This window comes from Streptomyces cyaneofuscatus (assembly GCF_000718135.1).
GTDB classification, from domain to species: Bacteria; Actinomycetota; Actinomycetes; order Streptomycetales; family Streptomycetaceae; genus Streptomyces; species Streptomyces cyaneofuscatus.
The window spans coordinates 109215-164537 of sequence record NZ_JOEM01000009.1 but is presented as its reverse complement, the minus strand read 5'-3'; the positions used below and the strand labels follow the sequence as shown (position 1 = coordinate 164537).

At 71.5% G+C, this 55323-nt stretch carries 55 protein-coding genes, 1 tRNA gene, 1 pseudogene and 1 riboswitch (1 of these 58 cut by a window edge); of the genes and pseudogenes, 25 read left to right on the top strand and 32 right to left on the bottom strand.

Annotated elements, in window-relative coordinates; translation table 11 throughout:
• Nucleotides 1–22: 22 nt before the first annotated feature.
• The 6 genes from IF17_RS1000000138560 to thrC form a co-directional block, all read right to left on the bottom strand.
• Nucleotides 23–145 carry a keywimysin-related RiPP gene (locus IF17_RS1000000138560; RefSeq protein ID WP_018511015.1) on the bottom strand — a complete coding sequence of 41 codons (123 nt, stop codon included), beginning with the start codon at nucleotides 143–145 and terminating at the stop codon, nucleotides 23–25.
• 570 nt (nucleotides 146–715) lie between these two features.
• Nucleotides 716–1180, bottom strand: coding sequence for a hypothetical protein (locus IF17_RS0117205; protein ID WP_244890507.1), 465 nt, complete (start codon nucleotides 1178–1180; stop codon nucleotides 716–718).
• A gap of 222 nt (nucleotides 1181–1402) precedes the next feature.
• On the bottom strand, nucleotides 1403–3025 hold the full coding sequence (gene groL, locus IF17_RS0117200; protein WP_030566847.1) for a chaperonin GroEL: 1623 nt from the start codon (nucleotides 3023–3025) through the stop codon (nucleotides 1403–1405).
• 375 nt (nucleotides 3026–3400) lie between these two features.
• Nucleotides 3401–3607, bottom strand: coding sequence for a cold-shock protein (locus tag IF17_RS0117195; protein ID WP_003967346.1), 207 nt, complete (start codon nucleotides 3605–3607; stop codon nucleotides 3401–3403).
• Nucleotides 3608–4048: 441 nt separating this feature from the next.
• The gene (locus IF17_RS0117190) at nucleotides 4049–4327 is read right to left on the bottom strand and encodes a MoaD/ThiS family protein (RefSeq protein WP_018511018.1); all 279 of its coding nucleotides are present in this window, start codon (nucleotides 4325–4327) and stop codon (nucleotides 4049–4051) included.
• Nucleotides 4328–4380: 53 nt separating this feature from the next.
• Nucleotides 4381–5676, bottom strand: coding sequence for a threonine synthase (gene thrC, locus IF17_RS0117185; protein ID WP_030566845.1), 1296 nt, complete (start codon nucleotides 5674–5676; stop codon nucleotides 4381–4383).
• A gap of 18 nt (nucleotides 5677–5694) precedes the next feature.
• Nucleotides 5695–5822: riboswitch (SAM riboswitch) on the bottom strand.
• Between the two features lie 176 nt (nucleotides 5823–5998).
• Here thrC and IF17_RS0117180 point away from each other — a divergent pair.
• Together IF17_RS0117180 and IF17_RS0117175 are read left to right on the top strand one after the other, a co-directional pair.
• Nucleotides 5999–6949 (top strand): glucosyl-3-phosphoglycerate synthase, encoded by a 951-nt coding sequence (locus IF17_RS0117180; protein ID WP_030566843.1) that lies wholly within the window; start codon nucleotides 5999–6001, stop codon nucleotides 6947–6949.
• A gap of 92 nt (nucleotides 6950–7041) precedes the next feature.
• Complete coding sequence (locus IF17_RS0117175; protein ID WP_030566841.1) at nucleotides 7042–8442, top strand: alpha,alpha-trehalose-phosphate synthase (UDP-forming); 1401 nt, start codon at nucleotides 7042–7044, stop codon at nucleotides 8440–8442.
• A 7-nt stretch (nucleotides 8443–8449) separates the two neighbouring features.
• Here IF17_RS0117175 and otsB read toward each other — a convergent pair whose 3' ends face one another.
• The 3 genes from otsB to IF17_RS0117160 form a co-directional block, all read right to left on the bottom strand.
• Nucleotides 8450–9307, bottom strand: a complete 858-nt coding sequence (gene otsB, locus IF17_RS0117170) for a trehalose-phosphatase (RefSeq protein ID WP_030566840.1) — start codon at nucleotides 9305–9307, stop codon at nucleotides 8450–8452.
• Between the two features lie 199 nt (nucleotides 9308–9506).
• Nucleotides 9507–9767, bottom strand: a complete 261-nt coding sequence (locus tag IF17_RS0117165) for a DUF3263 domain-containing protein (RefSeq protein ID WP_030566838.1) — start codon at nucleotides 9765–9767, stop codon at nucleotides 9507–9509.
• A 53-nt stretch (nucleotides 9768–9820) separates the two neighbouring features.
• Nucleotides 9821–11098, bottom strand: a complete 1278-nt coding sequence (locus IF17_RS0117160; protein ID WP_030566835.1) for an ABC transporter substrate-binding protein — start codon at nucleotides 11096–11098, stop codon at nucleotides 9821–9823.
• Nucleotides 11099–11532: 434 nt separating this feature from the next.
• Between IF17_RS0117160 and IF17_RS0117155 the strand changes: the two genes are divergently transcribed.
• The 3 genes from IF17_RS0117155 (at nucleotide 11533) to IF17_RS0117145 (ending at nucleotide 14667) form a co-directional block, all read left to right on the top strand.
• Nucleotides 11533–12426, top strand: a complete 894-nt coding sequence (locus tag IF17_RS0117155; protein ID WP_244890512.1) for an ROK family protein — start codon at nucleotides 11533–11535, stop codon at nucleotides 12424–12426.
• Nucleotides 12426–13583 (top strand): N-acetylglucosamine-6-phosphate deacetylase, encoded by a 1158-nt coding sequence (gene nagA, locus IF17_RS0117150; RefSeq protein ID WP_030566833.1) that lies wholly within the window; start codon nucleotides 12426–12428, stop codon nucleotides 13581–13583. The genes IF17_RS0117155 and nagA overlap by 1 nt, the downstream gene beginning before the upstream one ends.
• A gap of 157 nt (nucleotides 13584–13740) precedes the next feature.
• Nucleotides 13741–14667 carry a 1-phosphofructokinase family hexose kinase gene (locus tag IF17_RS0117145; protein WP_030566832.1) on the top strand — a complete coding sequence of 309 codons (927 nt, stop codon included), beginning with the start codon at nucleotides 13741–13743 and terminating at the stop codon, nucleotides 14665–14667.
• 76 nt (nucleotides 14668–14743) lie between these two features.
• Here IF17_RS0117145 and IF17_RS0117140 read toward each other — a convergent pair whose 3' ends face one another.
• Together IF17_RS0117140 and cdgB are read right to left on the bottom strand one after the other, a co-directional pair.
• Nucleotides 14744–15736: a CBM35 domain-containing protein gene (locus tag IF17_RS0117140; RefSeq protein WP_030566831.1), complete on the bottom strand. Its 993-nt coding sequence runs from the start codon at nucleotides 15734–15736 to the stop codon at nucleotides 14744–14746.
• A 143-nt stretch (nucleotides 15737–15879) separates the two neighbouring features.
• A complete protein-coding gene (gene cdgB, locus IF17_RS0117135) occupies nucleotides 15880–17535 on the bottom strand; it encodes a diguanylate cyclase CdgB (RefSeq protein WP_030566829.1) in 1656 nt (551 codons plus the stop codon).
• A gap of 419 nt (nucleotides 17536–17954) precedes the next feature.
• Between cdgB and IF17_RS0117130 the strand changes: the two genes are divergently transcribed.
• Nucleotides 17955–18461, top strand: a complete 507-nt coding sequence (locus IF17_RS0117130; RefSeq protein WP_030566827.1) for a flavin reductase family protein — start codon at nucleotides 17955–17957, stop codon at nucleotides 18459–18461.
• An 87-nt stretch (nucleotides 18462–18548) separates the two neighbouring features.
• Here IF17_RS0117130 and arfB read toward each other — a convergent pair whose 3' ends face one another.
• Entirely contained in the window at nucleotides 18549–18983 is a 435-nt protein-coding gene (arfB, locus tag IF17_RS0117125; RefSeq protein ID WP_006125578.1) for an alternative ribosome rescue aminoacyl-tRNA hydrolase ArfB, read from the bottom strand.
• A 216-nt stretch (nucleotides 18984–19199) separates the two neighbouring features.
• Here arfB and IF17_RS0117120 point away from each other — a divergent pair, with 216 nt between their 5' ends.
• Nucleotides 19200–19775, top strand: coding sequence for a TerD family protein (locus tag IF17_RS0117120; protein ID WP_030566825.1), 576 nt, complete (start codon nucleotides 19200–19202; stop codon nucleotides 19773–19775).
• A 284-nt stretch (nucleotides 19776–20059) separates the two neighbouring features.
• A complete protein-coding gene (locus IF17_RS0117115; protein ID WP_030566823.1) occupies nucleotides 20060–21670 on the top strand; it encodes a M4 family metallopeptidase in 1611 nt (536 codons plus the stop codon).
• Nucleotides 21671–21699: 29 nt separating this feature from the next.
• Here IF17_RS0117115 and IF17_RS0117110 read toward each other — a convergent pair whose 3' ends face one another.
• The 4 genes from IF17_RS0117110 to IF17_RS0117095 form a co-directional block, all read right to left on the bottom strand.
• The gene (locus IF17_RS0117110; RefSeq protein WP_030566821.1) at nucleotides 21700–23100 is read right to left on the bottom strand and encodes a M1 family metallopeptidase; all 1401 of its coding nucleotides are present in this window, start codon (nucleotides 23098–23100) and stop codon (nucleotides 21700–21702) included.
• Between the two features lie 84 nt (nucleotides 23101–23184).
• A complete protein-coding gene (locus IF17_RS0117105) occupies nucleotides 23185–24303 on the bottom strand; it encodes a YncE family protein (RefSeq protein ID WP_051884049.1) in 1119 nt (372 codons plus the stop codon).
• Nucleotides 24304–24449: 146 nt separating this feature from the next.
• Nucleotides 24450–25046, bottom strand: coding sequence for an ankyrin repeat domain-containing protein (locus tag IF17_RS0117100; protein ID WP_030566817.1), 597 nt, complete (start codon nucleotides 25044–25046; stop codon nucleotides 24450–24452).
• Nucleotides 25047–25099: 53 nt separating this feature from the next.
• Complete coding sequence (locus tag IF17_RS0117095; protein WP_030566814.1) at nucleotides 25100–25657, bottom strand: GlcG/HbpS family heme-binding protein; 558 nt, start codon at nucleotides 25655–25657, stop codon at nucleotides 25100–25102.
• A gap of 227 nt (nucleotides 25658–25884) precedes the next feature.
• Here IF17_RS0117095 and IF17_RS0117090 point away from each other — a divergent pair, with 227 nt between their 5' ends.
• The 3 genes from IF17_RS0117090 to IF17_RS0117080 all read left to right on the top strand — a co-directional run bounded on the left by IF17_RS0117090 (nucleotide 25885) and on the right by IF17_RS0117080 (nucleotide 28687).
• The gene (locus IF17_RS0117090) at nucleotides 25885–27174 is read left to right on the top strand and encodes a sensor histidine kinase (RefSeq protein WP_030566812.1); all 1290 of its coding nucleotides are present in this window, start codon (nucleotides 25885–25887) and stop codon (nucleotides 27172–27174) included.
• Nucleotides 27171–27827, top strand: a complete 657-nt coding sequence (locus IF17_RS0117085; protein ID WP_030566810.1) for a response regulator — start codon at nucleotides 27171–27173, stop codon at nucleotides 27825–27827. Before IF17_RS0117090 ends, IF17_RS0117085 begins: the two co-directional genes overlap by 4 nt.
• Nucleotides 27828–28189: 362 nt before the next feature.
• Nucleotides 28190–28687 (top strand): hypothetical protein, encoded by a 498-nt coding sequence (locus tag IF17_RS0117080; RefSeq protein ID WP_030566808.1) that lies wholly within the window; start codon nucleotides 28190–28192, stop codon nucleotides 28685–28687.
• Nucleotides 28688–28703: 16 nt separating this feature from the next.
• Here the strand turns inward: IF17_RS0117080 and IF17_RS0117075 are convergent, their stop codons facing one another.
• Nucleotides 28704–29441 carry a pentapeptide repeat-containing protein gene (locus tag IF17_RS0117075; protein ID WP_203611674.1) on the bottom strand — a complete coding sequence of 246 codons (738 nt, stop codon included), beginning with the start codon at nucleotides 29439–29441 and terminating at the stop codon, nucleotides 28704–28706.
• Between the two features lie 9 nt (nucleotides 29442–29450).
• Here IF17_RS0117075 and IF17_RS0117070 point away from each other — a divergent pair, with 9 nt between their 5' ends.
• Complete coding sequence (locus IF17_RS0117070) at nucleotides 29451–30842, top strand: FAD-dependent oxidoreductase (protein ID WP_425315171.1); 1392 nt, start codon at nucleotides 29451–29453, stop codon at nucleotides 30840–30842.
• 71 nt (nucleotides 30843–30913) lie between these two features.
• Nucleotides 30914–31915: a zinc-binding dehydrogenase gene (locus IF17_RS0117065; RefSeq protein ID WP_030566805.1), complete on the top strand. Its 1002-nt coding sequence runs from the start codon at nucleotides 30914–30916 to the stop codon at nucleotides 31913–31915.
• 55 nt (nucleotides 31916–31970) lie between these two features.
• Here IF17_RS0117065 and IF17_RS0117060 read toward each other — a convergent pair whose 3' ends face one another.
• Nucleotides 31971–32468: a GNAT family N-acetyltransferase gene (locus IF17_RS0117060; protein ID WP_030566804.1), complete on the bottom strand. Its 498-nt coding sequence runs from the start codon at nucleotides 32466–32468 to the stop codon at nucleotides 31971–31973.
• A 48-nt stretch (nucleotides 32469–32516) separates the two neighbouring features.
• On the bottom strand, nucleotides 32517–33482 hold the full coding sequence (locus IF17_RS0117055; protein WP_030566803.1) for an aminoglycoside phosphotransferase family protein: 966 nt from the start codon (nucleotides 33480–33482) through the stop codon (nucleotides 32517–32519).
• A 34-nt stretch (nucleotides 33483–33516) separates the two neighbouring features.
• Here IF17_RS0117055 and IF17_RS0117050 point away from each other — a divergent pair, with 34 nt between their 5' ends.
• Nucleotides 33517–34206, top strand: a complete 690-nt coding sequence (locus tag IF17_RS0117050) for a rhomboid-like protein (protein ID WP_030566801.1) — start codon at nucleotides 33517–33519, stop codon at nucleotides 34204–34206.
• Nucleotides 34207–34281: 75 nt separating this feature from the next.
• Complete coding sequence (locus IF17_RS0117045) at nucleotides 34282–35691, top strand: NAD(P)/FAD-dependent oxidoreductase (protein WP_030566799.1); 1410 nt, start codon at nucleotides 34282–34284, stop codon at nucleotides 35689–35691.
• A 3-nt stretch (nucleotides 35692–35694) separates the two neighbouring features.
• On the opposite strand, the gene IF17_RS0117040 is transcribed toward IF17_RS0117045, so the two are convergent.
• Together IF17_RS0117040 and IF17_RS0117035 are read right to left on the bottom strand one after the other, a co-directional pair.
• Nucleotides 35695–36351 carry a class E sortase gene (locus IF17_RS0117040; protein ID WP_032772106.1) on the bottom strand — a complete coding sequence of 219 codons (657 nt, stop codon included), beginning with the start codon at nucleotides 36349–36351 and terminating at the stop codon, nucleotides 35695–35697.
• 60 nt (nucleotides 36352–36411) lie between these two features.
• Nucleotides 36412–36858 (bottom strand): MarR family winged helix-turn-helix transcriptional regulator, encoded by a 447-nt coding sequence (locus IF17_RS0117035; protein WP_030566795.1) that lies wholly within the window; start codon nucleotides 36856–36858, stop codon nucleotides 36412–36414.
• Between the two features lie 123 nt (nucleotides 36859–36981).
• Between IF17_RS0117035 and IF17_RS0117030 the strand changes: the two genes are divergently transcribed.
• Nucleotides 36982–38472, top strand: a complete 1491-nt coding sequence (locus IF17_RS0117030; RefSeq protein WP_030566793.1) for an MFS transporter — start codon at nucleotides 36982–36984, stop codon at nucleotides 38470–38472.
• A gap of 16 nt (nucleotides 38473–38488) precedes the next feature.
• On the opposite strand, the gene IF17_RS0117025 is transcribed toward IF17_RS0117030, so the two are convergent.
• On the bottom strand, nucleotides 38489–39346 hold the full coding sequence (locus tag IF17_RS0117025) for an NAD(P)H-binding protein (RefSeq protein ID WP_030566791.1): 858 nt from the start codon (nucleotides 39344–39346) through the stop codon (nucleotides 38489–38491).
• On the bottom strand, nucleotides 39343–39756 hold the full coding sequence (locus IF17_RS0117020) for a nuclear transport factor 2 family protein (protein WP_030566789.1): 414 nt from the start codon (nucleotides 39754–39756) through the stop codon (nucleotides 39343–39345). Before IF17_RS0117020 ends, IF17_RS0117025 begins: the two co-directional genes overlap by 4 nt.
• 94 nt (nucleotides 39757–39850) lie before the next feature.
• Here IF17_RS0117020 and IF17_RS0117015 point away from each other — a divergent pair, with 94 nt between their 5' ends.
• The 4 genes and pseudogenes from IF17_RS0117015 (at nucleotide 39851) to IF17_RS0117005 (ending at nucleotide 41577) form a co-directional block, all read left to right on the top strand.
• Nucleotides 39851–40498 (top strand): TetR/AcrR family transcriptional regulator, encoded by a 648-nt coding sequence (locus tag IF17_RS0117015; RefSeq protein WP_032772081.1) that lies wholly within the window; start codon nucleotides 39851–39853, stop codon nucleotides 40496–40498.
• Between the two features lie 105 nt (nucleotides 40499–40603).
• A pseudogene (locus IF17_RS1000000140405) lies at nucleotides 40604–40771 on the top strand (helix-turn-helix domain-containing protein); the annotation flags it as partial.
• Nucleotides 40772–40795: 24 nt separating this feature from the next.
• Nucleotides 40796–41185 (top strand): helix-turn-helix domain-containing protein, encoded by a 390-nt coding sequence (locus tag IF17_RS1000000140245; protein ID WP_030566785.1) that lies wholly within the window; start codon nucleotides 40796–40798, stop codon nucleotides 41183–41185.
• Between the two features lie 68 nt (nucleotides 41186–41253).
• Entirely contained in the window at nucleotides 41254–41577 is a 324-nt protein-coding gene (locus IF17_RS0117005) for a hypothetical protein (RefSeq protein WP_030566783.1), read from the top strand.
• A 74-nt stretch (nucleotides 41578–41651) separates the two neighbouring features.
• Here the strand turns inward: IF17_RS0117005 and IF17_RS0117000 are convergent.
• Nucleotides 41652–41725: transfer RNA gene (locus tag IF17_RS0117000), tRNA-Thr, on the bottom strand.
• 121 nt (nucleotides 41726–41846) lie between these two features.
• Here IF17_RS0117000 and IF17_RS01000000136500 point away from each other — a divergent pair.
• The 4 genes from IF17_RS01000000136500 to IF17_RS0116980 all read left to right on the top strand — a co-directional run bounded on the left by IF17_RS01000000136500 (nucleotide 41847) and on the right by IF17_RS0116980 (nucleotide 45953).
• Nucleotides 41847–43283: an RNA-guided endonuclease InsQ/TnpB family protein gene (locus tag IF17_RS01000000136500; protein ID WP_244890505.1), complete on the top strand. Its 1437-nt coding sequence runs from the start codon at nucleotides 41847–41849 to the stop codon at nucleotides 43281–43283.
• Between the two features lie 87 nt (nucleotides 43284–43370).
• Nucleotides 43371–44507, top strand: a complete 1137-nt coding sequence (locus IF17_RS0116990; RefSeq protein ID WP_030566780.1) for an ABC transporter ATP-binding protein — start codon at nucleotides 43371–43373, stop codon at nucleotides 44505–44507.
• 226 nt (nucleotides 44508–44733) lie between these two features.
• Nucleotides 44734–45147 (top strand): hypothetical protein, encoded by a 414-nt coding sequence (locus tag IF17_RS0116985; protein ID WP_018511057.1) that lies wholly within the window; start codon nucleotides 44734–44736, stop codon nucleotides 45145–45147.
• 86 nt (nucleotides 45148–45233) lie between these two features.
• Entirely contained in the window at nucleotides 45234–45953 is a 720-nt protein-coding gene (locus tag IF17_RS0116980; RefSeq protein ID WP_030566778.1) for a nucleotidyltransferase family protein, read from the top strand.
• A gap of 83 nt (nucleotides 45954–46036) precedes the next feature.
• Here the strand turns inward: IF17_RS0116980 and IF17_RS0116975 are convergent, their stop codons facing one another.
• The 7 genes from IF17_RS0116975 to IF17_RS0116945 all read right to left on the bottom strand — a co-directional run bounded on the left by IF17_RS0116975 (nucleotide 46037) and on the right by IF17_RS0116945 (nucleotide 53246).
• Nucleotides 46037–47686 carry a DoxX family membrane protein gene (locus tag IF17_RS0116975; protein WP_244890504.1) on the bottom strand — a complete coding sequence of 550 codons (1650 nt, stop codon included), beginning with the start codon at nucleotides 47684–47686 and terminating at the stop codon, nucleotides 46037–46039.
• 210 nt (nucleotides 47687–47896) lie between these two features.
• Nucleotides 47897–48853 carry a 23S rRNA (guanosine(2251)-2'-O)-methyltransferase RlmB gene (gene rlmB, locus IF17_RS0116970; protein ID WP_030566774.1) on the bottom strand — a complete coding sequence of 319 codons (957 nt, stop codon included), beginning with the start codon at nucleotides 48851–48853 and terminating at the stop codon, nucleotides 47897–47899.
• 111 nt (nucleotides 48854–48964) lie between these two features.
• On the bottom strand, nucleotides 48965–50365 hold the full coding sequence (gene cysS / locus IF17_RS0116965; RefSeq protein ID WP_030566772.1) for a cysteine--tRNA ligase: 1401 nt from the start codon (nucleotides 50363–50365) through the stop codon (nucleotides 48965–48967).
• Between the two features lie 203 nt (nucleotides 50366–50568).
• Complete coding sequence (locus IF17_RS0116960; protein ID WP_030566770.1) at nucleotides 50569–50973, bottom strand: PPOX class F420-dependent oxidoreductase; 405 nt, start codon at nucleotides 50971–50973, stop codon at nucleotides 50569–50571.
• A gap of 179 nt (nucleotides 50974–51152) precedes the next feature.
• Entirely contained in the window at nucleotides 51153–51665 is a 513-nt protein-coding gene (gene ispF / locus IF17_RS0116955; protein WP_030566768.1) for a 2-C-methyl-D-erythritol 2,4-cyclodiphosphate synthase, read from the bottom strand.
• Nucleotides 51655–52422, bottom strand: coding sequence for a 2-C-methyl-D-erythritol 4-phosphate cytidylyltransferase (ispD, locus tag IF17_RS0116950; protein WP_032772078.1), 768 nt, complete (start codon nucleotides 52420–52422; stop codon nucleotides 51655–51657). The genes ispF and ispD overlap by 11 nt, the downstream gene beginning before the upstream one ends.
• Nucleotides 52423–52763: 341 nt before the next feature.
• Entirely contained in the window at nucleotides 52764–53246 is a 483-nt protein-coding gene (locus tag IF17_RS0116945) for a CarD family transcriptional regulator (protein ID WP_006380568.1), read from the bottom strand.
• Nucleotides 53247–53955: 709 nt separating this feature from the next.
• Here IF17_RS0116945 and IF17_RS0116940 point away from each other — a divergent pair.
• A complete protein-coding gene (locus IF17_RS0116940; RefSeq protein ID WP_030566762.1) occupies nucleotides 53956–54648 on the top strand; it encodes a hypothetical protein in 693 nt (230 codons plus the stop codon).
• Nucleotides 54649–54742: 94 nt separating this feature from the next.
• Here IF17_RS0116940 and phoP read toward each other — a convergent pair whose 3' ends face one another.
• A protein-coding gene (gene phoP, locus IF17_RS0116935) for a two-component system response regulator PhoP (protein WP_483316155.1) crosses the window boundary here: on the bottom strand, nucleotides 54743–55323 show its 3' portion. Its footprint extends 91 nt past the window's final position; only the last 581 of its 672 coding nucleotides appear in the window; its start codon lies off the right edge, out of view; it ends in the stop codon at nucleotides 54743–54745.

The following is a 55323-nucleotide window of genomic DNA, read 5'->3' as shown; positions in this document are numbered from 1 at the left end:
GCACAGGGAGCCGGTCGGCGGATCAGATGATGCGCCGGACCCAGTACTCCTTGTACGAGCCGTAGAAGTAACCGGCGGTCTTCTTCGAAAAGTCGCCCTGCTTGAACAGCGACGGCTTCACGTAAGCCTTCTTCTGCTGCTTCATGACACCTTCCTTCTGTGCGGTTGACGACCGTTATGCCCAACTGACGTCCGCATAACTGGAGTTATTCATGCGACAGGTGTTCACCAGGTGAACACCAGGGCCATCATGTCCCGCCGCCGGGCCGGTACGCGTGATTCCGGGCCACCGGGTGAAGTTGGCCGGATAGCGCAAGCGAAGAAGGCGGGCGCCGCAGCCCTCGGCCGTACCACAGGGCACCGACCGGTCGGCATGTGCAGTCGCACACCGATGCGGCACACAGGAGCAGTGGACTGGACCAATGGCTGTACGCGGCGACCGGCCCGGGCGGTGAGCTGCCAAGAGATCGAACCGCGCGCGGCGCGAGGGGCGAACCAGCGGTGCGCGGCCTCCGGCAGCACCCACGGCGGCGCTACCCCACCGGCGACCGGCGCGCCACCGACATCACCGAAACCGGTCGAACACGTGTTGCCGTACCGGCTCGGACACGGCAAGTAGCCATTCGGCCATGCCCGACCGCTCGTTCGGGTCCATCAGGGCCTCTCGGCGCCGATCAGCGGCCCCTCGGCGCCCCTCGGCGCCCCTCGGCGCCCCTCAGCGGCTCCGTCGCCCCGCTTCGCGCATCCGGTAGCCGCCCCAGGCCGCCGTTCCGGCGCCCAGCAGCAGCGGGATCATGCCGTAGCCGACGACCGTCGACGAGTGGGCGAACCACCGTCCGCGTTCGGTCACCTGCGTCGCGGTGACCGGTCCGGGGTCGTTCCTGCCGTCGTGGTCCGCGAAGAGGATCCGGGTGCGTCCGATCCGGGCCGGCTCCGGCATGCCGTCCACATGGACGCGCAGAGCCCCATCGGCGACCCGCTTGCGCTCCGCCTCGTTGGCGCGCTGCTGCGCGGGGGTCTCGCCGAAGCAGTGCCAGACCGTCTGCCCCTTCTCCGTACGCGTGTCCTGGCAGTCGATCCGGCCGAATGTCTCCACCCGCATGCCGAGGAGGCCGGAGAGGCCCGTTCCGGTCGCCACGATGAACAGCCCCGCCGCGAACAGCACGGCCCCACCCACCACGAGCGAGGTCCCCTTGAGCCGTCCTCCGCCCCTTCTCCCCGCAGCACTCACGCTCATGCCCGCCCCGTCCCCGTACCCGTAAGAGACACACCGACCGCTCCCGCAGTGTCCCAGCACCCCCCGGACACGCCACAGGGGCGGCACCTCCCGTGAAGGAGATGCCGCCCCTGTGGGACGTCCTGCGAGACGTGCGTGGAGCTTCGACCGGTCGGAAGGACCCGATCAGAAGTCCATGTCACCGCCCGGCATGCCACCCGGGGCGGCCGCGCCGGCCTTCTCGGGCTTGTCGGCGATGACGGCCTCGGTGGTGAGGAACAGCGCGGCGATGGAGGCGGCGTTCTGCAGAGCGGAGCGCGTGACCTTCGCCGGGTCGATGATGCCCTCGGCGATCATGTCCACGTACTCGCCGGTCGCGGCGTTGAGGCCGTGACCGATCGGCAGGTTGCGGACCTTCTCGACGACGACGCCACCCTCGAGACCACCGTTGACGGCGATCTGCTTGAGCGGGGCCTCCAGCGCGAGCTTCACGGCGTTGGCGCCGGTCGCCTCGTCGCCCGTGAGGTCGAGCTTGTCGAAGACGGCCGAGGCCTGGAGCAGAGCCACGCCACCACCGGCGACGATGCCCTCCTCGACGGCGGCCTTGGCGTTGCGCACCGCGTCCTCGATGCGGTGCTTGCGCTCCTTGAGCTCCACCTCGGTGGCGGCGCCGGCCTTGATGACGGCCACGCCGCCGGCCAGCTTCGCGAGGCGCTCCTGGAGCTTCTCGCGGTCGTAGTCCGAGTCGGAGTTCTCGATCTCGGCGCGGATCTGCTTGACGCGACCCTGCACCTGCTCGCTGTCACCGGCACCGTCGACGATCGTGGTCTCGTCCTTGGTGATGACGACCTTGCGGGCGCGGCCGAGCAGGTCCAGGCCGGCGTTCTCCAGCTTGAGACCGACCTCCTCGGAGATCACGGTGCCACCGGTGAGGATGGCGATGTCCGCGAGCATGGCCTTGCGGCGGTCGCCGAAGCCCGGGGCCTTGACGGCGACGGACTTGAACGTGCCCTTGATCTTGTTGACGACCAGGGTGGAGAGCGCCTCGCCCTCGACGTCCTCGGCGATGATCAGCAGGGGCTTGCCCGACTGCATGACCTTCTCCAGCAGCGGGATCAGGTCCTTGACGCTGGCGATCTTCGAGTTGACGATCAGGATGTACGGGTCGTCGAGCGACGCCTCCATACGCTCCATGTCGGTCGCGAAGTAGGCCGAGATGTAGCCCTTGTCGAAGCGCATACCCTCGGTGAGCTCGAGCTCCAGACCGAAGGTCTGGGACTCCTCGACGGTGATGACGCCTTCCTTGCCGACCTTGTCCATCGCCTCGGCGATCTTGGCGCCGATCTCGGTGTCGGCGGCGGAGATGGAGGCGGTCGAAGCGATCTGCTCCTTGGTCTCCACGTCCTTGGCCTGCTCCAGCAGAGCGGCGGAGACGGCCTCGACGGCCTTCTCGATGCCCCGCTTGAGGGCCATCGGGTTGGCGCCTGCGGCGACGTTGCGCAGACCCTCGCGGACGAGAGCCTGGGCGAGAACGGTGGCGGTGGTCGTACCGTCGCCGGCGACGTCGTCCGTCTTCTTGGCGACCTCCTTGACCAGCTCCGCACCGATCTTCTCGTACGGGTCCTCGAGCTCGATCTCCTTGGCGATGGAAACACCATCGTTGGTGATCGTGGGCGCGCCCCACTTCTTCTCGAGGACGACGTTACGGCCCTTGGGGCCGAGGGTGACCTTGACGGCGTCGGCGAGCTGGTTCATCCCGCGCTCGAGACCGCGCCGTGCCTCCTCGTCGAACGCGATGATCTTGGCCATGTGAAGTGGTCCTCCCGGACAGGGGTGGATTCTCCGGACCGAGAGGCGCCCGCGACGGACGGCCTGCGTGCGTGGTGGTTCCTTGCCCCACCGCGCCTGCGGGCCTCACCGGCCCGGTCCAAGTTTCTGTCACTCTCACCTGGAGAGTGCTAACGCCAATGATTAGCACTCGACCCCCGAGAGTGCAAGCGACTCAGGCCAAGGTCCGCCACGACTCGCGCCGGGGCGCTCCATGACTCGGGCCAGGGCCCGCCGTGACTCGAGCCGGGGCCCGCCGTACGGTCCGGCGCGCACGAAGGGCCCGATCCCCTGGATCACTCCGGGGTCGGGCCCTGCGTGCGTGAGTAGTGGTGATGCCGGACGGCCGCGCCGAGCTCAGCCGACGGCGAGCTTGACCATGTCGGCCTGGGGCCCCTTCTGGCCCTGCGAGATCTCGAATTCAACTCGCTGACCCTCTTCGAGGGTGCGGTACCCGTCCATCTGGATCGCGCTGTAGTGGACGAAAACATCCGCACCACCGTCGACCGCGATGAAGCCGTACCCCTTCTCCGCGTTGAACCACTTGACGGTGCCCTGAGCCATGCCTAACTCCCCTATAACTGGCCCTTGCACGGGACCGCACTTCGCGGCCCCGGGTCGGAACTCACCCTCCGACAGGAGAGGGTGCGCGGCGCCGCAGCGCGTCGACCGCGGCCGAATGTATCCGCCCAACTGCCCTCTGCAACAGGTCAATCGGACGAGAATTCTGGGCACAGGCGAACGCCCGAATATGCGGGATTGCTGAAATTTACGGGCAAGTCGGGCCAGGCAAAGGCCACTTATGCCTCAAGGGGTTCACGTACTTTGGCTGCTTCTTATCGGGGCCGGGCGCATTCTCATATGCGGGCGGCACACGCAGCGAAGGGGGCTTCCCCAACTCTACCGTGCTCAACCATGCAGAATTGCCCCCTCCGCTCTGTGTGGCGGAGGGGGCAACTGTTGTTCAGCTGAGGGCGGTCGGCGGTTCAGCCGGGGGCCGTCGGATCAGCAGCCGCCGGCCACGGCCGGGATGATCGAGATGCCGGCTCCGTCGGGCGTGGCGGCGTCGAGCCCGCCCTCGAAGCGCACGTCGTCGTCGTTGACGTACACGTTGACGAAGCGGCGCAGCTTGCCCTGGTCGTCCAGGACACGGGCGGCGATGCCCGGGTGGTCCTTCTCCAGGGAGTCGATGACCTCGGAGAGCTTCGCGCCCTCCGCCGTGACCTCGGCCTGGCCGCCCGTGTACGTGCGGAGGATGGTGGGGATGCGGACCTTGACGCTCATGGCGGACGCCTTTCTGGCTTCTGCGGTCGGGGCGATCGGGGCGATCGGAGTGGTCAGGCGGAGGCGAGGCCCGCGGCGCGGAACGCGTCCAGGCTCGGCTTGATGGTCGCCGTCGCCTGCGAGGTCGCGGAGACCGCGTCGAGCGTCTTGAGCCCGTCACCGGTGTTCAGGACGACGGTGGTGAGCGCCGGGTCGATGACGCCGGCCTCGATCAGCTTCCGCGTCACGCCGAGCGTCACGCCGCCCGCCGTCTCGCCGAAGATGCCCTCGGTGCGCGCCAGCAGCTTGATCGCGTCGACGACCTGCTCGTCGTTCACGTCCTCCACCGCGCCGCCCGTGCGGCGGGCGATGTCGAGGACGTACGGGCCGTCCGCCGGGTTGCCGATGGCCAGGGACTTGGCGATGGTGTTCGGCTTCTGGGGACGGACCACGTCGTGGCCGGCCTTGAAGGCGGCGGAGACCGGGGAGCAGCCCTCGGCCTGGGCGCCGAAGATCTTGTACGGCTTGTCCTCGACCAGGCCGAGCTTGATCAGCTCCTGGAACCCCTTGTCGATCTTCGTCAGCTGGGAGCCGGACGCGATCGGGATGACGATCTGGTCGGGCAGCCGCCAGCCGAGCTGCTCGCAGATCTCGTACGCCAGGGTCTTGGAGCCCTCGCCGTAGTACGGGCGCAGGTTGACGTTGACGAAGCCCCAGCCCTCGCCGAGCGGGTCGCCGATGAGCTCGGAGCAGAAGCGGTTGACGTCGTCGTAGTTGCCCTCGATGCCGACCAGCTCACCGCCGTACACCGCGGCCATGACGACCTTGCCCTGCTCCAGGTCGTGCGGGATGAAGACGCACGAGCGCAGTCCGGCGCGGGCGGCGGCGGCGCCGACGGCACCGGCCAGGTTGCCCGTGGAGGAGCAGGAGAGGGTGGTGAAACCGAAGGCGCGGGCGGCCTCGACGGCGATCGCGACGACGCGGTCCTTGAAGGAGTGCGTCGGGTTGCCGGAGTCGTCCTTGACGTACAGACCGCCGGTGACGCCCAGCTCACGGGCGAGGTTGTCGGCCTTGACCAGCTTGGTGAAACCGGGGTTGATATTGGGCTTCTCCGCGACATCGGCCGGAACCGGCAGCAGCGGGGCGTAGCGCCAGATGTTGTTCGGGCCGGCCTCGATGCGCTTGCGCAGTTCCTCGGGGGCGCCGGTGGGCAGGTCGTACGCGACTTCCAGGGGTCCGAAACAGGACGCACAGGCGAAAAGGGGGCCGAGCTCGAAACGCTCGCCGCACTCGCGGCAGGAAAGCGCCACGGCGGGACCGAGGTCCACGGAGGCGGTGGTGGCATTACCTGCGATGGTCTGAACAGCCATGATGGCGGAGGCCCTTTCTCCTCATCTTCCTTGCAGCGCATTTCGCCACAAGACGGAATTGGCACCTTCCCCACCGTGACCTCGCGGTCGGTAGGAGGGTTGCCGGGACTTCAACGGGCCGTTCCCTCAGTCCCTCTGGATGAGCTCTGTGGCACTGGATCTTCGATCCAGGCGTTTGTGTGACGACGGACCCCGACATGCGACGGTCATCCGCGTTGTTCAAGACTGTAACCGAAGGACCGGACTGTTGAGATAGTCGTCCGAACGGCGAGATGGATCACATACCGCTCACACGCAAGCTCACACACAAGGAGTCCCGACCGTGCTCGAAGAGGTGGAACGCTGGCTGACCAGGCGTTCCTGGTCGTCCGCCGACCGCCCGCTGAACCGGCTCACCGACGCCCGGGCCGCCGACCCTCACCGTACGTCGGTGAGTGTGGTGCTGCCCGCGCTCAACGAGGAGGCCACGGTCGGGGCGATCGTGGCGACGATCCGGCGGGAGCTGATGGAGAAGGTCCGGCTGGTCGACGAGCTGGTCGTGATCGACTCCGGCTCCACCGACGCCACCGCCGCCGTCGCCCGCGCGGCGGGCGCCCGGGTGGTCCACCGGGACGCGATCCTGCCCCGGATCCCGGCCCTGCCCGGCAAGGGCGAGGTGCTCTGGCGGTCGCTCCTGGTCACCAGCGGTGAGATCGTCTGCTTCGTCGACGCCGACCTGAAGGACTTCTCCGCGGACTTCGTCTCGGGGACGGTCGGGCCGCTGCTCACCGATCCCGCCGTGCAGTTCGTCAAGGCGATGTACGACCGCCCGCTAGGCGACAGCGCAGGTCAGGGCGGCCGCGTCACCGAACTGGTGGCACGCCCCCTGCTCAATCTGCACTGGCCGCAGCTGGCCGGCTTCGTGCAACCGCTGGGCGGCGAGTACGCGGTGCGGCGCTCGCTGCTGGAGCGGCTGCCGTTCCCGGTCGGTTACGGAGTGGAGCTGGGGCTGCTCGTCGACGCGCTGCACACCGTGGGTCTGGACGCGCTGGGCCAGGTGGATGTGGGGGTGCGGCGCCACCGCCACCAGGACGGGCAGGCGCTGGGCCGGATGGCGGCGGCGATCTACCGCACGGCGCAGCTGCGGCTCTCCCGGGGCCATCTGGTGCGGCCGGCGCTGACGCAGTTCGAGCGGGGCGAGGAGGGGTTCGTGCCGCGCACCCATGTGGTGGACACGGAGGAGCGGCCGCCGATGCGGGAGATCGAGGAGTACGTGGAGCGGTGGGCGGCGTGAGGCGTACGCGGGCGTGGTCGGCGGTGTGATGTCGGTGGCCGGTCCTCCGGACGCGCGTTTGGCGGCTTCCCTTACGGGCTAGGTTCCGCTACATGGTCACTGAGCATGCCGAACCCGCCGCCCCGTCCACCGCCCAGGTCCTCGTCGCGTCCAACCGCGGCCCGATCACGTACACGCTCGGCGAGGACGGGACGCTCGACGCCAAGCGCGGCGGGGGCGGGCTCGTCTCCGGGCTGAGCGCCGTCGACGACAAGCTGTGGGTCTGCGCGGCCCTCGGCGACGGCGACCGGGAGGCGGTGCGGCGCGGGGTCGGTGAGCCGGGCGTACGGATGCTGGACATCGACGCCGAGGTCCACGCCGACGCGTACAACGGCATCGCGAACTCGGTGCTGTGGTTCGTCCACCACCTGCTCTACCAAACTCCCGTGGAGCCGGTCTTCGACGCGGAGTTCCGGCGCCAGTGGGCCTCGTACGAGACGTACAACCGGGCCTTCGCCCAGGCGCTCGCGGAGGAGGCGGGGGAAGGGGCGGCGGTCCTGGTCCAGGACTACCACCTGGCCCTGGTCCCCGGCATGCTCCGCGAGCTGCGCCCGGACCTGCGGATCGGCCACTTCTCGCACACCCCGTGGGCGCCGGTGGACTACTTCCGGCTGCTCCCCGACGACATCGGTGAGCAGCTGCTCCGCGGCATCCTGGGTGCCGACCGGGCCGCGTTCCTGACCCGGCGGTGGGCGGACGCGTTCATCGGCTGCTGTACGGAGATCCTCGGCGGGACGGGCCGGACCAGGATCGGGGTGCACGGGCTCGGGGCGGACGCGGACTTCCTGCGGCGGCGCTCGCAGGAGGCGGACGTCGACGAGCGCATGGAGGCGCTGCGGGAGCAGGTGGGCGAGGGCCGGAAGACGATCGTCCGGGTGGACCGTACGGAACTGTCCAAGAACATCGTGCGCGGCCTGCACGCGTACCGCGCCCTGCTGGACGCCCACCCCGAGTGGCGCGAGCGCGTGGTCCATGTCGCCTTCGCCTACCCCTCGCGCCAGGACCTCGCGGTCTACCGGGACTACACGGCGGCGGTGCAGACCCTCGCCACCGAGATCAACGGGGCGTACGGCACGGAGAGCTGGACGCCGGTCCTGCTCCATGTGAACGACGACTTCGCCCGCTCGCTCGCCGCGTACCGGCTGGCGGACGTGGCGCTGGTCAACCCGATCCGCGACGGCATGAACCTGGTCGCCAAGGAGGTCCCCGTCGTCTCCGACCACGGCTGCGCGCTGGTGCTGTCGCGGGAGGCGGGGGCGTACGAGGAGCTGGGCGAGGACGCGATCGTGGTGAACCCGTACGACGTGGTGGGCACGGCGGAGGCGCTGCACGAGGCCCTGTCGATGAGCGCCGAGGAGCGGACCGGGCGCACGAAGCGGCTGGCGGAGGCGGCGACGGCGCTCCCGCCGCAGCAGTGGTTCCTGGACCAGTTGGACGCGCTGCGGCAGGAGTGAGGGGCGCTTAGAGGCGGTCCGCCAGGGCCGCCAGGAAGTCCACCACGGCGGCCGGGCCCGGGACCAACAGGTCCGCGCGCTCGGCCAGTTCGGGCACCTCGGCGCTGCCGCTGCACACCAGCAGCCCCGGGATGCCGTCCGGGCCGGCGCCGCGCAGCTTCTCCACCGTGGCGAAGGCGGCGAGGTCCCCGAGATCGTCGCCCGCGTACAGGACGGACTCCGCGTCGACCTCGGTGACGTACGTGGCCAGGGCGACGCCCTTGTCCATGCCCGGCGGACGCAACTCCAGGACCTGGCGCCCCGGTTCGAGGATCAGCCCGTGGCGGGCGGCCAGCTCGCCGAGGGGGCCGCGCAGGGTCTCGAAGGCCGCCTGCGGGTCCTCGGCGCGGCGGGTGTGGACGGCGACGGCCTGGCCCTTCTCCTCGATCCAGGTGCCGTGCCAGGAGTCGAACTCGTGCAGTACGCCGGGGAGTTCGGCCCGCACGGCGGCGACTCCGGGGTGCGGGGCGGGGGCGTTCACGGTGCCGGTGGCGGCGTCCCAGCGCTCGGCGCCGTAGTGGCCGAGGACCACGAGGTGGTCGAGGCCGGGGACGCCCGCGAAGCCGCCGTAGCGGACGGCGACGCCTGCGGGGCGGCCGGTGATCACGGCGACGGAGGCGACCTTCGGCGCGAGTGCGGCGAGCGCCTCGACGGCGCCGGGGTGGGCGCGGGCGCGTTCGGGGTCCGGGACGATGTCGGCGAGCGTGCCGTCGAAGTCGAGGGCGATGACCGCGCGGTCCGGCCGGGCGAGGATGGCCTCCAGGCCCTCGCGGCCGGCCGGGGTGGTCGGGGTCGGGATCGGCGGCTGTACGGAGTGGCTGCCCATGGGGTGAGCCTAGCGGGGTGCGGCGGGCTACGGGGCCCGGGCCCGACCGGGGCTCCGCCCCGACCCCCGCTCCTCAATCGCCGGAGGGGGTGAAAATGCTTCGCCGCATCGCCCGCAGACAGAAGCCGGGGCGGCGAAATCAAGCCCCTCCGGCGATTGAGGAGCGGGGGTCCGGGGGCAGCGCCCCCGACGTGGGCCGTCAGCGGCGCTCCCGCCGCGCCGCCTTCAGCCGGCGCAGCCGGTTCACCGTCACCGGATCCTCCCGCAGCGCCCGCTCATCCTCGATCAGCGCGTTGAGGAGCTGGAAGTAGCGGACCGGCGAGATACCCAGCTCCTCCCGGATCACCCGCTCCTTCGCCCCGGGCCCCGCCCAGGACCTCCGCTCCAGCGCGAGCAGAGCACGGTCACGGTCGGACAGCCCCGAGGGGGAAGGCGTGGGCTCGGCGTCAGGCGCGGTCATACAACCAACCTAACCGCGCCCGCCGACACCGCCCGCTCCCACCGCGCCCGCCGCTACTCCGCGCTCTCCGCCTTCGCCGCCTCCGCCGCTATCGACCCGAGCACCCGCTCCGGGCTCCCGCCGGGCGCCACCGCCTCGCCGATGTTCGTCTTGATCGACTCGCTCACCGTCGCCCAGGACGTCTTGCCGAAGGGGGGCAGCTGGGAGTTGGGCAGCGCCGCCAGGAACTCGCGGAGCTTCGCGTGCTTGGTGTCGGTCTCCATCTCGGCGGACGCGCTGCCGGTCACCGGGAGCAGGTCGTACTCGTCGGCGAAGGCGAGCACGTTCTCGTCGGAGTAGGCGTAGTCGAAGAACTCGCCGATCGCCTTCCGGTTGCCGTTCTGCTTGAAGCCCATCATCCAGTCGGCGACGCCCATCGAGCCCTTGGTCGGCCCCTCGGCGCCGGGCAGCGGCACCATGCCGACCTTGACGCCCTTGGCCTCGGCCTCCTCCATCAGCGTGGGGTGGCCGTTGAGCATGCCGACCTCGCCCTTGGTGAACGCCTCGAAGGCCTTCGCGCGGTCCAGCTTGCCCGGCGCGACGGGGCCGGTGAGGCCCTTGCCGACGAGGTTGTCCCGCAGCCAGCTGAACGTGGCGATGTTCTGGGCCGAGTCGATGTCGTAGAGGCCGACGTCGTCGACGTAACCGCCGCTGTTGCTGAGCAGCCACATCAGGGTCTCCGCCTGGGACTCCTCCTGGCCGAGCGGCAGGGCGAAGGGGTACTTGACGCCCTTCGCCTTGAGCGCGGTGGCGTCCTTCTGGATGTCGTCCCAGGTCTCGGGGGCGTCCAGGCCCGCCTGGCCGAAGAGCTTCTCGTTGTAGAAGAGCAGCCGGGTGCTGGCGACGAACGGGAGCCCGTACAGCGTGCCGTCGACCTTGCCCGCGTCGGTGAGGGTGGGCAGGAAGTTCGCCTGGGTGCGGATGGAGAGCATCTGGTCGGCGCTGTAGAGCTTGCCGTCCTTGGCGTAGTCCGCGTAGGCGCCGATCTGGGCGATGTCGGGGGCCTTGCCCGCCTTCACCATCTCGGCGACCTTGCGGTCGACGTCCTTCCAGGAGTAGACGTTGACGTCGACCTTGATGCCCGGGTGCTTCTTCTCGAAGCCCGCCGCGACACCGCTCCAGTACTTCTCGGAGCTGTTGGCCGCACTGTTGCCGTAGTCGGCGGCGACCAGCGTGAGGGTGACGTCGCCCGTGCCGCTGTCACCCCCGCAGGCCGACAACGTTGCCGTCATACCCAGCGCGGCCACCACCGCGGTCAGAACCGTAAAGCGCCGCTGCACAGCCTCGCCCATCCTCGTTGATCCATCTGGTCACGGGCGGTGGCGCAACGTCACCGTACGGACCTCTGATCGGTCGGCCACGGCGCCGCCACCCGTCCTGCCACCGTCCGGATGAACTGCGATTTTCCCCCACGGCGGAGGGGAGGTCTACACCACCGGCGTATCGCTTCGGCAACGTATACGGACCCCGGGGCCCACAACTGGCTTACGTGGTCTGGCAGTCGGGGCCCCGAACCCGTATCTTGGTCCAGACCATTGCCCCAGGCAGACCCTGTTGCTCATGCCCATTTCGTGGCTTTCCGGCAGAAAACGGTCCGCCTTCACTCGTTCATCATTTTGTATGGGTGCGCAACAAACCGCGCTAGTGGACTAGACCTTTTAGGGGTCGGCGGGCGAAACTGTCTCCCGTGAGACATGTCATCGCCCTCGATGTGGGCGGCACCGGAATGAAGGCCGCGCTGGTCGGAACCGACGGCACGCTGCTCCATGAGGCGCGGCGGGCCACCGGCCGGAAGCGCGGGGCCGACGCGGTCGTCGAGACGATCCTCGCGTTCGCCGCGGATCTGCGCGCCCACGGCCAGGAGCACTTCGGCGAGAGCGCCGTCGCGGCGGGCGTCGCCGTGCCCGGCATCGTCGACGCCGAGAAGGGGATCGCGGTCTACGCCGCCAACCTGGGCTGGCGCGACGTACCGATGCGGGCCCTGCTCGGCCAGCGCCTCGGCGGGATCCCGGTCGCCCTCGGCCACGACGTCCGCACCGGAGGGCTCGCCGAGGGCCGCATCGGGGCGGGCCGGGGCGCGGACCGCTTCCTGTTCGTGCCGCTGGGCACCGGGATCGCCGGGGCCATCGGCATCGCGGGGCAGATCGAGGCGGGCGCCCACGGGTACGCGGGCGAGATCGGCCACATCGTGGTCCGCCCCGAAGGACCGGAGTGCGGCTGCGGCCAGCGCGGCTGTCTGGAGACCCTGGCCTCCGCCTCCGCGGTGACCCGGGCCTGGGCCGCCGCCTCCGGCGACCCCGAGGCGGACGCCGCGGACTGCGCCAAGGCCGTCGAGTCGGGCGACCCGGCGGCGATCGCGGTCTGGCGGGACGCGGTCGACGCGCTCGCCGCCGGGCTCGTCACCGCGCTCACCCTGCTGGACCCCAGCACGCTCATCATCGGTGGCGGTCTCGCCGAGGCCGGGGAAACCTTGTTCACACCACTGCGTGCGGCCGTCGAGGAACGCGTCACGTTCCAGAAGCTGCCCCACATCGTCCCGGCGGCCCTCGGGGACACCGCCGGATGCCTGGGCGCGGGGCTGCTCGCCTGGGATCTACTCTCCACGGAGGTTTCCGCCTGATGGCCGGACGCGCAGCAGACAGCACCGTCCTCGCGGGCGCCCGGGTGGTCCTTCCCACCGGGACCGTGGAGGACGGCCGGGTGACCGTCGAGTCCACCCGGATCGCGGACTCCGCCCCCGAGGACGCCCGGGTCATCGACCTGCCCGGCCACTGGGTGGTCCCCGGCTTCGTGGACATGCACAACCACGGCGGCGGCGGGGCCTCCTTCACCTCCGGCACCGTGGACGAGGTCCTCCACGGCATCCGTACGCACCGCGAGCACGGCACCACCACGCTGGTCGCCTCCACGGTCACCGGCGAGATGGACTTCCTCGCCCGGCGCGCCGGCATCCTCTCCGAGCTGGTGGAACAGGGCGACCTGGCCGGGATCCACTTCGAGGGCCCCTTCATCTCGCCCTGCCGCAAGGGCGCCCACAGCGAGCAGCTGCTGCGCTACCCGGACCCGGCCGAGGTCCGCAAGCTGGTCGACGCCGCGCGCGGTGCCGCCCGGATGGTGACCCTGGCCACCGAGCTGCCCGGCGGGCTCGACTCCGTACGGCTGCTCGCCGACCTCGGGGTGATCGCCGCGATCGGCCACACCGACGCGACGTACGAGCAGACCGTCGAGGCGATCGACGCGGGCGCCACCGTCGCCACGCACCTGTTCAACGCGATGCCCCCGCTGGCCCACCGCGAGCCCGGTCCGATCGCCGCCCTCCTGGAGGACGACCGGATCACCGTCGAGCTGATCAACGACGGTACGCATCTGCACCCGGCGACCCTGGAGCTGGCCTACCGCCACAAGGGCGCCGGCCGGGTCGCGCTGATCACCGACGCGATGGACGCGGCCGGCTTCGGCGACGGGCTGTACGACCTGGGCCCGCTCGCCGTCGAGGTCCGCGACGGCGTCGCCCGGCTGGTGGAGGGCGGCTCCATCGCGGGCTCCACCCTCACCCTGGACACCGCGTTCCGCCGGGCCGTCACCATCGACCGGATTCCGGTGGAGGACGTCGTACGGTCCATCTCCGCCAACCCCGCCCGCCTCCTCGGCGTGGACGACCGGGTCGGATCGCTGGAGCCGGGCAAGGACGCGGACCTGGTGGTGCTCGACGACGACTTCGTTCTGGCGGGCGTCATGCGCAAGGGCGAGTGGATCATCGAACCCAAGACGGCCTGAGGCCCTCTCCCGGTGAGCGCGGGGTGAGCACGTAACGAAGAGATGGCGGTCGGGCCCCGGGACTGGGCCCGACCGCCCTCCCTTTGACATGATCACCAGGCCCGCAAGCACCAGCACGGGCGGACGGACCGACGGATCGAGGGAGGTGCCGGACCAGGTGATCCTGACCGTCACTCTGAACACCGCGCTCGACGTGACGTACGCCGTCGACGCGCTCGTCCCGCACACCAGCCACCGCGTCTGCGATGTCACCGAACGCCCCGGCGGCAAGGGACTGAACGTCGCCCGGGTGCTGGGCGCGCTGGGCCACGACACCGTGGTCACCGGCTTCGTCGGCGGCGCGACCGGAGACGTCCTGCGCGGCCTGCTCGCCCCGCTCCCGCCCCGCGACGCCCTGGTCCCCGTAGCCGGGAACACCCGCCGCACCCTGGCGATCATCGACCGCTCGACCGGCGACACCACCCAGCTCAACGAGCCGGGACCGCAGGTGAGCGCCGCCGAATGGGCCGCCTTCCTGCGGACGTACGAGGAGCTCATCGGCGCCGCCGACGCGGTCGCGCTCTGCGGCTCGCTGCCGCCGGGCGTCCACGTGGGCGCCTACGCGGAGCTGGTCCGGATCGCCCGCGCCGCCTCCGTACCCGTGCTCCTGGACACCAGCGGCGAACCCCTGCGCCGGGGCATCGCCGCCCGCCCCGACCTGGTCAAGCCGAACGCGGACGAGCTGGCCCAGCTCACCGGCTTCCGCGAACCGCTCCGCGCCGCCCGCGACGCCCGCCGGCGCGGCGCCCACGCGGTGATCGCCTCCCTGGGCCCCGAGGGCATCCTCGCCGACACCCCGGAGGGCACCTGGCGCGCCGCCCCGCCGGCCCCCGTCCGCGGCAACCCGACCGGAGCGGGCGACTCCGCGGTGGCCGGCCTGCTCTCCGCCCTGGCCGAGGGGCTCGACTGGCCCGCCCGGCTGGCGCGGGCGGTGGCCCTGTCGACGGCGACGGTCCTGGCCCCGGCGGCGGGCGAGTTCGACACGGCGGCTTATGCGGAGCTGCTGCCGCGGGTGAGCGTACGGAGCTCGGGCGAAGCGGCCTGATCAGCGACACGGAACAACCGGAACGGCCCGCCGAGGAAGTCGACGGGCCGTTCACCGGACATCGGGGCCGAAGGCCTCAGCCCGGGGTGACTTCCAGCCAGTCGAGCAGCACGTCACACTGGTTGCCGTCCTCGCACGAGATCTTGATCTCGTTCTCGCCCTTCTTGAGGTCGACCGGCGCCCAGGTGGTCTGCCAGTTCTTCTCCCAGGCCGGGTCGGAGGACTTGATGAAGTTCTTCAGACCGATCGGCTGGCTGTTCGTCTTTCCGTTGACCGTCAGCGTGGCGTTGGCGTCCTTGGCCGGGACGGCGTAGCGCACGGAGAGGCGGTACGAACCCTCGCTCTTCATGTCCGCCCGCCAGGTCACGGAGGAGCCGACCTGGTTGAAGCCGGTGACGTACGTACCGTTCACCCCCTCGGCCCCTTCGATCGAGCGGTCCACCGTGGCGGGCCCGCCCAGCGTCAGCGTCGCCGCGTCCTGCTTCGGGAGCTCGACCGGCTTCGGGGTGTCCTCGGGCTTCTTCTCCGGCTTGCCGGTCTCCTCGACCTTGTCGGCGGGGCCCTCCGTGGACACGGCCTCGTTCTTCTTGTCCTTGTCGCCGTCGCTGCCCGAGAGCAGCGCGGCGCCGATGCCGATGAGGACGACTGCGACCACGGCGACCGCCGCGATCAGCAGCGCCTTGGTGTTCGGGCCGCCCCGGCCGCCGGAACCGCCGCCGCCGGGCACCGAACCGTGCTGCGCGGTGGTCGCGCCGCCCGGGTAGGTCTCGGGGGCCGCGTACTGCGGGTTCGGCGCGTTGTACTGCTGCGCGGGCTGGCCGTAAGCCTGCTGGGGCGGGTAGCCGTACCCCTGCTGCGGCGGCACCTGGTGCTGCCCGTACTGGCGCTCACCGACCGTCCGCACCTGGTTGTACGACGTCCTGGGCACGCCCGGCTGCGCGGCCGGACCCGGGTAGCCGTAGCCGCCCTGACCGGGCGGCTGGGCGCCTGCCGCTTGTCCGTCCGCGTACAGGTAGCCGAACGGATCGTCGTCCTCGGGCTTGCTCGCGCCGTTGTTTCCGGCCGTCATCCCTGGGTCACTCCTCACCATCTCGCCAGCCGTCGCCGACCGGCCGAGCCTACCTCGAACGGAGCACAGCCCGAATTGCGATCATCCGGCGGGCGGGTTCGCGGGAACGGGTACGGGGTAGGGGGGACAAGCGTCCGTGAACGTCAGCCGGCCCGGCGGTGAACCTTGGACCGCGACCGCTTCTCGACGTACATCCGCTGGTCGGCGGAGCGCAGGACCTCTTCCACGCTCATCCCGCACTCGGCCCAGCCGATGCCGAAGCTCGCCCCGACCCGGACGGCGCGCCCATCGACCCTTATGGGCGGAATGATGGCATTTCTCAGACGTACGGCCAGGTCAGCGGCGTCCGCCGCCCCGAGGCCGTCCGCGAGAACGACGAATTCGTCACCTCCGAGCCGCGCGACCGTGTCGCCGTCCCGGACGCAGGTCGACAGCCGCCGCGCGACCTCTATGAGCACCGCGTCACCCGTGTGGTGGCCGAAGCGGTCGTTGATGGACTTGAAGCCGTCGAGGTCGCAGAAAAGGACCGCGAGCCCCTTCGTGCCGTCGTCGTGCTCCGCGTCGGGGGCGAGCGTGTGCACATGGTGGTCGTAGAGCCCGCCGCCGGGCACGGCCTCCCCCTCGTACCCGTCGGCCTGGTAGCCGTGGGTGAGGGACGACTCGACGTCCCCGTACGCCGCGTCCAGCGCCTCGATCGCGGTCGCGGCCGGGGAGTTCGGCCGCTCGCAGATCCGGGCGCTGAGGCGGGACTTCAGCTCGGCGCTGTTGGGCAGCCCGGTCAGGGCGTCGTGCGAGGCGCGGTGGGCGAGGTTCAGCTCGTGGCGCTTGCGTTCCTCTATGTCCTCGACGTGGGTGAGGAGGAAGCGCGGCCCGTCGGCGGTGTCGGCGACCACCGAGTTGCGCAGGGAGACCCAGAGGTACGTGCCGTCCCGCCGCGCGAGCCGCAGCTCGGCCCGGCCGCCTTCGGCCGAGGTCCGCAGCAGGGTGCCGATGTCCTCGGGGTGGACCAGGTCGGCGAAGGAGTACCGGCGCAGCACGGAGGCCGGGCGGCCGAGCAGCCGGCACAGGGCGTCGTTGGTGCGCAGCAGCCGGCCGTGCTGGTCGCCGCCCATCTCGGCGATGGCCATCCCGCTGGGCGCGTACTCGAAGGCCTGGCGGAAGGACTCCTCGCTGGCCCGCAGCGCCTGCTGTTCGCGCTCCAGCCGGACCAGCGCGCGCTGCATGTTGGCCCGCAGGCGGGCGTTGCTGATCGCGATGGCGGCCTGGGAGGCGTACATCTGGAGCGCCTCGCGCCCCCACGCGCCGGGGCGGCGCCCGTTGCGCGGCCGGTCGACGGATATGACCCCGAGGAGGTCCCGTCCGCCCCCGGAGGCGTACATCGGGGCGTACAGCCGGTCCAGCGGGTGCCACTCGTCCTCGAAGCGCGGCTCGGGGCCCTCGGTGTGCCACTGCGGTACGTCGTCGTCGAGCAGGACCCAGCCCTCGGTGTGCGGGATGAACCGCAGCTGGTCCCAGGCCTCGCCCATGGTCAGCCGGCGGTCCCAGGAGGCGCGGGAGCCGACGCGGCCGGTGATCAGGGCCTCGGCGGCGGCGTTGCCCGCGAAGGCGGCGATGACGAGATCACCGTCGGGCCGCACCAGATTGACGCAGCCCAGCTCGTATCCGAGACCGGTGACGATGCCGTCCGCCACGGTCTGCAGCGTGTCCGCCAGACTCCGCGCCGTGTTGAGATCGGCGACGGCCTGGTGCAGCTGCCGCATGGTCGCAAGGCGGACGTAGGGTTCCGACTCGGCCTCCATCGCTCGCACTCCCCGAGACCTCGACAGCAACTCCAGGTTTCATATCGACGTACTTGTTGCAGTGTCACGGCCACTGAATCACAGTGAGCTGTGCACCCGGTACACAGGGTCAGCAGAAAATGGACTCTGTGACTCAAGTCACAACAGATGGTGCCGTGGTTGAGGGTGACTCTTCGGGCGTTCCGTCGTTTTCCTGGCGCACATCCGGCCGTGCGCAGGCGTGCGATTCGGCCATGCTTCGGTGTCCGGACACTCCCCGTCCCCGAGGGGAGCCCTTGAAACCCCATCGGACCCAAGTCCTAGGACCCGGCTGGTCCCCTGGCCCGATGCCGCGGCCCGTCGCGCGCGGTTAGCGTTCCGGTGTGCTGCAGACGACTCCCACCACCCCGCGCCCCGAGCCCATCCCCCATGCTGAGGGGGTGAGCAACGACGAGTTCCGCGCAGCACTCGCGCGGCTGGCCGCCGGAGTGGTGCTGGTCACCGCCCAGGAGCCGCCGCTCGACGAGGAGGGCCGCGGCGAGGACGTCGGGATGACGGCCACCGCCTTCATGTCCGTCTCCCTGGACCCGCCCCTGGTGATGGTGAGCCTGCGCAACGGCTCCCGGATGGACGACCTGCTCGACGAGCAGCCCCTGTGGGCCGTCTCCGTCCTGGCGGCGGGCCAGCGGCAGATCGCGGGGCGGTTCGCCATGAAGGGCCGGATCAGCGACCGGCTGCTCTTCCAGGACCTGCCGTACGTACGGGGCGAGGTGACGCAGGCACCGCTGATCGGCGGGGCGCTGGCGACGCTGGAGTGCCGCACCGAGCAGCGCGTGGTGGCCGGTGACCACACGCTGGTGATCGGGCGCGTGCTGACGGCGGAACTGCCGAGCCCGGACGGGGACCCGCTGACGTACTTCAAGGGGCGCTACCGGCAGCTGGGCTGACGGGGTGCGGGGGGCCACCGACCACAATCGGGGCGACGGGCCGCGGGGTGACGGGGCGTGGGCCCCGCGCTCACCATCCCGGAGCGGCTACCAGTCCCGGCCCGAGCGGCCGCGCTTGGTGTCGCCGCGCTGCTTCTTCTCGCGCAGCCTGCGCTCGTTGATCCCGCGCGGGATCTTGCGCTTGATCCGCGGCTTGGGCGGCGGCGCCGTGGCCTCGGCCAGGAGCGCGGCGAGCCGGACGGCGGCCGTCTCGCGGTTGCGCCACTGGGAGCGGTGCTCGGAGGCCCGTACGGAGATCACCCCGCCCACCAGCCTGCCCGCCAGCCGTTCCAGCGCCCGCGCCTTCCAGACCTCGGGGAGCGCGTCGGTCGCCGCGAGGTCGAAGCGCAGCTCCACCTGGGAGTCGCTGGTGTTGACGTGCTGGCCGCCGGGCCCGGAGGAGCGCGAGAAACGCCACATGAGCTCGGCCTCCGGGAGGGAGACCGAGCCGCGGATGACATAGGGCCCGGACATGACACCCATGTTCCCTGCCCCGCACCGGGTTCGTCACCTTCTTTTGCGCCGGAGATCCGCGCGTGGGGCCTCTTCAGGTCCACGCCCGGCACCTCTTCAGGAGGAAGTTCGGCAAAGAAAGTAAAGAGAACAGGAACCTCATGGTCTGCTGACTGCGTTAGGACGGGTGACGGTAGCTTTCGTGATGGCACGAACGCCCGCACACGACGAGGAAAGGGACATCCCATGGCTGTAAGCCTGTCCAAGGGCGGCAACGTCTCGCTCACCAAGGAGGCCCCGGGCCTGACCGCCGTCACGGTCGGCCTCGGCTGGGACGTCCGCACCACCACCGGCACCGACTTCGACCTCGACGCCTCGGCGATCGCGGTCAACCCGGCCGGCAAGGTCGTCTCCGACGGCCACTTCGTCTTCTTCAACAACAAGTCGACGCCGGACCAGACCATCGTGCACACCGGCGACAACGTCACCGGTGAGGGCGAGGGCGACGACGAGCAGATCAACGTCAACCTGGCGGGCCTCCCGGCCGACGTGGACAAGATCGTCTTCCCGGTCTCCATCTACGACGCCGAGACCCGCAGCCAGAACTTCGGCCAGGTCCGCAACGCGTTCATCCGCATCCTCAACCAGGCGGGCGGCGCCGAGATCGCCCGCTACGACCTGAGCGAGGACGCCGCCACCGAGACCGCCATGGTCTTCGGCGAGCTCTACCGCAACGGTGCCGAGTGGAAGTTCCGCGCGGTCGGCCAGGGTTACGCATCCGGCCTCAGCGGCATCGCCCGCGACTTCGGCGTCAACCTCTGACCCGAACGCACAGCACCTCACCTCCACGGGAGCCCCCGGCCGCGCGTGCGGCCGGGGGCTCCCGTGCGTGTGCGGTGAGGGCCCGTCAACTCCCCCTCACCACTACATGCAGAGCGCAACGAAATCACGCCACTCCACCGAATACCGGACACCCATGGACCCCAGTCGGACAAGGACTGGTCAAAAACTTGTGAGGTAATTGTCGGCACACCGTCAACTTCGCTCATTCGGTGGCACGCTCTCCGCTCGTAGTCCCCCCACAGGACGACCGACGGAGAATACACATGAACCTCCACACCACCCCCCACAACTCCCGCACCACACGCACCACCCGGCGCCTCGCAGCACTCGCGGCCGTCGCCGCGATGGTGGTCGCCGGAGTCCAGACCGGATCGGCGATCGCCACCCCCGGTGCGAGCGACACGCCCTCCGCAGCGCCCTCCACGGCCGCCGCACTCGGCGTGAACCCCTCGGCCCAGCGCGCCACGGCCATCAAGTCGGCGCAGGCCGAGACCGCTTCGGCGGCGAAGGCCCTCAAGCTCGGCGGCAGCGAGAAGCTGATCGTCCGCGACGTCATCACCGACGCCCACGGCACCGTCCACACCCGCTACGAGCGCACCTACGACGGCCTGCCCGTCCTCGGCGGCGACCTCGTCACCCACACCGCCGCCACCGGCACGCTCAAGGGCGTCGACAAGGCGACGGACGCGAAGATAGCCGTCGCGTCGACCACGCCGAAGCTGAAGGCCGCCGCGAGCGCCCGCAAGGTGATCTACGCGGGCCACGGCGGCACGCCCGTCCTCGCCTGGGAGACCGTCAAGAAGGGCGTCCAGAAGGACGGCACGCCGAGCCGCGTCCACACCATCACCGACGCCACCACCGGCAAGAAGCTGCACAGCTACGAGGCGATCGAGACCGGCACCGGCCACAGCCAGTACAGCGGCGACGTCGAGATCACCACCACCAGGACCGACGCCGGCTTCGAGCTCACCGACGCCGACCGCGGCGGCCACAGGACGTACGACCTGAACCAGGGCTCCTCCGGCACCGGCACCCTCGTCACGGACGACGACGACACCTGGGGCGACGGCACGGGCGACGACCGGCAGACCGCCGCCGTCGACGCCCACTACGGCGCCGCGAAGACCTGGGACTTCTACAAGAGCGCGCTCGGCCGGGACGGCATCGCGGGCGACGGCAAGGCCGCGTACTCCCGCGTCCACTACGGCAACGCGTACGTCAACGCCTTCTGGGACGACAGCTGCTTCTGCATGACGTACGGCGACGGCGAGGGCAACAAGAACGCACTCACCGCCATCGACGTCGCGGGCCACGAGATGACCCACGGCCTCACCTCCGCCACCGCGAACCTGGACTACGCGGGCGAGTCCGGCGGCCTCAACGAGGCGACCAGCGACATCCTCGGCACCTCGGTGGAGTTCTTCGCCGACAACGCCTCGGACGCCGGGGACTACCTCATCGGCGAGAAGATCGACATCAACGGCGACGGCACCCCGCTGCGCTACATGGACAAGCCGTCCAAGGACGGCAGCTCGGCCGACTTCTGGGACGAGAACCTCGGCAACCTGGACGTCCACCACTCCTCCGGCGTCGCCAACCACTTCTTCTACCTGCTGGCCGAGGGCAGCGGGAAGAAGACGGTCAACGGCGTCGAGTACGACTCCCCGACCTCCGACGGCTCGACGCTGACGGGCATCGGCCGGGAGAAGGCGTACCAGATCTGGTACAAGGCCCTCTCCGTCTACATGACCTCCACCACCGACTACGCGGGCGCGCGCGTCGCGACCGAGAAGGCGGCGACCGACCTGTTCGGCGCGGACAGCGAGGAGCTGAAGGCGGTCTCGGCGACCTGGACCGGGGTCAACGTCAAGTAACCCTCACCGACGGAACGTACGGAAGCCGGTCAGTCCTCCATGGGCGGCCGGCTTCCGCCGTACAGCCAGGCGTCCCACAGCTCGGTGAGGTCCTGGCCCGACTCCTCCTCCACGTACGCGGTGAAGTCCTCGGTCGAGGCGTTGCCGTGCCGGTTTGCCTTCGTCCACCCCTTGACCAGGGCGAAGAACGCCGCGTCGTCGTCCATCGCGAGCCGGATCCGGTGCACGACCATGGCGCTCCGCCCGTACACCGGCGGTTCGAACAGATCGGCGGGGCCCGGCGGATCGGCGGGCGCGAATGCCCAGTTGGCGTCGTCCTCGTACGCCTCGTCGAAGCTCTCCTGGACCGGTACGTCCTCGTGGTCGGCGGCCCAGAGCCACTCCGCGTACGTGGCGAACCCCTCGTTGAGCCACAGGTCCCGCCAGGTCGCGGGGGTGACGGAGTTCCCGAACCACTGGTGGGCCAGCTCATGGACGATGAGCCCGGTGTCGGGCGGGCCGGGGAAGACGGGCCGGTTCTGGGTCTCCAGCGCGTACCCGGAGTCGCCCTTCCGCTCCACGATCGCCCCGGCGGAGGTGAACGGGTAGGGGCCGAACTTCTGCGCCGACCACTTCAGTACGGCCGGGATCTCGTCCAGCACGTCCTTGCTCGCGGCCGCCGACTCCGGGTCCACGGCGGTGAACAGCCGGATGCCGTCGGGCGTGACCGACTCCCGCGTGGCGAACCGGCCGACGGCGACGGTCGCCAGATAGCTCGCCATCGGTTCCCGGGTGCGCCAGCGGTAGGCGGTGCGGCCGCCCTCCGTACGCCGGGACACCAGCTCCCCGTTGGAGACGGCCGTGAGCTTCTCCGGGACGGTGACCTCGATGTCGTACGCGGCCTTGTCGCCCGGGTGGTGGTTGCCGGGGAACCAGGCCATCGAACCGGACGGCTCACCGAGGGCGACCGCGCCGTCCGCCGTCCGCAGCCAGCCCTCCTTCCCGCCGTCCGCGTCGGTGAGGGCCTGCGGGGAGCCGGAGTAGCGCACGACGGTGGTGAACGTGCGCCCCTTGCGCAGCCGGTCCTCCACCGCGGCGCCCGGACGGATCGTCAGCTCCTTGCCCGCCCGGTTCACGGACGCCCGGCGCCCCTCCACGGTGGCGCTCTCGACGTCGAGCCCGGCCAGGTCGAGGTGGAAGGCGCTCAGGTCCTGGGTGGCGCGGGCGGTGATCGTGGCCGTGCCGCGCAGCCGGTTCGCGGCCGGGTCGACGTCGAGCTCCAGGCCGTAGTGGGTGACGTCGTAGCCGCCGTTGCCGAGCCCCGGGAAGTACGGGTCGCGGAGCCCGGCCGCGCCCGGGGTGCCCTCGACCCCGCCGGTGCAGCCCGCGCCGAGGAGGGCGAGGGCTAGGAGGACGGAGGTGGCGGCGGGGGCCGGGCGACGGTGGTTCACCGGTCGATCCTAGGCGTCGGATGCGGGGCATCGGGTGGGCAGGAAGGAGCCGCCCGCCCCGGGGGACGGGCGGACGGCTCTGCCTCAGAGGATGGCGATACCGAGGGGTCGGTTGCCTGCTTCCAGCCGGATCGGCTTGTTCTTCTCGTCGTTGTTCAGGTCGACGACGGTGATCCCGTTCCAATATCCGTCGCGGGTGAACCCGCCGGTGACGTACGCCGTACGGCCGTCCGCCGACACCGCCACGTCCTCGTGCGGCCCCTCCAGCGGCACGGTCCGCTCCTTGCCGCCGGGGGTGCGGACGGTGAGCGAGGGGTCCTCGTCGTCCGCGCCGATCGGGCCCGTGCCGACGACGAGGAGGGTGCCGTCGGGGGCGAGGGCCGCGCCGTGCTGGTGGGTGTTGGCGGTCATCCGCTCGACGGTCACCTCACCGGTACGCGGGTCGAGGACCGCGAGCCGCTCCCCCTCGAACGGCAGCAGCAGCCTGCCGTCCTGGGGGCGTACGACGGCGTAGTGCGGCTTCAGCCAGGAGCCGAGCCCGCCCTCGGTGCCGTACGGGGCGACCTCCATGCGCCGGGTCCGCAGGGTGTCCGCGTCGACCGCCGTCACGTCGAAGGAGTCGTGGTCGGTGGCGTACACCTCGCGGCCGTCCGGGGAGACGTCCACGTCGAAGGGGCGGCGGCCGACGCCGGCGACGCCTGTCACCTCGCGGGTCGCGGTGTCGATGACCTCCACCGTGCCGTTGCCGCCGGGCACGTTGACCCCGACGTAGACGTGCCGGCCGTCGGGGGCCAGGGCGATGCCCATGCCGCCGCCCCGGTACTCGCCGGTGGTGACGGGGCCGGTCTCCGTCTCGTACGGGACGGTCCCGAGCCGGGTCCGCCGCTGGGTGTCCACGACGGCGACACCTTCGGCGGTGGCGACCCAGGCGCGCCCGTCCTCGCCGACGACGAGGCCGTAGGGGGCGGTGCCGACCTCGACGGAGGCGATGGGGGCGCCGCCCTCCCCGGACCCGTCCCGGCCGGGGTCGACGAAGGTCACGGTGTCGCCGCCGAAGTCGGCCACGAGGAGGGTGCCTTGGGGGGTGCGGCCGGTGGCACCGGAGGAGGGCGGGGCGGAGGCGGTGGTTCCCGTTGCGTCCGGGGCGGTCTCGGTCGTGCCGGACACGCACCCGGCGAGCGCGGCGGCGGCGGTGAGCGCCAGCGTGAACCGGCGCGCACGGGAGACGCGAGGTGTGTGAGGTGTGCGAGGTGAACCAGGCGCACTCCGCGTACTCGGCGCACTCTCCGTAGAGGAAGGAGCCGCGGCGGAGACCGCCCGCGCCCCGCGCACGCCGGTCACGGTGCCGGTCACGCGGCGGCCCGCAGCAGCGCGGCGATCTCCGCGAACCCGCGCCGCTCGGCGTGGGCCAGGGCCGTGACGCCGTCCCCGTCAGGCAGCCCGGGAGACGCCCCGGCCGCGAGCAGCAGCTCCACGACCTCCTGGTGCGCCCGCCCGCCGTCGCCGAGGATCACCGCCTCCAGCAGGGCGGTCCAGCCGAGCCGGTTGACGTGGTCGACGTCGATGTCGGTGACGCGCAGCACCTCCCGTACGTACGCGACATGGTCGCGCTCGCTCGCCGGGATGAGGGAGACGCCGCCGAACCGGTTGCGCAGGGTCAGGTCCGGACCGGCCGGCAGCAGCACGTGCAGCATCGCGACGCTGCCGGTGACCCCGGTGACCAGCCACGGGCTGTCCTCACGCCGGTCCTGCGCGTCCGGATCGGCCCCGGCGGCCACGAGGAGCCGGGCCGCCTCGACATGGTCGCCGAGGGCGGCGAGGAGCAGCGGGGTGCGCAGCTCCTCGTCGCGGACGTCGACCCGGGCGCCGCCCTCGATCGCGGTGCGCACGCCGTCGGTGTCGCCGGTGCGTGCGGCGGTGAGCAGGTCGTGATCGAGGGCGTTCATGGGCCTCTCCGTTCTGTTCCGTTCCGTGCGTACGTGAGTGGACCGGCGGGTGACTACCGGGCGAGGGAGGCGACGCCCGCCTGGGCGAACTTCTCGTCCAGGTCGCCGCTCGGCGCGCCCGCCACGCCGATGCCCGCGACCGGGGCGCCCTTGACCTGCACCGGGGCGCCGCCCGCGAGGAACAGGGTGCCAGGGATGTCCTTCAGGTTGGGGGCCTGCTCCAGGCGCTTGGCCAGCTCGGAGGTGGGCGCGTTCCAGGAGACGGCGGTGTACGCCTTCTTGACCGCCGACTCCGGCGACTGCGGGCCGGCGCCGTCGCCGCGGAGGGTGACGATGGTGTTGCCGTTACGGTCGACGACGGCGACCGAGACGCGCTGGTTCTCCTTCTTCGCGGCGTCCAGCGTGGCCTGCGCGGCCTTGGTGGCGGCGGCCACGGTGAGGTGGGTGCTCTGCTGGAGGTTGCGGTTGTCCGTGTCGGCCTTGACCGCGGCGGCGGGGGCGGCGGCCGGGGCGGAGGCGCTCGCGGAGACGGCGCCGAAGGTTCCGGCCCCGAGGGCGGCGACGGCGACGGTACCGGTGAGGACGCGGGCCCGCAGCGACAGCTTCTTCATGGTGGCTCCTTGGATGTTTCCGGGGCTTGCCCGATGACTGCCCCGGCGTTTCGTTCTCTGCCATCGATCCTCCGGGCGGATCCGGCCCCGTACGGTCGACGTACCGGCTGCACCGGGCGCGCGGGACGGCTGACGCCCCTGTCGGCCGATCGGTTGATGCGGGGGTGGTCGGATGAGGCCACCATGGAGGGATCCGCGCAGGTCAACGAGGGAACGTGAGGTTCAGGGTGGAGCGCCGGACCGGTGTACGGGAGGCGGAGGCGGACGGTACGGCCACCGGCCCCGACCCCGACGCGCGCTGGCTCGCGCTCCTCATGCACGCGGCGTTCTTCCTGCTGCTGGGCGCCTCGCTGACCCGGTTCCTGATGCGGCACCCGGGCGAGGCCCGTACGCCGTGGATCATCGCGCTGTCGATCACGCTGGCGGTGCTGTATCTGCTCGGGCCCGTCCTCGGCTCGCGCCCCACCCCGCGCCGGCTCACCTGGCTCGGGGTGCTCGTCGCCGTCTGGATGGTGCTGGTCGTGCTCGCGCCGAGCTTCGCGTGGTGTGCGGTGCCGCTGTTCTACACCGGGCTGCGCATTCTGCCGCCACGCGCGGCGCTCGCGCTGGTGGCCCTGCTGACCGCGTTCGTGGTGGCCGCGCAACTGCGCCTGGCCACCGGGTTCGACCCGAACCTGGTGCTCGCCCCGCCGGCCGTGGCGGCCGTCGCCACCGCCGTATTCGTCCATATGCAGCGGCAGGCGGTACGCCAACGGGAACTGGCGGCCCGCCAGCGCGAGCTGATCGACGACCTGCTGCGCACCCGGCGCGAACTGGCCGCCACCGAGCGGCGCGAGGGCACCCTCGCGGAGCGCCAGCGGCTCTCCATGGAGATCCACGACACCCTCGCGCAGGGCCTGTCCAGCCAGCAGATGCTGCTCCAGGCCGCCGACCGCACGTGGGACGCCGACCCGGACGCCGCCCGCCGCCACGTCCGTACGGCCACCGGCATCGCGGAACGCAACCTCGCCGAGGCCCGCCGCTTCGTCCACGACCTGGCCCCGGCCGACCTGGCGGAGGGCGGCGGCCTGGAGGCGGCCCTGCACGCGCTGGCGGCCCGCGAGAGCGCCCAGGCGCAGGGGGCGCTCACCGTCCGCTGCCATGTGGAGGGCACCCCGCACGCCCCGCTGCCGGACCGGGTGCAGTCCGCCCTGCTGCGCATCGCCCAAGGGGCCCTCGCCAACGTACGGGAGCACGCGGGCGCGACCGCCGCCGGGCTGACCCTGACCCACCTGGACGACCGGGTGGTCCTGGACATCGGCGACAACGGCCGCGGCTTCACGCCGGAGCCCGGCGCCCCGCGCGCTACGCGCGCTACGGGCGCCGTACGCGGCCACGGGCTCCCCGCGATCCGGGCCCGCGTACACCAGCTCGGCGGCACGCTGACGATCGAGTCGGCGCCGGGCGAGGGCACGGTGCTCTCGGCCGAGATCCCGCTCGCGCCCACCGCCCTGACCACCCCGGAGGACCCCACATGACCGGCGAGGCAACCCCGTCCGCCCCCGCGCCCGCCCCCGTACGCATCCTGCTCTGCGACGACCACGTGGTGGTCCGCGCCGGCCTGCTGGCCCTCCTCGGCAGCGAACCGGACATCGAGGTCGTCGGCGAGGCGGGCAGCGGCGAGGAGGCCGTGGCACTCGCCGCCCGCCTCACCCCGGACGTCGTCCTCATGGACCTCCAGCTCGGCGAGGGCATCGACGGCGTGGAGGCCACCCGCCGCATCGCCGCCGGCGGCACGGTCCACGTCCTGGTGCTGACCACGTACGACACCGACGCCGACATCACCCGCGCCATCGAGGCCGGCGCCACCGGCTACCTGCTGAAGGCGGAACGCCCCGAGGAACTCTTCGCCGCCATCCGCTCCGCCGCCCAGGGCCGCACCACCCTCTCGGCCCCCGTCGCCACCCGGGTCATGGCCCGCATGCGGAGCCCCCGCCCCACCCTCACCGACCGCGAACGCGACATCCTGGCCCAGCTCTCCCAGGGCCTCGGCAACCGCGACATCGCCCGCGCCCTGTTCATCAGCGAGGCCACGGTCAAGACCCACCTGGGCCGCATCTACGACAAGCTCGGCGTCGACACCCGCGCGGGCGCGGTCTCGGTCGCGAAGGAGCAGCGGCTGCTGCCGTGAACCGGGCGGGGCCAGGCCCCGCCCGGCCCCGCCCCGCCGTCAGCTCTCGTCGAACACCGCGTCGGCGGTGGGCGCGGTGATGGCCCGCTCGAACCACACGTCGAGTACGGCTCGAGCGGTCTGATCTCCGTGAGCTCCGTGTCCATGAGCGACACCGCGACGGGCTCCGGAAAGGGGATGCCCAAGGCACGGAAGGCACTCGCGAATAAGCCCGGATGCTCCTGGAAGATCCGCTGATGAGCCTCATGAGGCGAACTGACCATATGTCGGAGGCCAGATGCCTTCGGCATATGCACCAGTCATATCCAGTTCACTTCACCCGATCGTGTCAGCCCCACCCCCGGGCATGACACCATCGATCCGTGCTCGACATCGGCTACTCCCTCTCCCGCCGCTTCCCCGACCCCCCGCAGACCGACTACCGCCGCGCGGACGTCCGCGCGCTGCGGCACGATCTGTTCTCCGGGGACGTCTACCTCGCGGACACCAAGGCGGACCGCGAGGTGTCCACAGCCTGGGGATGGGTTCCGGTGCTCGACTTCGCGTGGGCGCTGTGCGACATCGTCGAGCAGATCGACCAGGACCCCCGCGGCAACCGCTCGCACCGGCGGCAGTACGCGGAGCTGGACTTCACCGAGTCCTCGGACGTCATGATCTTCGAGCGGCGCTTCGGCTGGGTCGACGTCGAGGCGGACTGGATGCCCGGCGACGAGCCCCCGCTGACCTTCGGCCACTCGCTCCTGCGCCGCGAGGCCCGGGACTTCCTGCACGACCTGATCGCCGACCTCTCCGACATGCACGACGGACTCGCCGACAACCCGGTGATCTGGGACCTCCAGGCCCGCTTCCCCCGTCTCTGACCCGGGACCGGCTCCCTCACCCCTCCACCCGCACCCCGATCTGCGCCGCGAACGCCGGGGCCAGCTCCATCAGCTGCGCCGGGCTGATCACCGCACCCGCCAGCCGCTCCACACCCCGCGCGATGTCCAGCTCGGCCACCGTCCGCAGGTCCACGGACTCCATCCGCACCGCGCTGAAGTCGGCCCGCTTCAGCACACAGTCCCGGAACTCCACCCGCACCAGGTGCGCGTCGCCGAAATCGGGCTCGGAGAGCACGCAGCCCTCGAAGACCACGTCCTTCAGCCGGGCCCGGCGCAGATTCAGGTAGTCGATCTTCCCGCCGCGCACCACCACCCGCTCCAGCACCGCGCCGTGCAGCTGCACCCCGCCCAGCCGCGCGTCCACCACCTCCACGTCCCGCAGCGACGCCTCCGCGAGGTCGGTGCCCACGCCCCGTACGCCTGTCAGCACCGAGTCCATGAAGCGGGCCCGCGTCAGCTCCGTACGGTCCAGGGCGCAGCCGTCCAGCGCGCAGTCCATGAACCGCGCGCCCGGCCCCGACGCGTCCGCCAGGTCCGTCCCGTCGAACCGCACCCCGTCGTAGTCGCCGTCCGGCTCCAGGCCCTCGCCGTCGTACGGGACGAGCGGCGGGAGCCGCACGTCCGGGCGGCGCGCCGCCGCGATGGTGTCCTTCTTGCTCCTGGTCGGCCTGGTCGACCTGGTCGGCTTGGTCGAACTGGTCGACCGGGGCGTCCTGCTCGCGCTCGATGCCATGCCCCCATCGTGACGCACCCCACTGACAACGCCCCGGGTCCCCTGTCGGGCCACCCCGTGTCACGCGCCGCCGCCCCCGATCCGTCGCATCATCAAAGAGGCGAGAGAGGCGAAGGAGTTCCAGCCATGGAGCGCGTCCAGAGCACCACCCCCACCCACGTCCACGTCGTCGGCGGCGGCCTCGCCGGGCTCACCGCCGCCATCACCGCGGCCGAATCCGGCGCCCAGGTCACCCTGTACGAGGGCCACCGCACGCTCGGCGGCCGGGCCAGGACCGCCGACGGGCCGTACCGCACCAACGAGGGGCCGCACGCCCTCTACCGGGGCGGGCCCCACTGGGCCTGGCTGGCCCGGCGCGAGCTCCTCGGCCCCGTCGTCTCCGTACCGCCCCGCGAAGGCCTCCGCTTCCGCTTCCGGCGCGCGGGGGCGCTGCGCCGGGTCCCGCCCGTCGCCCTCCTGCGGCTCGCCCGGCGCGCCGCCCGTACGGCACCCGTGGATGCCGACTTCCGGAGCTGGGCCGCCGGCCAGGTCGGCGACGAGGGCGCCCGGGCCGCCGCGCACTTCGCCGCCACCGCGCTCTTCCACCACGACCCCGGCGCGCTCTCCGCCCGGTTCGTCCAGGAGCGCCTGCGCCGCCTCGCCTCCCTCCCGCCCGAGGCCCACTACCCGGCCGGCGGCTGGGCGCGGCTCGTCGACCGGATGGCCGGGCACGCCCGCCGCCTCGGGGTCGCCGTCGAGACGGGCGCCCGCGTCGACACCCGTACGCTCGGCGAGCTGGCCCGTACGGGACCGGTCGTCGTCGCCACCTCCCTCGACGCCGCCCGCGTCCTCCTCGACGACCCGTCCCTGACCTGGGAGAGCGGCCGCACCATCCTCGTGGACCTGGCCCTGCGTACCCGGCGCGGTGACGCGTTCGTCGTGTCGGACCTGGACGGACCCGGCTGGGTCGAACGGTTCACCGCCCAGGACCCCGGCCTCGCCCCGGCCGGGGAGCAGCTGCTCCAGGGCCAGTTCCCCATCGGGCCCGACGCCCGCCGGGCCGAGGGGACCGCCCGCGCCGAGGAGCTCCTCGACCTCGGCTTCCCCGGCTGGCGGCAGCGCACCACCTGGCGCACCGAGGCCCTCGCCGACGGCCGCACCGGCGCCGTCGACCGCCCCGGCACCACCTGGCGGGACCGGCCCTCCGTCATCCGCGGCGACGGGATCTTCCTGGCGGGCGACCAGGTCGCCGCTCCCGGGCTCCTCAGCGAGACCTCCTTCACCAGCGGGATCGAGGCCGCGCTGCTCGCCGTGAAGGCCGCCGGACGACGCTCCGGACCCGGCGACGGGCCCAGCGCCGAACCCGGCTCCGGACCCGGCTCCGGGCAGCCGACCACCCAGCCCTCCCCATCCAGGGGTTGACCTCAACCGAACCTGAGGTACGAGGCTGAGGGCGCAGCCCGCCCCGCCCGACCGCCCCGAGGGAGCCCACCATGCACGCCGTCCGCCTCCACACCTTCGGCCCCGCCGAGAACCTCACGTACGAGAAGACCGAGGACCCCGTACCCGGCCCCGGCCAGGTCCGCATCGCCGTCGAGGCGGCCGGCGTACACCTCCTGGACACCGCCCTGCGCGAGGGGCTCACCGGGCCCTACCCCGCCCCCGCCGAGCTCCCCACCATCCCCGGCCGCGAGGTCGCCGGGACCGTCGAGTCCGTGGGCGAGGGCACCGACCCCGGCTGGCTCGGCAAGCGCGTCGTCGCCCACATCGGCATGGCGCCGGGCGGGTACGCCGAACTCACCGTCACCGAGGCCGACAAGCTCCACGAGATCCCCGGCGAGCTGGGCGCGGCCGAAGCCGTCGCCATGATCGGCACCGGCCGCACCACCCTCGGCATCCTCGGCTTCACCGACCTCGGCCCCGGCTCCGTGGCCGTCGTCACCGCGGCGGCGGGCGGGATCGGGACCCTCCTCGTCCAGTACGCCAAGAACGCCGGGGCCACCGTGATCGCCCTGGCCGGCGGCCCCGCCAAGGTCGCCCGGGCCGAGGCGAACGGCGCCGACCTCGCCCTCGACTACACCCTCCCCGACTGGACCGACCGCGCCCGCGCCTTCCTCGACACCACCGGCCGGTGGGCCACCGTCGTCTACGACTCCGTCGGCGGGACCACCGCCCGCAGCGCGGTCGACCTGCTCGGCAAGGACGGGCAGCACATCGTCTACGGCTGGTCCGGCGAGGGCCTCCACGACGGGAAGCCCCTCACCTTCACCCCGGAGGAGCTGGCCGCACGCGCCATCACGTCCACCTCCGTCCTCGGGCCCCGGATGGTCGAGCGGGGCGGCGGCCTGCGCGCCCTGGAGACCCGCGCCCTCACCGAGGCGGCCGCCGGGCGGCTGCGCCCCGCGATCCAGCGCTACCCGCTCGCGGAAGCGGCCGCCGCCCACCGCGCCCTGGAGACGCGCGGCACGACCGGCAAGGTGGTGCTGGAGCCGTAACGCCGTACGCCGCCGGGCCTCAAGCCCCCAGCCGCCCGCCGTACGCCGCAGGGCCTCAGGCCCCCAGCCGCTCGCCCACCGCCCCCAGCCGCGCCAGCGCCCCGTCCGTCAGCCGGTACACCGTCCACTCGTCCTGCGGCCGCGCGCCCAGGGACTCGTAGAACGCGATGGACGGGGCGTTCCAGTTCAGCACCGACCACTCCAGCCGCTCGTACCCGCGCTCCCCACAGATCCGCGCCAGCTCCGCCAGAAGCGCCTTGCCGTGCCCGCCGCCGCGCCGGTCCGGGCGGACGTACAGGTCCTCCAGGTAGATGCCGTGCACCCCGCGCCAGGTGGAGAAGTTCAGGAACCACAGGGCGAAGCCGACCACCTCGCCGCCGCCCTCCTCGGCCGTCGCCACATGCGCGTACGCCGCGGGCCGCTCCCCGAACAGCGCCTCCCTCAGCTGGTCCTCGGAGGCGACGACCTCGTCGAGGGCCTTCTCGTACGCGGCGAGTTCACGCACCAGCGCGTGCAGGACGGGGACGTCATCAGGGACAGCGGTACGAATCATGGGGGCAGCCTAGACAGCCCCCCTCGGCGCGGCGCATGACCACCATGGTCACCCCACCCCCAGCAACCGCCGCGCGATCTCCGCATGGTCCGGGGCCAGTTCGCGCTCCCCGTCCCCGACCGCCCACACCGCGTTCTGGAGCACCCGCCCCAGCGTCCAGGCCCGCGCCCGCCCCCGGTCCCGCTCCATGCCCAGCGCCTCCGTCAGCGCGTCGAACCGCCACACCACCTCCCCGGCGTCGAACAGGTTGTCCAGCGCCGGGAACAGCTCGAACCCCGGGTCCCCCGCCAGCGGCTTGGGGTCGAGCGCCACCCACTCCCCCGCACGCCCCGCGTCCGCCCGCCCCGCCAGGATGTTGTCGTAGTGCAGGTCCCAGTGGAGCAACCGGTCCCCCGGCTCACCCGCCACCTCCCGCACCGCCGCCACGCAGTCCGCGAGCAGCCGCCGTTCCCCCTCGTCGGCCAGCCGCTCCACCACCCCCGGAGCCGCCGCCAGCATCCGCTCCACCGCATCGCCCAGCGTGCGCAGCCCCTCCGGCGCGGGCACCGCCGCCAGCCGGGCCAGCACCCCGCCGAGCACCGTCACCGCGCGCCGGGCATCGGCCACCTCCCCCACCAGACGGCTCCCCCCAGGAACACCCCCTCCCCCGGCCATCCCCGACAACGGCCGCCCCTCATCGAGCCGTTCCAGCAGCAGCGCCCCGGTCTCCGGGTCATGGCCGAGCACCCCCACCGCCCCGGCCCCCGCCGCACCCCACGCCCGCAGCGCGACCGGCTCGCCCGCCGTCTCCTCGTCCACCAGCTGGAGCTTCAGCGCGGCCGGCACCCCGTCCGCCTCCCGCACCACCGGCAGGACCAGCGCGCACATGCCGTACATCACGGCCCCGTCCCGCCGCAGCCCCCACTCCTCCAGGAACCGGGCGGCGAGGCCGGGCAGCGCGGCGACGAAGGCCCGCCCGGCCGCCCCGTTGTATGCGTACTGAGTGGCGATCAGCTCGTCCGGGATGTCAATCACGCCCTGGATCCTAGGGGCGTGCGTCAATCGGACCATGCCCCGAAAACGGCCGGGCCCCACCACCGAGGGCAACGGGAAACCCGCCGGCCTCCGCGCCGCCGTCGTACGCCACTGGATCGCCACCGCCCCCGGCACGTACATCTGGCTGACGGTCCTCTTCGTCACCACCGTCGTCCTGCACCGGATGTCCCCCGCCTTCGAGGACGAGTTCCTGCGGGACCGCTCCACCAACCTCCACGAGCTCTCGCAGAACCCCGTCCGTGTCCTGATCTCCAGCGCCTTCTGGATCGACGGCGGCCGCTGGCTCCCGTACGCCGTCCTGTTCACCGTCTTCCACGCCACCGCCGAACACTGGCTCGGCACCCTGCGCTGGCTCGCCGTCGCCACCGCCGCGCACGTCGTGGCCACGCTGGTCAGCGAAGGGGTCCTGGCCTGGGCCATCCGGCAGGACCACGCCCCGCAGTCCGCCGCCGACGCCCGGGACATCGGCGTCAGTTATGCCCTCGCCGGGGTGATCGCCGTCCTCACCTACCGCGTCCCGCGCCCCTGGCCGTACGTCTACGCCTTCGCCGTCCTCGTCTTCTACGGCATCCCCCTGCTCGCCGACGGCCGCACCTTCACCGACGTGGGCCACTTCACCGCCGTACTGACCGGCCTGGCCTGCTACCCCCTCACCCGCACCCGCCGGAAGACACAGAAGACGAAACACCCCGCCGCGCAGTAACGTCCCGCCACACATACGCTCGGCATCAACGGAGAACCGGCGCAGCGTCACACCGGACAGGGACCCAGGGGCATCATGAGCACCGTCAGCAACGCCAGTACCGTCAACGGCGGCATATCGTTCTGGTACGCGCAGGAGGGCACCCCGGCCCCCCGCGAACCCCTCCCGGGCGACGCGAGCGCCGACGTCTGCATCGTCGGCGGCGGCTACACCGGGCTCTGGACGGCGTACTACCTCAAGAAGGCCGTCCCCTTCCTCAACATCACCGTGCTGGAGGCCAAGTTCTGCGGTTACGGGGCCTCCGGCCGTAACGGCGGCTGGCTGTACAACGGCATCGCGGGCCGCGAACGGTACGCCAAGCTGCACGGCCACGACGCCGCCGTACGGCTCCAGAAGGCGATGAACGAAACCGTCGGCGAGGTCGTCCGGGTGGCCGCCGAGGAGAAGATCGAGGCCGACATCCACCAGGGCGGCGTCCTGGAGGTCGCCCACACCCCGGCGCAGCTCGCCCGCCTCAAGGACTTCCACAGCATCGAGATCGCGTTCGGGGAGACCGACCGGGTCCTGCGCGGCGCCCGCGAGACCGCCGAGCGCGTCCACGCCACCGGAGCCGTCGGCTCCACCTGGACCCCGCACGGCGCCCGCCTCCACCCCGCCAAGCTGGTCAAGGGCCTCGCGGACACCGTCGAGGCGCTCGGTGTCACGATCCACGAGTCGACCCCGGTCACCGAGATCAAGCCCAAGCACGCCGTCACCCCGTACGGCACGGTCCGCGCCCCCTACATCCTGCGCTGCACCGAGGGCTTCACGGCGGGTCTCAAGGGGCACAAGCGGACCTGGCTCCCGATGAACTCCTCCATGATCGCCACCGAGCCCCTCCCCGCCCGTATCTGGGACACCATCGGCTGGGAGGGCCGCGAGACCCTCGGCGACATGGCCCACGCCTACCTCTACGCCCAGCGCACCGCCGACGACCGCATCGCCATCGGCGGCCGCGGCTACCCCTACCGCTACGGCTCCGCCACCGACAACGACGGCCGCACCCAGCCCGCCACCATCGCCGCCCTGCGCGACCTGCTGGTCCGCCTCTTCCCCACCACGGCGGGCGTCCGCATCGACCACGCCTGGTCCGGCGTCCTCGGCGTCCCCCGCGACTGGTGCGCCACCGTCACCCTGGACCGCTCCACCGGGCTCGGCTGGGCGGGCGGGTACGTCGGCTCCGGCGTCGCCACCGCCAACCTCGCCGCCCGTACCCTGCGCGACCTGATCCAGCAGGACTCCGGCCAGGCGGGCCCCACCGACCTGACGACCCTCCCCTGGGTCAACCACAAGGTCCGCCGCTGGGAACCGGAACCCTTCCGCTGGCTCGGCGTCCACGGCCTGTACGCGGCCTACCGCGGCGCCGACCGCCGCGAGACGGTCTCACCGCGCCCCGGCACCGACCCGATCGCGAAGGCGGCGGACCGCATCTCGGGCCGCCACTGACCACTAAGAGGATTCCTCCTCGGCCACCAGCACCCCCACCTTGTCGATCCGGTGCTCGGGATTGCCGAGGCCGTCCCGCCAGAAGTTCCCGGCCGCGTCGTCCTCGGGCGTCGCACAGGTGGAGATCGTGATCATCGCCCGGGTCGGCTCGGCACCGGGCCGCCCCGGCACCTCGGCCCGCTGCTCGGCGAGCGAACGCTCACTGCGGAAGGACGTCTGCCGGGTCGCGGTGATCTCGTACGTGTACCGGGTGCCGTCCTCCACCACGTACACCGGATCGCCCTTGCCGAGATCCGGCAGATCCCGCAGCACCCCTCCGGCGCTCAGCCGGTGCGCGGTGACGAGGTAGTTGCCGACATCTCCCGGCCCGACCCCGCCCTTCTCGCCGTACGGGCTGGAGGCCACGCCCCGGTCCTGGATCCGGCTGCCGGGGACGTCGTCGGTGGTCCCCTCGTACGGCACGACATCCAGCTCCTCGACGCCGATGGCGGGGATCGCGAGGACGGCGGTCCCGGTACGGGGTTCGGTGCGGTCGGCGGGAGCGGCGGAGACGGCGGAGACGAAGCCGGTCGTCAGCAGAACGGCGGCACCGGCACAGGCCAGCACCCTGGGCAGCGTACGGCGTGTACGAAGACGACGACGGCGGCAGCGGCGGCTCATGAGCATCCATCCCCATCCATCCCTGGCCGGGCGCGGCACTTCCAGTAGACCAGGACGGGCTCAGTCGCGCGGCCAGGGCCGTCCGTCGAGACGCTCGATGGAGAGGTTCAGGCGGCTGAGCGAGGCGGCGAGCTGCTCGGCCTCCTCGGGCGTCCAGTCGGCCATGACCTTCGCCAGGCCCGCCACGTTCCGCTCGCGGTCGCTGTCGAGCCGGCGCGCGCCCTCGTCGGTGATGGCGAACTTACGGGCGATGCCCCCGTCGGGGTCCGGGATGCGCTCGACGACACCGGCGCGGAGCATCGCGGCGGTCTGCCGGTTGAGGGTGGAGGCGTCCAGGCCGAAGGCCTCGCTGAGCTGGCTGATGGACATGGGGCCTTCCACCTCGATCCGGCTGAGCAGGACGTAGGCGCTGCGGTCGAGCCGCCACTCCACACGCGGGGTGAGCAGGTGCATGTACCGGCCGAGCAGCATGGTCTCGCGTTCGATCCGGTCGAGGGGCATGTCCACGCGTACAGGTATATCACGATAAATATGCGCCATACATAAGCTGTGCATGATGCACAATCCATGTATCTTGCATAACCGAACAGCCCGACCGAACGACGCGAGGGCTGAGAACGGAGACACCCCGTGGAGAGTCCACCGCCCGCAACAGCCTCCCCGGGGGCACCCACCGCCCACCCCGGCTCCATCGTCGGCATCCTCGCCTTCGCCGGCATCGTGGCGGCGCTCACGCAGACCCTGGTGGTGCCGCTGATCGCGCAGCTGCCGACACTGTTCGACACCTCCGCCTCCAACGCCTCCTGGGTCATCACCGCCACCCTGCTGGCCGCCGCGGTCTCCACGCCCGTCGCCGGACGGCTCGGCGACATGTACGGCAAGCGGCGGATGCTGCTCGTCTCGCTCGTACCGCTGATCCTCGGTTCGGTGGTCTGCGCCCTGTCCTCCTCCGTGATCCCGATGATCGCCGGACGCGGCCTCCAGGGCCTCGGCATGGGCGTGGTACCGCTCGGCATCAGCCTGCTGCGGGACGTCGTCCCGGCCCAGAAGCTCGGCCCGTCCATCGCGATCATGAGCGCGTCGATGGGCGTGGGCGGCGCACTCGGCCTGCCCTTCGCCGCCGCCATCGCGGAGAACACCAGTTGGCGGGTGCTGTTCTGGGTCGTCGCCGTACTCGCCCTCGCGGTCGGCGCACTGATCCTGGCACTGGTCCCGGCCGACCGCCCGGCCACCGCCGCGGCGGGCCGCTTCGACCTGCCCGGCGCCATCGGCCTCGGCGCCGCCCTGATCGCCCTCCTGCTCGCCGTCTCCAAGGGCGCCGACTGGGGCTGGGGCAGCACCACGACGCTCACCCTCTTCGCCGCCGCGCTCATACTCCTGCCCACCTGGGGCTGGTGGGAGCTGCGCCTGAGCGACCCGCTGGTCGACCTCCGCGTGACCGCCCGCCCCCAGGTCCTGATGACGAACACCGCCTCGGTCCTGGTCGGCTTCGCGATGTACGCCCAGTCCCTCGTCGTCCCCCAGCTGCTCCAGCTCCCCGAGGCGACGGGCTACGGCCTCGGCCGGTCGATGCTCGCGATGGGTCTGTGGATGGCCCCGGCCGGGCTGATGATGATGGCGATGTCCCCGGTCGGCGCCAAGCTCTCCGCCGCCAAGGGCCCCAAGGTCACCCTGGCCGTCGGCAGCCTCCTCATCGCCGCCGGCTACGGCCTCTCCGTCCCCCTGATCGGCTCCGGCTCCCCGTGGAGCCTGCTGATCGTCACCCTGGTCTGCAACTCGGGCGTCGGCTTCGCCTACGGCGCCATGCCGGCCCTCATCATGAGCGCGGTCCCCCCGTCCGAGACCGCCTCCGCCAACAGCTTCAACGCCCTGATGCGCTCCATCGGCACATCGTTCGCGGCGGCCGTCATCGGCGTGGTACTGGCCCGCATGACGACCGACTTCGGCGGCATCCCGCTCGCCTCGGAGAACGGCTTCCGCGTCGCGATGCTGATCGGCTGCGGCGTGGGCCTGGCGGCGGCGGTGGTCGCCGCGCTGATCCCCGTACGGACGACGAAGACCCCGCTCCAGCCGGCCGCGGCCGCTCCGGATGCGCCGCAGCCGTCACCGGCCAAGGCCTGACCGTCCACCGCCCGCCTCACACACCACCCGCCCCCCGCACCGCCTCACGCTGTGCCACCGTGCGGAAGTCGTGGGGCGGGCGCCCGGTGACCCGCTCGACGGTGCCGGTCGTCCGGTCCTCCGCACCCCCCGCGATGGCCCGGTCCATATCGGCCAGCATCCCGGCGAACGCGGCAGGCATCTCGGCGGCCAGCAGCTCGGCCATCTCCTCCCGGGTGAGCCGCTGATGGACGACCGTACGCCCGGTGACCTCGGTGAGTACGGCGGCGACGTCCCCGTAACTCAGCGCCCGCGGCCCGGTGATGACCAGATCGGTGTTCGGGGCGTGCTCATCGACCAGCGCACGTACGGCGACGGCGGCGATGTCCTCCGCGTCGACGAACCCGACGCGCCCCTCCCCGGCGGCCGTACGGATGACGCCCTCGGCGCGGACGGTCCGGGCGTGGAGGTGGTCACCGGTGAAGTTCTGCATGAACCAGGAGGGCCGCAGGACCGCCCATTCGTCGAAGATCCCCGGCAGCGCCGCGTGCACCTCCCCCACGGCGGGCCCGCCGGCCGGGATGGCCGACGAACTGAGCAGCACCGCCCGCCGCACCCCCTCGGCGCGGGCACGCCGCAGGAACGGCAGCATGACGGCCGCCGGGTCAGCGGTGCCGGGCGGCGGCACGAGGTAGACCCGGTCCACCCCACCACCGAGGACCCCGCCGTACGACCCGGGATCACCCCAGTCGAACCGCACCGCCTCCACGCCCGCCCTCTGGACGGCGACGGCCCGCCGAGAAGCAGCCCGGACCGGCACCCCGGCGGCGGCCAGCCCCGCGACGACACGGCTCCCGGTGGTCCCGGTGGCCCCGATGACGAGCGCGGCACTCATCGCCCACCCCCGGAAATCCCCTGCGCGACCAGCGGATTCCAGTAGTCGCGATACCGGACGATGAGCCCGTCCTCGAAGGTGACGACAGCGATGTACGCCATGTCGAACGGCCCACCCGTCTCCACGACCCGCCCCACCCCGCGCATCTCGACGACGATGGTCCCCGGCGCGTCGGTGCGATGGATCTCGACGTACGGAAAGCCCTGAAGATCGATGCGATCGGGATAGCCCCGCATGTACGCGGCCACGGCGTCCCTGCCTTCCAGCCGCCGCGGCCACCCGTCCGGCGCGAAGGGGAACTCGAAGACCCCGTCCTCGTCCCAGAGCCCGACCCAGCCGGGGATGTCCTTGTCCAGCAGCATGCGCATGCCCTGGCGGTACAGGTCCTCCGGTGCGGTGTGCGCGGTCATGGGGTGCTCCGTCCCGTACGATACGGACCAGCGGTCCGCTTACCTCGGCCGACGATACGGACCCGGGGTCCGCTTCGCAACCGAAGGAGCCACCGTGCCGGAACGCACACCCCTCACACCCCCCACACCTCCCCCCTCGGGACCCAAGCCCCGCGCGGACGCGGCCCGCAACCGGGAAGCGGTCCTCGCCGCAGCCGACAGACTCTTCGCCGAACACGACAGCCCCGGAACCGTCACCATGGCGGACATCGCGGCAGCGGCCGGCGTCGGCAAGGCCACCCTCTTCCGCGGCTTCGGCGACCGCACCGGCCTGATCCGCGCCCTCCACGAGACCCGCCTCGCCCCCATCCGCCAGGCGGCCGAGGACGGCCCACCCCCGCTGGGCCCCACCACGCCACCCCACGAACGCGTACCCGCCCTCCTCGACGCCCTCCTCTGCTTCAAGCTCGACAACCGCCACCTCGCCCTGGCCCTGGAGGGCATCGGCAACGACAGCCCGTACGCAGCGGGCCACTACCCCCACTGGCACACCACCCTGCGCACCGCCCTGGAACAGATCCCGGACCTCCCCACCCCCGACTTCACCGCCCACGCCCTCCTGGCCGCCACCCGCGCCGACCTGGTGGAACACCTGACCGGACACGAGAACCTGACCCGCGAGCAACTCCGCTCCCGCCTGGCCGAGTTCACGGCCCGGGTACTGGGACCACCGACGGAAACGTCGGACCACCGGGAGACTTGACCAAGGAAGTTCGCAAACGGGAACCATCCCCCCTTCGAAGAACGTGTTCACTCCTGCAGATGACCGGGGCCCTCGAACGGAGCCCCGGACGCGAAATGGGGGAACATGTCGCGTTGGAGAGAACTGCCCGCCGAACTGGATCCGGCGTCTTACCGCTTAGCAGTACGCCTACGCCTGCTGAAGGACCACTCAGGCCTCAGAAAACGGCAGTTGGCAACGAAAACGGGCTACAGCACGAAGTCGTGGGAGCGATACCTAGGCGGCAGGTCACTGCCGCCCCACGACGCCGTGGAAGCCATGGCCCAGCTCACCGGGGAAGACCCCACACGCCTGCTAGCACTGCGCGAGATAGCCGCCGCCGGCCGCCAGAGGCACCAACCATTCGCACCCGCACCGGAAACAACCGCACCCGGAACACCCTCCCTGGAACGGACCATCCTCGCCGCGGCCCTGCGCGAACTGAAGACCCGCACCGGCCTGAGCCTGGTCGGCCTGGCGGAGCGCACGGCATACAGCAGGTCCTCCTGGCACCGCTGCCTCACCGGCACCACCCTGCCCCCGCGCCGCGCGGTGGAGGACCTCTGCCGCCTCGCCGACGAACCGCCGGGCCGCTGCCTGGCCCTGTGGGAGATCGCTGACTCCGCGGAGAGCGGCCGCACGACACGGGCGAAAACCGGCACCAGCTGATCCCCACCCTGTAGGCAGACCAGAACCAGCTACGGCCACCCCGCCCACTCCCGCTCCCGGAGCCCCGCATGGAACCGAACGACGACGACGCCACCACGATCCTGGCGACCTGCAGCCACACCCACCTCTTCCCGGGCGCCCGCTGCCACCTCCAGGGCCTCCCCGACCCCACCGCCTTCGCCACGGCCCCGCACCCGATCGAGCTCTACCTCCGCTTCCCCGACGGAGCGGCCACGGACGCCGAACTGCACACGGAAACCCCAACGCTCAGCGTGCCGGCGTACACGACCGGCGCGGGCACAGCCATCGACGCCCACACCTGGACCATCCGCGACGTCACCGCGACGGGAGACGAGGTCGAGCTGACGATCGGCGCCAGGAGCGCGACCTAGACGGCCATCGAGCACAGCAAGGAAAAACACAGGAAAGCCCAGGTCAGAGGAGATCCGACCTGGGCTTTCCGCTGGGCCCCCTGTCGGATTCGAACCGACGACCTACGCATTACAAGTGCGGCGCTCTGGCCAGCTGAGCTAAGGAGGCAAGGATACGCGCCGTCGACGCGCGCCAAGACGCCACAACTCTACACAGCGCCGCTCCCCCGCGGACAGGCATATCCGGGCAGCCGTAACCACTCACTCACCCGTTCGTTGAACGCACTGGAGTGCCATCCGAATATCGGACAGGGGGAGGGGCTGTCGTCGAGACCGCACGGAAGGACGAGCGGATCCGCGTCACCGGCGCGGAGACCAAGCGCGTCAAGCGCGAGGCCTTGGGCGTTCCCGACCGGGCGAAACACCAGCAGCGGGTGGCCGTGCCGATGCAGCGGCGGACACCGGAAGCCGACACCCGCCAGCGGGTCTTTCGGTACCGCTGCTACCCCACCCCCACCCAGGCCGAGCAGCTGATCAAGACCTTCGGCGCCTGCCGCTGGACCTACAACGAGGGCCTCGCTCTGCGGGAAAAGGCCTGGCGCGAGCACCGGGTGTCGCTGGGGTTCACGGAGTCCTGCCGGGCCCTCACGGGCTGGCGGAACGCAGAAGAGACACGGTGGCTGCAGGATGTGTCCTCGACCGTTCTCCAGCAAGCACTCCGCCATCTCGACGCCGCGTTCGGGCGGTTCTTCAAAGGGACGGCCAAACACCCGAGGCGTAAGAAGAAGAGCCGCTCCCGAGACTCCGCGACCTACGTCCGTACGGGCTTCCGCTGGCTGGAGGATCCGGAACAGTCGGGGACAGGGCTGATCGCGCTGGCCAAACAGTCGGGGCCGCTGCGCATCCGGTGGTCCCGGCCGCTCCCCTCAGGTGTGCGACCGGTGAAGCTGACCGTGAGCCGTGACCGGGCAGGGCGCTTCTTCGTCTCCGTGCTGGTGGAGGAGCGGATCGCGCCGCTGCCGCCCGTGTTTCTACGGGATGGTGGTGCGCCGAAGGCGGTCGGTCTGGATCTCGGGCTGACGGCCCTGGTCACACTGGACGACGGGGAGAAAGTGGACCATCCCCGTCTGCTCAGGAAGTACGGAGCGAAGATCGCGAAGCTTCAGCGGAGCCTGCACCGCAAGAAGAGGGGATCGAAGAACAGAGAAAAGGCACGGCAGGAGATCGCCCGGCTGTACGCCCTGATCAGTGATGTCCGCAGGGACGCGTTGGACCAGCTCACCACCCGCCTCGTGCGCGAGAACCAAGTGCTCGTGGTGGAGGACCTGTCCATCGACTCCCTCGTACGGTCACCGAGAGGGAGGGGCCGTCGGCGAGATGAGGCTGTACGAGCTGGTGGCGTCGGCGCTGCCCCCGGGGCGGGCCATGCCCTCGATGATCAGGGCCTCCGAGATGCCGGACGTGGTGGTGGCCGCGTAGTCGGCTCGGAGATACGAAGGAAGTGCGTGCCGGACCGACGGGCCGTCGGCCGTGATGCCTGCGGAGTCCGTGTAAGACCGACGGGGTGTCGCCCTCAGGGTGGCGTCCGGTCGGCGGTGGGTGCAGAAGCAGGAAGTGCCCCCAGCGGGGCGGGGTCAAAAGTCAGTTGCTCTTGCTCATCCTCACGTTCACCGGGCGAGCTTTTCGTGACCCAAGAGGTACTGACAGGACACATGAACGCCAGGTAACGTCACCGCAGGCCCACTCAAGTGGACCAGACCACTCCCTACTCGGATCGTCCGGCACGTTCCTGCCGGTGGAGGAGAAGATTCAGCATGGCCAGTGTCACGTTCGACAAGGCGTCCCGCGTCTACCCCGGCTCCACGAAGCCGGCTGTGGACCAGCTCGAGATCGACATCGCGGACGGTGAGTTCCTCGTCCTCGTCGGTCCTTCCGGTTGTGGCAAGTCGACCTCCCTGCGCATGCTCGCGGGTCTTGAGGACGTCAACGGTGGTGCCATCCGCATCGGTGACCGCGATGTCACGCACCTGCCGCCGAAGGACCGGGACATCGCCATGGTGTTCCAGAACTACGCGCTCTACCCGCACATGTCGGTCGCGGACAACATGGGCTTCGCGCTGAAGATCGCCGGTGTGAACAAGACCGACATCCGGGCGAAGGTCGAAGAGGCCGCCAAGATGCTGGACCTCACCGACTACCTGGACCGCAAGCCGAAGGCGCTCTCCGGTGGTCAGCGTCAGCGTGTGGCGATGGGCCGGGCCATCGTGCGGGAGCCGCAGGTCTTCCTCATGGACGAGCCGCTGTCGAACCTCGACGCCAAGCTCCGTGTCTCCACGCGTACGCAGATCGCCTCGCTGCAGCGCCGCCTCGGCATCACCACCGTGTACGTCACCCACGACCAGGTCGAGGCCCTCACCATGGGCGACCGGGTCGCGGTGCTGAAGGACGGGCTGCTCCAGCAGGTCGACTCGCCGCGCAACATGTACGACCGCCCGGCCAACCTCTTCGTCGCCGGCTTCATCGGCTCCCCCGCGATGAACCTCGTCGAGGTCCCGATCACCGACGGTGGCGTGAAGTTCGGCAACAGCGTCGTCCCGGTCTCGCGTGAGGCGCTGTCCGCCGCCGCGGACCGCGGCGACACGACCGTCACGGTCGGCATCCGCCCCGAGCACTTCGACATCGTCGAGCACGGTGGCGCCGCCGCGAAGACCCTCACCAAGGACTCCTCGGACGCGCCGGCCGGCCTCGCGGTCTCCGTGAACGTCGTCGAGGAGCTCGGCGCCGACGGGTTCGTCTACGGTGCCGCGCAGGTCGGCGGCGAGCACAAGGACCTGGTCGTCCGCGTCGGCGGCCGTGCCGTGCCGGAGAAGGGCACCGAGCTGCACGTCGTCCCGCGCCCGGACGAGCTGCACGTCTTCGCGACCTCGACCGGTGAGCGTCTCACCAACTGACGCCGTCACCTCCGCTCGGCCCCGTGCCCCCTTCGAGGGGGGGCGCGGGGCCGTTTGCGTGGTCCGGGGTGGGTTTGGGTTTCGGTGCCGGGCCGCGTCAAATACCCCGGCGCACAGGGCATTTCCCCCTGCTTCGTCAACCTGGCATTCGAAAGGACGCGTCGAACCATCCCCCGGGGGAGTGACGAAAGGTCACCAAGTCACCACCGACCGCTACGCTCGCTGCGTGACCCACACCGCTCGGCGCATCGGCCGATCCTTCGCCCTCGTCCTGCCCGTCGTCATGGTGCTCTCCGGGACCCTCGCGGTCACCAGCGTTCCGTGGGCGGCAACGGACAAAGACTCCACGCTGCTGGCCGCCTCCTCGGAGACCGTGTCCAAGCCCGCCAAGCCCCGCGCCGCCCAGGACATCCTGCGCGACAAGCTCCTCGTCGAGCTCCAGGAGAAGGACCCGGGCACCGCGCTCACGGGCCTCCAGCGCGCCGTCGAGCAGCGCCCCTCGCTGGCGCGGCACTGCATGTCGATCGCGCGGGCGCTCGGCAAGGCCGCGGTGGAGCAGTACGGCCCGACGCGCGCGCAGCGCTTCTCCCGTCCCGTCTGCGACACCTCGTTCGCCTCGGGGGTCGCTCAGTTCAGCTGAGCCGCGTACGTACACAAGCTGCCGTCGCCCGGCCGTCGTCGGGCAACGGCGGCTTTCCCGTGCCCGCACCGCATATCGTGCGTGCCATGCATACGTATCCGACGCAGGCCGTGATCCTCGCCGGCGGCCAGGGGTCGCGGCTGCGCCCGTACACCGATGACCGTCCGAAGCCGATGGTCGAGATCCCGGGTACCGGGACCCCGATCATCGGCCATCAGCTGTCCTGGCTGGCCGCCGAGGGCGTGACCGATGCCGTGGTCTCCTGCGGGCATCTCGCCGAGGTGCTCCAGGAGTGGCTGGAGTCCGCCGTGCTGCCGCTGCGGGTCACGACCGTGGTGGAGAAGGAGCCGTTGGGCCGTGGCGGCGGGCTGAAGTACGCGGCGCAGCGGCTGCCCGATCCGGAGCGGCCCTGGTATGCCACCAACGGGGACATCTGGACGCGGTTCTCGTTGCGTGAGATGGCGGCCTTCCACGGCGAGCGCGATGCGACCGCCACGCTGGCCCTCGCGCGGCCCCGGATTCCGTGGGGGGCCGTGGAGACGGACGCCTTCGGGCACATCACGGACTTCATCGAGTCGCCGCCCTCGCCGTATCTGATCAACGCGGGGGTGTACGTGTTCTCCCCGGCTTTCACGGGGATGCTGCCGGACCGGGGCGACCATGAGCGGACGACGTTCCCGCGGCTGGCCCGGGAGCGCCGGCTGGCCGGGTATCCGCTGCCCCATGGGGCGTACTGGCGGGCGATCGACACGGCGAAGGACCTGACCGAGGCGGCGCGTGAGCTGGGCGCCCAGGGCGGCGGCTGACCCGTACGTACGGTGAGGAGAAGAGGGGCGGCCCCCACCCGAAGCCGGGTGGGGGCCGCCCCTCTCGTTGCGCGTCGCTCCGGTCAGCCGAGGAGACCGCCGATGGGGTTGCGGCCGCCGCCGGAGGAGCCGCCGCTCGATGCGGGGGCTTCGCCGCCGCCGCTGGTGGCGGGCGGGGCCTCGGGTTCGGGGGCGCCGCCGCCGGAGGAGCCGTCGCCGCCGGTGGAGCCGGAGGAGGTGGGGCCGGCGCTGGTGGCGGCGGGGGGCTGCTGGGGGGTGGACTGCTGCGGGGGTTCCTGGCCGGTGCCCTGGGTCTGGCTGGGCTGGGTGCCGGTTCCGGTGCCGGCGGTCTCGCCGCCGCCGGAGTCGCGGGTCGCGCCGGGGGTGGTGGCCTGGCCGCCGGTGGCGGGCGTCGTGGGGGCGCCGGAGCTGGTGGGCTCGGGGCTGCGCTCCTGCTCCTGGGGCGTACGGGAGGCCTGGCGTTCGCCGGTGGACTCCTGGGGGAGCGGCTGGCCGGGGAGCCGGTTGGTCGGGTAGTCGTTGCGGCCGGGGACGGTGACGACCTCGGCCGAGCGGACGGCGCCGCCGAGGATGGAGCCGATGAGGAGGGTGAGGCCGATGACGACGGAGGCGACGACGCCTCCGCGGCGCAGGACGCGGCGGCGCAGGTCCCAGATCTCGGAGCGGGGGCCGAGCGTGCGCCAGGCCTCTCCGGCGAGGCGTCCGTCGACGGAGTAGACGGGGGCCCCCGCGATGATCAGGGGGCTCCAGGCGGCCAGCAGGATGATGTCGGGGGCGTCGTACACGGCGACGGTGCGCCAGCTGACGGTCACCAGGAGGGCGGCGGAGAGCAGGGCGCCGATGGAGGCGGCGACGCGCTGCCAGAGGCCGAGGACGGTGAGGACGCCGACGACGACCTGGAGGAAGGCGACGGTGAGTCCGGCGCCGACCGGGTGGGAGAGGGCGAAGTCACGCAGGGGTTCGGCGAGCGCCCAGGGGTGCAGCGAGGTCAGCCACTTGACCATGGAGCCGCGTTCGCCGCCGTCGAAGTAGACGGGGTCGCAGAGCTTGCCCATGCCGGCGTAGATGGAGATGAAGCCGAGGAGGACCCGCATGGGGAGCAGGACGACCCCGAGGTTCATCCGGTGGCCGGGGTAGTAGGCGTGCCGGACGGGGTCGTTGCCGTGGCGTCGGGCGCGGGCCTCGGAGGTCTCCTCGTCGTCACGGTCGTCGCCGGTGGCGGGGGGATCCTGGTCGAGGTCGACGGAGTCGTACGCGCCGACGGCCTGGCGCATGGGCGGCAGGAGGGGGCCGGTGCGGCCGGGCTGCTGCGGGGCGGTCAGTACGGGGTTGGGCTGCGTCTCCTCCAGGAGCGGGATGACCTGGGTCGCGCCCGCCGCGTGGCTGTCCGCGGCCCCGGCGGTGAGCGCGGTGTCGAGGAGGCCGGCGGTGGAGTTGCGTACGGCCTGGAGGAGGCCGGTGGCGCCGGGGTCGCCCGGGGCCGATCTGCCGCTCCAGACGACCGGTGCCCGCCTGCGGCCGACGCCGGCACCGCTCATGGCGGGGATGCGGGCCGTGTCCGCGAGACCGCGCAGCCGTGCGCGCTGACCCGGGGCGAGCTGCACCCGGAAGCTGGCGTGGTTGACGATGACCTGCGCGGGGTCGCTGTCCACCTTGGTCATGCTCAGGGCGGGTTGCTCGTCGAACCGAGGCGTTCTGGTGTCCACACTCATCTAACCGAGTGATGGGTGGTTAGGACACTGCCTTGACGGGCCCGATGTGTCCGAGACCCGTCAAGATCCGGCCAAACTCGGGCATCCTGGAACCCTGTTCGGCGTTCGCGCGTCAACTCGGTGAGCGGGCGAGCCCGTTGCCGAGGTGGTCATCGCGCGAACGCCGTACGGGAGGCCTGTGCGCGGCTATGCGCGGCGGCGTGCCACGTCCTATGCGCGGCGGCGCGCCACCTCGTAGAGCACGATGCCGGCCGCGACACCGGCGTTGAGCGATTCGGCGCCGCCCGGCATGGAGATCCGGACGCGGTAGTCGCAGGTCTCGCCGACGAGGCGGCCCAGGCCCTTGCCCTCGCTGCCGATGACGATGACGACCGGACCGGCCAGCTGCTCCAGGTCCTCGACCGTGTGCTCGCCGTCGGCGGCGAGGCCGACGACCGTGAGGCCCGCCTTCTGGTAGCCCTCCAGCGCACGGGTCAGGTTGGTGACCCGGGAGACCGGGGTGCGGGCCGCCGTACCCGCCGAGGACTTCCACGCACCGGCGGTCATGCCGGCCGCGCGGCGCTCGGGGACGACCACGCCGTGGCCGCCGAACGCGGAGACCGAGCGGACGATCGCGCCGAGGTTGCGCGGGTCCGTGACGCCGTCGAGGGCGACGATCAGCGGGTCCTCGTTGTTGTCGTACGCGGCGGCGGTGAGGTCCTCCGGGTGCGCGTACTCGTACGGCGGGACCTGGAGGACGAGGCCCTGGTGGTTCAGGCCGTTCGTCATCCGGTCCAGCTCGGGGCGCGGGGCCTCCATCAGGTTGATGTGGCCGCGCTCGCCCGCGAGCTTGAGGGCGTCACGGACGCGCTCGTCGTTGTCGATGTACTGCTGGACGTAGAGGGTGGTGGCGGGCACACCGTCGCGCAGGGCCTCGTAGACCGGGTTGCGGCCCACGACCATCTCGGAGGTGCCCTTCACGCCGCCGCGCCGGGGCGCGGGGCGGCGGGCGGCGGCCTGCTTGGCCTGGGCGCCGGCGATCCGGTTCTTCTTGTGTCCCTTGCGGGCGGAGGCGGGCGGCGTGGGTCCCTTGCCTTCGAGACCACGGCGTCGCTGACCACCGCTGCCGACCTGCATGCCCTTCTTGTTGGACGTGCGGCGGTTCCTGCGCTGGCTGTTCCCGGCCATGACCTACCTGTTCCTGTAAATCTGCGATCTACATGGAGATGCAGATCGTGTACGTCTCAGTGTGCCGCCCGGATCGCCGGGCGGCACCATTGCCCTGTTCAGAGGGTGCGCTCAGCGCGGTCCGAGTGTCCACCGGGGACCGTTGGCGCTGTCCTCGATGACGAGTCCGGACTGGTTGAGCTGGTCGCGGATGGCGTCGGCCGCTGCCCAGTCCTTGCGCTCCCGGGCCGACTGCCGCTGGTCGAGGACCAGGCGTACGAGGGTGTCGACGACGCCGTGGAGGTCCTCGCCCCGGTCGCCCTCGCCCGCCCAGTGCTCGTCGAGCGGGTCGAGTCCGAGGACGCCGAGCATGGCCCTGACCTCGGCGAGGCGGGCGACGGCGGCTTCCTTGTCGTCGGCGGCGAGCGCGCTGTTGCCCTGGCGGACGGTGGTGTGGACGATCGCGAGTGCCTGCGGCACGCCCAGGTCCTCGTCCATCGCCTCGGCGAAGGCGGGCGGCACCTCGGCGGCGGGGGCGACGGTCTCCCCGGCCTTCTCGGTGACGCGCTGGACGAAGCCCTCGATCCGCGCGAACGCGGACTCGGCCTCGCGCAGGGACTCCTCGCTGTACTCGATCATCGACCGGTAGTGCGGGGTGCCCAGGTAGTAGCGCAGGACGATCGGGCGCCAGTGCTTGACCATCTCGCTGACGAGGACGGAGTTGCCGAGGGATTTCGACATCTTCTCGCCGGCCATGGTGACCCAGGCGTTGTGCACCCAGTAGTTGGCGAACGCGTCGCCGTACGCCTTGGCCTGGGCGATCTCGTTCTCGTGGTGCGGGAAGATCAGGTCGAGCCCGCCGCCGTGGATGTCGAACGCGGAGCCCAGGTACTTGTGGGCCATCGCCGAGCACTCCAGGTGCCAGCCGGGCCGGCCGCGGCCCCAGGGGGTCTCCCAGCTGGGCTCGCCCGGCTTGGCCGCCTTCCACATGGCGAAGTCCCGCTGGTCGCGCTTGCCGGTCTCGCCCTCGCCGGAGGGCTGGCGCAGGTCGTCCAGCTCCTGGTTGGAGAGTTCCAGGTAGCTGGGGAGGGACCGGACGTCGAAATAGACGTTGCCGTCCGCCTCGTAGGCGTGGCCGCGCTCGATGAGGCCGCGCATCATCTCGATCATCTCGGTGATGTGGCCGGTGGCACGGGGCTCGTAGGTGGGCGGCAGGCAGCCCAGCGCGTCGTAGCCGTCGTTGAACGCGCGCTCGTTCTCGTAACCGATCGACCACCAGGGGCGGCCCTGTTCGGCGGACTTCTTGATGATCTTGTCATCGATGTCGGTGACGTTCCGGATGAACGTCACGTCGTAGCCGCGGTAGGTGAACCAGCGGCGCATGATGTCGAAGTTCAGCCCGGAACGGATGTGCCCGATGTGCGGTGCGGCCTGGACGGTAGCGCCGCAGAGGTAGATCGAGACACAGCCCGCTGTGAGCGGGACGAAGTCACGGATCTGCCGGGCGCTGGTGTCGTGCAGGCGAATAGTCACGCCTCAAGGGTAGTAGGCCGACACCAGTGCCCCGCGACCCTTGGGCGATCGCGGGGGCAACTTTCTGATACCGGCCTGGTCGGGGAGGCCCCGCCGAGAGCTCGCGGGGGCTCTGCGGGGCCCTCGGGAGGGCTCTCGGGGGGCTTTCGCAGGCCTCTCGGGGGGCTTTGGCGGGCCTCTCCGGGGCTTCTTCGGTGGGCTCCTCAGATGCGGCCGACGACCTTGCGCGGGGTGATCCGGACCACGACCCGGGGGTCGTCCTGGGCGGAGTCCGGGTTGAACTCCGCGTACGGCTTGCCGGTGTACTTCACCGACAGCTCGTCGATCAGCTCCTGGCCGCCCTCCGTGGTCAGCTCCGCCCGGCCGCGGATCTCCGCGTAGGTGTACGGGTTGTCGGCCGGCTGGACGACGACGGTGACGCGCGGGTCGCGGCGGAGGTTCGTCTCCTTGCGGCGGCCGACCGTGGTGGAGATCAGGACGTCGTCGCCGTCGCGCTTCACCCACACCGGGGAGACCTGCGGGCTGCCGTCCGGCTGGATGGTGGCGATGTTGACGAAGACCGGGGTGTCGAGAAGGTTCTTGAGCTCGGTGGAGAGTGCGGCGGTCATGACGTACGTCCTCCTGATGGCCGGGGTGGTGCGGTGCTCCTACCCCCAACCCCGTACGGCCTCCGTTGCTTCCCCTCGCTTCCCGCCGAACGGGTGAACGAGCGGGTGCGTACGGAGGCGGTACGGGGTTGCGTCGCGTGAGCCGTGAGCCGTGCGGGGCTTGCGCCTCCTGAAAGCGGTCAGCCCGCCCGGTAGACCAGCGCCGTCGCGATCCCCGCGAGGCCCTCGCCGCGGCCGGTGAAGCCGAGGCCGTCCGAGGTGGCGGCGGAGAGCGAGACCGGGGCGCCGACGGCGGCGGACAGCACCTTCTGCGCCTCGTCGCGCCGCTTGCCGATCTTCGGGCGTACGCCGACGACCTGGACGGCGACGTTCCCGATCTCGTACCCCTCGGCGCGGACGATCCGGGCTGCCTCGGTGAGCAGGGTCACGCCGGCGGCGCCGGACCACTCGGGGCGACCGGTGCCGAAGTGCTGCCCGAGGTCGCCGAGGCCGGCGGCGGAGAAGAGGGCGTTGCAGGCGGCGTGCGCGACGACGTCGGCGTCCGAGTGGCCGGCCAGGCCGGGGCCTTCGCCCTCCCACTTCAGGCCCGCGCACCAGAGCTCGCGGCCCTCCTCGAAGGCGTGGATGTCGGTGCCGATCCCGACGAGCGGGATGACGGGGGCGGGCCCCGTCGCAGAGGCGTCAGAAGCCATCGTGGGCCCTCCTGCGGGCGAGTACCGCTTCGGCCAGCACCAGGTCGAGCGGCCGGGTCACCTTGAACGCCTCCTCGTGGCCGGGGACGACGACGACCGGCGTGCCGAGGCGTTCGACCATGCCCGCGTCGTCCGTGGCGCCCTCGCCGTCGAGTGCGACCTCGGCGTGGGCCCGTACGAGGGTGTCGCGGTCGAAGCCCTGCGGGGTCTGCACGGCGCGCAGCCTGGCCCGTATGGGCGTGGAGAGCACCGGCTCCGGCTCCCCGGCCACCTCGGCGGGCTCGACCTCCTTGACGGTGTCGGTGAGCGGCAGGGCGGGAACGACGGCGGCCGCCCCGTTCCGTACGGCTTCGACGACCGCGTCCACCGTGTCGACCGGCACCAGCGGGCGGGCGGCGTCATGGACCAGGACGACGGCGATGTCCTCGGGCAGCGCGTCGAGGCCGAGGCCCACCGACTCCTGCCGCGTGTCGCCGCCGGGCACGACCAGGTAGTCGGTGCGCTCGGGCAGGGCGTGCTCGTCGAGGAGGTGCTTCACCTCGGGCGCGCCGTCCGGCGGGGCGACGACCACGACGAGGGAGACGGCCCGGGAGGCCGCCATGGCACGTACGGCGTGGATGAGCATGGGCGTGCCGCCGAGCGCCCGGAGGGCCTTGGGCGCGCCCGGTCCGAGCCGTATGCCGCGGCCGGCCGCGGGGATCACCGCTGCGGTACGCGGGGGGCGCGGCCGGTCGGGCGGGGGTGGCGTCGAGGTCATCGATTGCACTCCGAAGGTCCGGGGGTTCGGCAGGTTTGTTTCCACGGGCGACGTGGGTAGGGGCCCAGCAAGCCGGGCGTGACGCCCTGACTTGAACCGGGCCCCTTCCGTGACCCCTGGTCGAGCGGAGTCGCAGCGGCGATCAACGGTACGGCGGGTGGCGGTGCGTGCGGCGCATCGCCGTCGCCGGGTACGGGAATCGACCGGGTACCGGGCAGGGGAATCACCGGAAGTCGGGCTCGCGATCCGGATCCGGACATGCCGCAGCGCCCGACGACACACCGTACAAACGGCTGGTCAGCGGGCACCGCGGCACATTCTTACGACCGGTGCGATCCGGTTCAGGACGCGAGGACCTCGTCGAGAAGGGCCTCGGCCTTGTCCTCGTTCGTGTTCTCCGCGAGAGCGAGCTCGCTCACCAGGATCTGGCGGGCCTTGGCGAGCATGCGCTTCTCTCCGGCGGAGAGACCGCGCTCGCGCTCACGACGCCACAGGTCACGCACGACTTCAGCGACCTTGATGACATCGCCCGAGGCGAGCTTTTCCAGATTTGCCTTGTAACGCCGGGACCAGTTGGTCGGCTCTTCGGCATACGGTGCGCGAAGCACCTCGAAGACCCGGTCCAGTCCCTCCTGCCCGACCACGTCGCGCACGCCCACGAACTCCGCATTGTCCGCCGGCACACGAACCGTCAAGTCGCCCTGGGCGACCTTGAGCACCAAGTAGGTCTTGTCCACGCCTTTGATCTGGCGAGTTTCGATAGCCTCGATCAGCGCGGCCCCGTGATGGGGATAGACCACGGTGTCGCCAACCTTGAACGTCATGTGACAGGTACCCCTTCCGTGGCTATCCAGAGTAACACGAGAATCGCCTCTCCTGAATGGCGTTTTCGCAGGTCAGGGCATATCTCAGGGCTTGACAACAGCAACATGGACGTGCTGCGGAAGGCTTCCGGAAGACGGTATTCGCAGGTCGGAGCGGCTGTGCGACCAAGGGGAAACACTCACGTCACACGGTCCGGAAGCCCCACAGAAGGGGGCGAAAGTCCCGTTTTGTCGGGTTCCAGATGGTGAACTTTACCTACTCCGTTCGGTCATCGATCACCCGTACGGATGTAAGTGCACGTGCCCAATGAAATTGATCAAGACCCACACCTCGCGGCGTCCTCATGACGTCTCTCATGACGTCTCTCGCGGCGCCTTTCGCGGGTAATGCGCCGCGGCCGGAGGAATTGATCACCGCGATTATGTGAACGGCACGTGACACGCCGGCCCCCGGGTGCGGCTGTCCCGCGCCGCTCCGCCGCGCGCCAGGCCGTCGGGCCTTCGGGAAGCGCTCCCCCGGAAGAGCCGCGCCCCCTAGAGGCGGGTCGGGTGCGGGGCGGGAGTGGTGGCTCGGTAGCCTAAGGCCGCTGACACACCCTTAGGGCGGCTTTACGTCACCCCTTCCCGTCCGTCCGCGGGGCGCTCGGCACACGTACAACGCCCGACGTCCGAAGTCCGCAGTCCGATCGTTCAAGGAGTTGCCGCCGCCGTGAGCCGCAGCCTTCGACACGGCGCCCTCGCCGCCACTGCCATCGCGTTCTCGATCGTCTCCCTGTCCGCCTGCGCGGCGGGCAACAGCGCCGAGACGCTCAAGGTCAGGCCGGACAACGCGGCCACCTCGGTGGGCACCATCAAGGTCCAGAACGCGAACGTGATCACGCAGGCCGAGCCCGAGGCCGAGGGGCCCGCCGTCGTGGTCGCGACGCTGTTCAACGACGGCACCGAGGACGAGGTCCTGGAGAGCATCACGCTGCCCGGCACCGACGTGCAGGTGAAGCTCCAGCCCGCGAAGGGCGCCGGCCCCGTCGAGATCCCGGCCGGCGGCCGCGTCGTCCTCGGCGGCAAGGGCAACGCCTCCGCCGTGATCGAGGGAGGCCGCGAGGCCGCCCAGGACGGCAACGTCCAGCAGGTCGTCTTCAAGCTGAGCCGCACCGGCGACGTCGGCCTCGGCGCCAACGTCGTCCCGGCGACCGGCTACTACAAGGACTTCGGCCCCAGCGCGCTGCCCGAGGCCCCGGCGGCCACGCCGAGCGGGACCCCGGAGACCGGCGGCTCCGAGACGCCGGAGGCCCCGGCCGGCGAGAACTCCGAGTCGCCCGCCGCCGGCACCCCCGAGTCCCCGGCGGCCGGTACGGAGCAGCAGGGCACCCCGGAGACCGCGACGGCCGGGACGACCGGCTGACGCCACCCGCGTACGTACGAAAGACGCGCAGGCATGCGAGAGGGGCGCTTCCCGGCCGGGAAGCGCCCCTCTCGCATGTCAGCCGTCCTGCGGTTTACGGCTCGAACTTGTACCCGAGGCCTCGCACCGTGACGAGGTAGCGCGGCGCTCCGGGGTCGGGCTCGATCTTGGCGCGCAGGCGCTTGACGTGGACGTCGAGGGTCTTGGTGTCGCCGACGTAGTCCGCGCCCCAGACCCGGTCGATGAGCTGCATACGGGTCAGCACGCGGCCCGCGTTGCGCAGGAGCATCTCCAGGAGGTCGAACTCCTTGAGCGGGAGGTCGACCTTGCCGCCGGAGACCGTCACCACGTGCCGGTCGACGTCCATCCGGACCGGGCCGGCCTCCAGGGCGGCCGGGGTGATCTCCTCCGGCTCCCCGCGGCGGCGCAGGACGGCGCGGATGCGGGCGACGAGCTCGCGCGAGGAGAACGGCTTGGTGACGTAGTCGTCGGCTCCTATTTCGAGTCCGACGACCTTGTCGATCTCGCTGTCCTTGGCGGTGACCATGATCACCGGAACGTTGGAGCGGCTGCGGAGCTGGCGGCACACCTCGGTGCCGGGCAGACCGGGCAGCATCAGGTCGAGCAGGACCAGGTCGGCGCCGTTGCGCTCGAACTCGTCCAGACCGTCGGGGC

What these genes read in the sequence shown, in the direction of transcription:
- IF17_RS1000000138560 (WP_018511015.1), bottom strand. Translation starts at nt 145, where the DNA reads ATGAAGCAGCAGAAGAAGGCTTACGTGAAGCCGTCGCTGTTCAAGCAG.
- groL (WP_030566847.1), bottom strand. Translation starts at nt 3,025, where the DNA reads ATGGCCAAGATCATCGCGTTCGACGAGGAGGCACGGCGCGGTCTCGAG.
- IF17_RS0117195 (WP_003967346.1), bottom strand. Translation starts at nt 3,607, where the DNA reads ATGGCTCAGGGCACCGTCAAGTGGTTCAACGCGGAGAAGGGGTACGGC.
- IF17_RS0117190 (WP_018511018.1), bottom strand. Translation starts at nt 4,327, where the DNA reads ATGAGCGTCAAGGTCCGCATCCCCACCATCCTCCGCACGTACACGGGC.
- thrC (WP_030566845.1), bottom strand. Translation starts at nt 5,676, where the DNA reads ATGGCTGTTCAGACCATCGCAGGTAATGCCACCACCGCCTCCGTGGAC.
- IF17_RS0117175 (WP_030566841.1), top strand. Translation starts at nt 7,042, where the DNA reads ATGGTCACTGAGCATGCCGAACCCGCCGCCCCGTCCACCGCCCAGGTC.
- otsB (WP_030566840.1), bottom strand. Translation starts at nt 9,307, where the DNA reads ATGGGCAGCCACTCCGTACAGCCGCCGATCCCGACCCCGACCACCCCG.
- IF17_RS0117165 (WP_030566838.1), bottom strand. Translation starts at nt 9,767, where the DNA reads ATGACCGCGCCTGACGCCGAGCCCACGCCTTCCCCCTCGGGGCTGTCC.
- IF17_RS0117160 (WP_030566835.1), bottom strand. Translation starts at nt 11,098, where the DNA reads ATGGGCGAGGCTGTGCAGCGGCGCTTTACGGTTCTGACCGCGGTGGTG.
- IF17_RS0117155 (WP_244890512.1), top strand. Translation starts at nt 11,533, where the DNA reads ATGAAGGCCGCGCTGGTCGGAACCGACGGCACGCTGCTCCATGAGGCG.
- nagA (WP_030566833.1), top strand. Translation starts at nt 12,426, where the DNA reads ATGGCCGGACGCGCAGCAGACAGCACCGTCCTCGCGGGCGCCCGGGTG.
- IF17_RS0117140 (WP_030566831.1), bottom strand. Translation starts at nt 15,736, where the DNA reads ATGACGGCCGGAAACAACGGCGCGAGCAAGCCCGAGGACGACGATCCG.
- cdgB (WP_030566829.1), bottom strand. Translation starts at nt 17,535, where the DNA reads ATGGAGGCCGAGTCGGAACCCTACGTCCGCCTTGCGACCATGCGGCAG.
- arfB (WP_006125578.1), bottom strand. Translation starts at nt 18,983, where the DNA reads ATGGGTGTCATGTCCGGGCCCTATGTCATCCGCGGCTCGGTCTCCCTC.
- IF17_RS0117120 (WP_030566825.1), top strand. Translation starts at nt 19,200, where the DNA reads ATGGCTGTAAGCCTGTCCAAGGGCGGCAACGTCTCGCTCACCAAGGAG.
- IF17_RS0117115 (WP_030566823.1), top strand. Translation starts at nt 20,060, where the DNA reads ATGAACCTCCACACCACCCCCCACAACTCCCGCACCACACGCACCACC.
- IF17_RS0117100 (WP_030566817.1), bottom strand. Translation starts at nt 25,046, where the DNA reads ATGAACGCCCTCGATCACGACCTGCTCACCGCCGCACGCACCGGCGAC.
- IF17_RS0117095 (WP_030566814.1), bottom strand. Translation starts at nt 25,657, where the DNA reads ATGAAGAAGCTGTCGCTGCGGGCCCGCGTCCTCACCGGTACCGTCGCC.
- IF17_RS0117085 (WP_030566810.1), top strand. Translation starts at nt 27,171, where the DNA reads ATGACCGGCGAGGCAACCCCGTCCGCCCCCGCGCCCGCCCCCGTACGC.
- IF17_RS0117075 (WP_203611674.1), bottom strand. Translation starts at nt 29,441, where the DNA reads ATGGCATCGAGCGCGAGCAGGACGCCCCGGTCGACCAGTTCGACCAAG.
- IF17_RS0117065 (WP_030566805.1), top strand. Translation starts at nt 30,914, where the DNA reads ATGCACGCCGTCCGCCTCCACACCTTCGGCCCCGCCGAGAACCTCACG.
- IF17_RS0117060 (WP_030566804.1), bottom strand. Translation starts at nt 32,468, where the DNA reads ATGATTCGTACCGCTGTCCCTGATGACGTCCCCGTCCTGCACGCGCTG.
- IF17_RS0117050 (WP_030566801.1), top strand. Translation starts at nt 33,517, where the DNA reads ATGCCCCGAAAACGGCCGGGCCCCACCACCGAGGGCAACGGGAAACCC.
- IF17_RS0117045 (WP_030566799.1), top strand. Translation starts at nt 34,282, where the DNA reads ATGAGCACCGTCAGCAACGCCAGTACCGTCAACGGCGGCATATCGTTC.
- IF17_RS0117040 (WP_032772106.1), bottom strand. Translation starts at nt 36,351, where the DNA reads ATGAGCCGCCGCTGCCGCCGTCGTCGTCTTCGTACACGCCGTACGCTG.
- IF17_RS0117025 (WP_030566791.1), bottom strand. Translation starts at nt 39,346, where the DNA reads ATGAGTGCCGCGCTCGTCATCGGGGCCACCGGGACCACCGGGAGCCGT.
- IF17_RS0117020 (WP_030566789.1), bottom strand. Translation starts at nt 39,756, where the DNA reads ATGACCGCGCACACCGCACCGGAGGACCTGTACCGCCAGGGCATGCGC.
- IF17_RS1000000140245 (WP_030566785.1), top strand. Translation starts at nt 40,796, where the DNA reads ATGGCCCAGCTCACCGGGGAAGACCCCACACGCCTGCTAGCACTGCGC.
- IF17_RS0117005 (WP_030566783.1), top strand. Translation starts at nt 41,254, where the DNA reads ATGGAACCGAACGACGACGACGCCACCACGATCCTGGCGACCTGCAGC.
- IF17_RS0116990 (WP_030566780.1), top strand. Translation starts at nt 43,371, where the DNA reads ATGGCCAGTGTCACGTTCGACAAGGCGTCCCGCGTCTACCCCGGCTCC.
- IF17_RS0116980 (WP_030566778.1), top strand. Translation starts at nt 45,234, where the DNA reads ATGCATACGTATCCGACGCAGGCCGTGATCCTCGCCGGCGGCCAGGGG.
- IF17_RS0116975 (WP_244890504.1), bottom strand. Translation starts at nt 47,686, where the DNA reads ATGAGTGTGGACACCAGAACGCCTCGGTTCGACGAGCAACCCGCCCTG.
- rlmB (WP_030566774.1), bottom strand. Translation starts at nt 48,853, where the DNA reads ATGGCCGGGAACAGCCAGCGCAGGAACCGCCGCACGTCCAACAAGAAG.
- IF17_RS0116960 (WP_030566770.1), bottom strand. Translation starts at nt 50,973, where the DNA reads ATGACCGCCGCACTCTCCACCGAGCTCAAGAACCTTCTCGACACCCCG.
- ispF (WP_030566768.1), bottom strand. Translation starts at nt 51,665, where the DNA reads ATGGCTTCTGACGCCTCTGCGACGGGGCCCGCCCCCGTCATCCCGCTC.
- ispD (WP_032772078.1), bottom strand. Translation starts at nt 52,422, where the DNA reads ATGACCTCGACGCCACCCCCGCCCGACCGGCCGCGCCCCCCGCGTACC.
- IF17_RS0116945 (WP_006380568.1), bottom strand. Translation starts at nt 53,246, where the DNA reads ATGACGTTCAAGGTTGGCGACACCGTGGTCTATCCCCATCACGGGGCC.